Origin of the sequence: Providencia sp. M-27 (assembly GCF_011077905.1) — a bacterium.
Classification (GTDB): Bacteria; Pseudomonadota; Gammaproteobacteria; order Enterobacterales; family Enterobacteriaceae; genus Providencia; species Providencia huaxiensis.
Genome location: NZ_JAALBT010000004.1, coordinates 1 through 57671, shown reverse-complemented (window position 1 = coordinate 57671; position 57671 = coordinate 1). Strand labels below are relative to the sequence as shown.

53 protein-coding genes and 1 riboswitch (1 of these 54 running past the window's edge) are annotated in these 57671 nt (G+C 40.9%); of the genes, 39 read left to right on the top strand and 14 right to left on the bottom strand.

What is annotated here, in order from left to right:
* The 5 genes in view from G6Q48_RS07665 to nrfA are tightly spaced (at most 47 nt apart) and all read right to left on the bottom strand, a layout consistent with a single transcriptional unit that may run on beyond the window.
* Positions 1-950, bottom strand: the 5' portion of a protein-coding gene (locus tag G6Q48_RS07665) for a heme lyase CcmF/NrfE family subunit (protein WP_166265504.1). 925 nt of this gene lie to the left of the window's left edge; only the first 950 of its 1875 coding nucleotides appear in the window; the start codon lies at positions 948-950; its stop codon lies beyond the left edge, outside the window.
* Between the two features lie 24 nt (positions 951-974).
* Positions 975-1931 (bottom strand): cytochrome c nitrite reductase subunit NrfD, encoded by a 957-nt coding sequence (gene nrfD, locus G6Q48_RS07660; protein WP_166265501.1) that lies wholly within the window; start codon positions 1929-1931, stop codon positions 975-977.
* The gene (gene nrfC, locus G6Q48_RS07655) at positions 1928-2599 is read right to left on the bottom strand and encodes a cytochrome c nitrite reductase Fe-S protein (protein ID WP_102139981.1); all 672 of its coding nucleotides are present in this window, start codon (positions 2597-2599) and stop codon (positions 1928-1930) included. The genes nrfD and nrfC overlap by 4 nt, the downstream gene beginning before the upstream one ends.
* Positions 2596-3165, bottom strand: coding sequence for a cytochrome c nitrite reductase pentaheme subunit (gene nrfB / locus G6Q48_RS07650; RefSeq protein ID WP_166265498.1), 570 nt, complete (start codon positions 3163-3165; stop codon positions 2596-2598). Before nrfB ends, nrfC begins: the two co-directional genes overlap by 4 nt.
* 47 nt (positions 3166-3212) lie before the next feature.
* Positions 3213-4646, bottom strand: coding sequence for an ammonia-forming nitrite reductase cytochrome c552 subunit (nrfA, locus tag G6Q48_RS07645; protein ID WP_102139979.1), 1434 nt, complete (start codon positions 4644-4646; stop codon positions 3213-3215).
* Positions 4647-5451: 805 nt separating this feature from the next.
* On the opposite strand from nrfA, the gene napF reads away from it, so the two are divergent.
* The 16 genes from napF (at position 5452) to G6Q48_RS07565 (ending at position 20311) form a co-directional block, all read left to right on the top strand.
* Positions 5452-5943 carry a ferredoxin-type protein NapF gene (napF, locus tag G6Q48_RS07640; protein WP_004262238.1) on the top strand — a complete coding sequence of 164 codons (492 nt, stop codon included), beginning with the start codon at positions 5452-5454 and terminating at the stop codon, positions 5941-5943.
* Complete coding sequence (gene napD / locus G6Q48_RS07635) at positions 5933-6211, top strand: chaperone NapD (protein WP_181490085.1); 279 nt, start codon at positions 5933-5935, stop codon at positions 6209-6211. The genes napF and napD overlap by 11 nt, the downstream gene beginning before the upstream one ends.
* Positions 6192-8678, top strand: a complete 2487-nt coding sequence (gene napA, locus G6Q48_RS07630; RefSeq protein ID WP_166265495.1) for a nitrate reductase catalytic subunit NapA — start codon at positions 6192-6194, stop codon at positions 8676-8678. The genes napD and napA overlap by 20 nt, the downstream gene beginning before the upstream one ends.
* A 6-nt stretch (positions 8679-8684) precedes the next feature.
* Positions 8685-9395, top strand: a complete 711-nt coding sequence (napG, locus tag G6Q48_RS07625; protein WP_102139976.1) for a ferredoxin-type protein NapG — start codon at positions 8685-8687, stop codon at positions 9393-9395.
* Positions 9382-10245, top strand: coding sequence for a quinol dehydrogenase ferredoxin subunit NapH (gene napH / locus G6Q48_RS07620; protein WP_102139975.1), 864 nt, complete (start codon positions 9382-9384; stop codon positions 10243-10245). The genes napG and napH overlap by 14 nt, the downstream gene beginning before the upstream one ends.
* On the top strand, positions 10242-10691 hold the full coding sequence (gene napB / locus G6Q48_RS07615) for a nitrate reductase cytochrome c-type subunit (protein WP_004913351.1): 450 nt from the start codon (positions 10242-10244) through the stop codon (positions 10689-10691). The genes napH and napB overlap by 4 nt, the downstream gene beginning before the upstream one ends.
* A gap of 9 nt (positions 10692-10700) precedes the next feature.
* Complete coding sequence (napC, locus tag G6Q48_RS07610) at positions 10701-11339, top strand: cytochrome c-type protein NapC (protein ID WP_102139974.1); 639 nt, start codon at positions 10701-10703, stop codon at positions 11337-11339.
* A 197-nt stretch (positions 11340-11536) separates the two neighbouring features.
* Positions 11537-12277, top strand: coding sequence for a heme ABC transporter permease (locus G6Q48_RS07605; protein WP_102139973.1), 741 nt, complete (start codon positions 11537-11539; stop codon positions 12275-12277).
* Positions 12274-12486 carry a heme exporter protein CcmD gene (gene ccmD / locus G6Q48_RS07600; RefSeq protein WP_004262214.1) on the top strand — a complete coding sequence of 71 codons (213 nt, stop codon included), beginning with the start codon at positions 12274-12276 and terminating at the stop codon, positions 12484-12486. The genes G6Q48_RS07605 and ccmD overlap by 4 nt, the downstream gene beginning before the upstream one ends.
* Entirely contained in the window at positions 12483-12974 is a 492-nt protein-coding gene (gene ccmE / locus G6Q48_RS07595) for a cytochrome c maturation protein CcmE (RefSeq protein WP_036958480.1), read from the top strand. The genes ccmD and ccmE overlap by 4 nt, the downstream gene beginning before the upstream one ends.
* On the top strand, positions 12971-14902 hold the full coding sequence (locus tag G6Q48_RS07590; RefSeq protein WP_102139971.1) for a heme lyase CcmF/NrfE family subunit: 1932 nt from the start codon (positions 12971-12973) through the stop codon (positions 14900-14902). Before ccmE ends, G6Q48_RS07590 begins: the two co-directional genes overlap by 4 nt.
* Positions 14899-15456: a thiol:disulfide interchange protein DsbE gene (gene dsbE, locus G6Q48_RS07585; protein ID WP_004262204.1), complete on the top strand. Its 558-nt coding sequence runs from the start codon at positions 14899-14901 to the stop codon at positions 15454-15456. Before G6Q48_RS07590 ends, dsbE begins: the two co-directional genes overlap by 4 nt.
* Positions 15453-16523 carry a cytochrome c-type biogenesis protein CcmH gene (locus G6Q48_RS07580; RefSeq protein ID WP_102139970.1) on the top strand — a complete coding sequence of 357 codons (1071 nt, stop codon included), beginning with the start codon at positions 15453-15455 and terminating at the stop codon, positions 16521-16523. Before dsbE ends, G6Q48_RS07580 begins: the two co-directional genes overlap by 4 nt.
* 154 nt (positions 16524-16677) lie before the next feature.
* Positions 16678-17418 (top strand): hypothetical protein, encoded by a 741-nt coding sequence (locus tag G6Q48_RS07575; protein WP_166265492.1) that lies wholly within the window; start codon positions 16678-16680, stop codon positions 17416-17418.
* Between the two features lie 312 nt (positions 17419-17730).
* On the top strand, positions 17731-18096 hold the full coding sequence (locus tag G6Q48_RS07570) for a DUF2946 domain-containing protein (RefSeq protein WP_375373123.1): 366 nt from the start codon (positions 17731-17733) through the stop codon (positions 18094-18096).
* A 181-nt stretch (positions 18097-18277) separates the two neighbouring features.
* Positions 18278-20311 (top strand): TonB-dependent copper receptor, encoded by a 2034-nt coding sequence (locus G6Q48_RS07565; protein ID WP_166265489.1) that lies wholly within the window; start codon positions 18278-18280, stop codon positions 20309-20311.
* A gap of 84 nt (positions 20312-20395) precedes the next feature.
* Here the strand turns inward: G6Q48_RS07565 and G6Q48_RS07560 are convergent, their stop codons facing one another.
* Positions 20396-21280, bottom strand: a complete 885-nt coding sequence (locus G6Q48_RS07560) for a helix-turn-helix domain-containing protein (RefSeq protein WP_166265486.1) — start codon at positions 21278-21280, stop codon at positions 20396-20398.
* Positions 21281-22188: 908 nt separating this feature from the next.
* Between G6Q48_RS07560 and G6Q48_RS07555 the strand changes: the two genes are divergently transcribed.
* Positions 22189-22443 carry a helix-turn-helix domain-containing protein gene (locus G6Q48_RS07555; RefSeq protein ID WP_102137344.1) on the top strand — a complete coding sequence of 85 codons (255 nt, stop codon included), beginning with the start codon at positions 22189-22191 and terminating at the stop codon, positions 22441-22443.
* Between the two features lie 99 nt (positions 22444-22542).
* Here G6Q48_RS07555 and G6Q48_RS07550 read toward each other — a convergent pair whose 3' ends face one another.
* Together G6Q48_RS07550 and G6Q48_RS07545 are read right to left on the bottom strand one after the other, a co-directional pair.
* Positions 22543-23538, bottom strand: a complete 996-nt coding sequence (locus tag G6Q48_RS07550) for a hypothetical protein (RefSeq protein WP_229597474.1) — start codon at positions 23536-23538, stop codon at positions 22543-22545.
* 234 nt (positions 23539-23772) lie between these two features.
* Complete coding sequence (locus G6Q48_RS07545; protein WP_166265483.1) at positions 23773-24609, bottom strand: MurR/RpiR family transcriptional regulator; 837 nt, start codon at positions 24607-24609, stop codon at positions 23773-23775.
* Between the two features lie 393 nt (positions 24610-25002).
* On the opposite strand from G6Q48_RS07545, the gene G6Q48_RS07540 reads away from it, so the two are divergent.
* The 9 genes from G6Q48_RS07540 to iolB all read left to right on the top strand — a co-directional run bounded on the left by G6Q48_RS07540 (position 25003) and on the right by iolB (position 37603).
* On the top strand, positions 25003-26514 hold the full coding sequence (locus G6Q48_RS07540; RefSeq protein WP_166265480.1) for a CoA-acylating methylmalonate-semialdehyde dehydrogenase: 1512 nt from the start codon (positions 25003-25005) through the stop codon (positions 26512-26514).
* Between the two features lie 12 nt (positions 26515-26526).
* Positions 26527-28464, top strand: a complete 1938-nt coding sequence (iolD, locus tag G6Q48_RS07535; RefSeq protein ID WP_166265477.1) for a 3D-(3,5/4)-trihydroxycyclohexane-1,2-dione acylhydrolase (decyclizing) — start codon at positions 26527-26529, stop codon at positions 28462-28464.
* A 598-nt stretch (positions 28465-29062) separates the two neighbouring features.
* Positions 29063-30049 carry an inositol 2-dehydrogenase gene (iolG, locus tag G6Q48_RS07530; RefSeq protein WP_102137347.1) on the top strand — a complete coding sequence of 329 codons (987 nt, stop codon included), beginning with the start codon at positions 29063-29065 and terminating at the stop codon, positions 30047-30049.
* Positions 30050-30439: 390 nt separating this feature from the next.
* Positions 30440-31846, top strand: a complete 1407-nt coding sequence (locus G6Q48_RS07525; RefSeq protein ID WP_102137348.1) for a sugar porter family MFS transporter — start codon at positions 30440-30442, stop codon at positions 31844-31846.
* A 54-nt stretch (positions 31847-31900) separates the two neighbouring features.
* The gene (locus tag G6Q48_RS07520) at positions 31901-32329 is read left to right on the top strand and encodes a PTS sugar transporter subunit IIA (protein ID WP_004262128.1); all 429 of its coding nucleotides are present in this window, start codon (positions 31901-31903) and stop codon (positions 32327-32329) included.
* A gap of 315 nt (positions 32330-32644) precedes the next feature.
* Positions 32645-33778, top strand: a complete 1134-nt coding sequence (locus G6Q48_RS07515) for a Gfo/Idh/MocA family protein (RefSeq protein WP_102137349.1) — start codon at positions 32645-32647, stop codon at positions 33776-33778.
* Positions 33779-33803: 25 nt separating this feature from the next.
* Positions 33804-35708, top strand: a complete 1905-nt coding sequence (locus tag G6Q48_RS07510; protein WP_166265474.1) for a bifunctional 5-dehydro-2-deoxygluconokinase/5-dehydro-2-deoxyphosphogluconate aldolase — start codon at positions 33804-33806, stop codon at positions 35706-35708.
* Positions 35709-35738: 30 nt separating this feature from the next.
* A complete protein-coding gene (gene iolE, locus G6Q48_RS07505; RefSeq protein ID WP_102137351.1) occupies positions 35739-36632 on the top strand; it encodes a myo-inosose-2 dehydratase in 894 nt (297 codons plus the stop codon).
* Positions 36633-36772: 140 nt separating this feature from the next.
* Complete coding sequence (gene iolB, locus G6Q48_RS07500; RefSeq protein WP_166265470.1) at positions 36773-37603, top strand: 5-deoxy-glucuronate isomerase; 831 nt, start codon at positions 36773-36775, stop codon at positions 37601-37603.
* A gap of 80 nt (positions 37604-37683) precedes the next feature.
* On the opposite strand, the gene G6Q48_RS07495 is transcribed toward iolB, so the two are convergent.
* Entirely contained in the window at positions 37684-38652 is a 969-nt protein-coding gene (locus tag G6Q48_RS07495; RefSeq protein ID WP_102137353.1) for an FUSC family protein, read from the bottom strand.
* Positions 38653-38862: 210 nt separating this feature from the next.
* On the opposite strand from G6Q48_RS07495, the gene G6Q48_RS07490 reads away from it, so the two are divergent.
* Positions 38863-39483, top strand: coding sequence for a malonate decarboxylase holo-ACP synthase (locus G6Q48_RS07490; RefSeq protein WP_166265467.1), 621 nt, complete (start codon positions 38863-38865; stop codon positions 39481-39483).
* A gap of 140 nt (positions 39484-39623) precedes the next feature.
* On the opposite strand, the gene G6Q48_RS07485 is transcribed toward G6Q48_RS07490, so the two are convergent.
* Entirely contained in the window at positions 39624-40253 is a 630-nt protein-coding gene (locus G6Q48_RS07485) for a glutathione S-transferase family protein (protein ID WP_166265465.1), read from the bottom strand.
* A gap of 381 nt (positions 40254-40634) precedes the next feature.
* Between G6Q48_RS07485 and G6Q48_RS07480 the strand changes: the two genes are divergently transcribed.
* From G6Q48_RS07480 to tehB, 5 genes are all read left to right on the top strand, one after another.
* Positions 40635-41192: a cytochrome b gene (locus G6Q48_RS07480; protein WP_166265462.1), complete on the top strand. Its 558-nt coding sequence runs from the start codon at positions 40635-40637 to the stop codon at positions 41190-41192.
* Between the two features lie 13 nt (positions 41193-41205).
* A complete protein-coding gene (locus G6Q48_RS07475; RefSeq protein WP_102137357.1) occupies positions 41206-41784 on the top strand; it encodes a YceI family protein in 579 nt (192 codons plus the stop codon).
* Between the two features lie 318 nt (positions 41785-42102).
* Entirely contained in the window at positions 42103-42876 is a 774-nt protein-coding gene (locus G6Q48_RS07470) for a topoisomerase IV (protein WP_102137358.1), read from the top strand.
* 174 nt (positions 42877-43050) lie between these two features.
* A complete protein-coding gene (locus G6Q48_RS07465; protein WP_166265459.1) occupies positions 43051-44130 on the top strand; it encodes a linear amide C-N hydrolase in 1080 nt (359 codons plus the stop codon).
* Positions 44131-44251: 121 nt separating this feature from the next.
* Positions 44252-45142, top strand: a complete 891-nt coding sequence (tehB, locus tag G6Q48_RS07460; protein WP_102137360.1) for an SAM-dependent methyltransferase TehB — start codon at positions 44252-44254, stop codon at positions 45140-45142.
* A gap of 70 nt (positions 45143-45212) precedes the next feature.
* Here tehB and clcA read toward each other — a convergent pair whose 3' ends face one another.
* Positions 45213-46610: a H(+)/Cl(-) exchange transporter ClcA gene (clcA, locus tag G6Q48_RS07455; RefSeq protein WP_102137361.1), complete on the bottom strand. Its 1398-nt coding sequence runs from the start codon at positions 46608-46610 to the stop codon at positions 45213-45215.
* Between the two features lie 305 nt (positions 46611-46915).
* On the opposite strand from clcA, the gene hcp reads away from it, so the two are divergent.
* Both hcp and hcr read left to right on the top strand, forming a co-directional pair.
* Positions 46916-48568, top strand: coding sequence for a hydroxylamine reductase (gene hcp / locus G6Q48_RS07450; RefSeq protein WP_102137362.1), 1653 nt, complete (start codon positions 46916-46918; stop codon positions 48566-48568).
* 75 nt (positions 48569-48643) lie between these two features.
* Entirely contained in the window at positions 48644-49648 is a 1005-nt protein-coding gene (hcr, locus tag G6Q48_RS07445; RefSeq protein WP_166265456.1) for an NADH oxidoreductase, read from the top strand.
* A gap of 101 nt (positions 49649-49749) precedes the next feature.
* Here hcr and G6Q48_RS07440 read toward each other — a convergent pair whose 3' ends face one another.
* Positions 49750-49986, bottom strand: a complete 237-nt coding sequence (locus G6Q48_RS07440; RefSeq protein WP_102137364.1) for a HEAT repeat domain-containing protein — start codon at positions 49984-49986, stop codon at positions 49750-49752.
* A gap of 586 nt (positions 49987-50572) precedes the next feature.
* Positions 50573-50745: riboswitch (M-box (ykoK) riboswitch) on the top strand.
* 72 nt (positions 50746-50817) lie between these two features.
* Here G6Q48_RS07440 and G6Q48_RS07435 point away from each other — a divergent pair.
* Positions 50818-51888 carry a magnesium transporter gene (locus G6Q48_RS07435; RefSeq protein ID WP_102137365.1) on the top strand — a complete coding sequence of 357 codons (1071 nt, stop codon included), beginning with the start codon at positions 50818-50820 and terminating at the stop codon, positions 51886-51888.
* A 32-nt stretch (positions 51889-51920) separates the two neighbouring features.
* Here G6Q48_RS07435 and G6Q48_RS07430 read toward each other — a convergent pair whose 3' ends face one another.
* Positions 51921-52454: a SprT family zinc-dependent metalloprotease gene (locus G6Q48_RS07430; protein ID WP_102137785.1), complete on the bottom strand. Its 534-nt coding sequence runs from the start codon at positions 52452-52454 to the stop codon at positions 51921-51923.
* 106 nt (positions 52455-52560) lie between these two features.
* Between G6Q48_RS07430 and G6Q48_RS07425 the strand changes: the two genes are divergently transcribed.
* From G6Q48_RS07425 to G6Q48_RS07415, 3 genes are read left to right on the top strand one after another with little or no spacing between them, the layout of a single operon-like run.
* Positions 52561-52887 carry an ArsR/SmtB family transcription factor gene (locus tag G6Q48_RS07425; RefSeq protein WP_166265453.1) on the top strand — a complete coding sequence of 109 codons (327 nt, stop codon included), beginning with the start codon at positions 52561-52563 and terminating at the stop codon, positions 52885-52887.
* A gap of 1 nt (position 52888) precedes the next feature.
* A complete protein-coding gene (locus G6Q48_RS07420) occupies positions 52889-53326 on the top strand; it encodes a YeeE/YedE family protein (RefSeq protein WP_102137367.1) in 438 nt (145 codons plus the stop codon).
* Between the two features lie 4 nt (positions 53327-53330).
* Entirely contained in the window at positions 53331-53741 is a 411-nt protein-coding gene (locus tag G6Q48_RS07415; protein WP_102137368.1) for a DUF6691 family protein, read from the top strand.
* Between the two features lie 72 nt (positions 53742-53813).
* On the opposite strand, the gene metK is transcribed toward G6Q48_RS07415, so the two are convergent.
* Positions 53814-54965, bottom strand: coding sequence for a methionine adenosyltransferase (metK, locus tag G6Q48_RS07410; RefSeq protein WP_047755768.1), 1152 nt, complete (start codon positions 54963-54965; stop codon positions 53814-53816).
* A gap of 718 nt (positions 54966-55683) precedes the next feature.
* Here metK and speA point away from each other — a divergent pair.
* Positions 55684-57588, top strand: a complete 1905-nt coding sequence (gene speA, locus G6Q48_RS07405) for a biosynthetic arginine decarboxylase (RefSeq protein ID WP_102137369.1) — start codon at positions 55684-55686, stop codon at positions 57586-57588.
* Positions 57589-57671 lie beyond the last annotated feature (83 nt).

Sequence of the window (57671 nt, the reverse complement as noted above, 5' to 3'; positions counted from 1 at the left end):
AGGGGAACAGCCCTAACGTTATCCAAAGCAAACGCATGGACAGACATTAAAATACCTGAACGGACAATCAGCGTGCCCAATAGAGATAAAATAAACGTGAGGATCGCCAGTAGTATTGACCAATGGCGATAATGACCTGTTTTGTATGTAACGCTGAGGCTGTGGAGTAACGCGGTTGCACTTAACCATGGCAACAGCGACGCATTTTCTACGGGGTCCCAAAACCACCATCCTCCCCAACCAAGTTCGCTGTATGCCCACCATGACCCTAAAGTGATACCCAAAGTGAGTATGCACCAACTAGGAACGACAAAGCGCCAACAAAGTCCTGAAATAGTTTGGTTAAATTGCCCGCACAGCGTGGATGCAAGTGCCAAGGCGGTCACGACCATTAACCCGCTATAGCCTAAATAAAGTAGCGGAGGGTGCAATATTAGCCCCCAATGTTGCAGCATTGGGTTGAGATCTCGTCCTTCTATAGCGGGTGGGAAAATGCGTACAAAAGGGTCGGAATAAAAGACGATAAACAGTAATAATGCTGCACTAATAATGGCAAGTAGGGTTAATGTGAGGGGAAATACAGGGTGAGTTTGCCGACGATAACGCCAAGCAAATAGACAACTCCAAGCTGAAATAAACAGCAACCAAAGAAATATTGACCCTTCATGGCCTCCCCATACTGCCGCAATTTTAATATATAGTGGCGATAACCTGTGACTATGCTGCGCCACATATACGACAGAAAAGTCACTTTGAATAAAACTGATGGTTAAACAAAAATAAGCAACGAGTAAGAAAAGAAATTGTAAGTAGGTCCAAAGGACATTCCGAGGCATTTGCCTCGGAATATGGCGTAAAAAACCAATAACTCCACATGATGCTTGAAAACAGGCAATACAAAGTGCCAATGTTAGGCAGAGAAAGCCAATTTCTGGGAGTATTAGTTCCAATGATTACCCTTATTGTTGAGTGAATTATGCAACGGTCAACTGCCCTGCGTATAACACAAAAAAGCGTAAGCAGAAGACACCCAGTAGGCTTGCACCACTGATAATCAATACTCTTACTGCACCTTGCCCTTTATCCATCCATTTTTTGAATAGAAGAGGAATAATAAAACCAAACCCAACAACGCCAATCCAAAACCACCAAGTCCAGAAACCACCACCTAATGCGGCAATTAATGAGCGAATTTTCCCATCGTCTCCTAATGCTAGCCCGACGAAAAAGGCCGCTAATAGGAATATCTCCAACCAAATCACAAAGCCTTCGATACGATGTAAAAATGCGGTTTCAGTATTATGGATATTTTTACGATAGCGCAATGCGATTGCCATTAACGATACCGCGATACCTGAAGATATTCCTGAGAATAGGAATAAAGCCGGTAATAATGGGTTGTTTAAGAATGGATAAGATTTTAATGCTGAAAGTAAAAAACCAGTATAAGCCCCAAGCAAAACAGCCAATATTAGCATTACAATATCGAGAAAACGCATCGCACGGTTTAGTAGGGTTAATACTCTTGGGATCAGCGTCAATTTTGGCAGCCATTTTTGCTGTAAAACAATGAGCTCTTTTTCATAGATTTTAGCCAGCCAAATAACAAGTACCGCCATATATACTTGGAATAACATCACCCCCATCGACATCACTGAAGTTGGGCTGTAATGAAACATTAATTTCCAAAACGTCCATGGACGCGTTAAATGGAGAATTAAGATCAATAACCCAAAGATGATCGTGGTCGGCGCCAAAATCAGTGTTGTGCGCATGATTGTGCTATCACTGCCAGCCGCAGTGGGATAATACTGGCGCATAAGCACCGCAAGCACCACGAGCCCAGCTGAAATACCAATTAAAAATAAGTAAACCGCAATGGGCCAGTCCCACACTAAGGATTCAAAATGGAAAGCAGAAGCTGTTGTCATTGGCTAACCTCCCCATATTTGAACGGAACCCGATACATTTTGGGGTGAGTACCGAGTGCAATTTTGAATCGATAAGTCGGTTTTTCTTTTAGCATCAACGAAATATCGCTCTTAGGGTCATCTAAATTACCAAAGGTTAATGCTTTGGTCGGGCAAGATTCGACGCAAGCCGGCTGCTTACCCTGTTTTAGATTCGTTTTACGGCAGAAATCGCATTTATCTGCGGTTTTATTGATGGGGTGAATAAACCTGACGCGATAAGGGCAGGCCGCAATACAATATTGGCAGCCGACACATAAGTCGGGGTTGACATCAACAATCCCTGTCGTTTTATCAATAAAAGAGGCACCAGTAGGGCAAACATCGACACAAGGTGCACTTTCACAATGTTGACAGGAGTGGCGAAAAAAACGGTATTTAACATCAGGAAACTGGCCAATAGGCTCACTACGGATGATAGTTAACCGCGAAACACCTTCCGGCACTTGGTTAACCTCTCGGCATGCATCCATACACGCCGTACAGCCGATGCACAGATTTTCATCGTGCACCATGCCGTAGCGAACGCCATCTATTTTCATGGTGTTAGCTAGCGCATGGCTAGCAACTCCTCCTACCGCCGCCAGTGCTCCTGAGTAAATAATGAATTGACGACGAGAACAACTCATGGCTGCTCCTTACGCAATTTCACCGCTGCTGGGTTGAAATCAGGGTTATTGCGTTGGTCTGAGTGACAATCGACGCAGATTTTTACTTTGCCCTTATCAGTCAGTACCTTCATGGTGTCTTGTTTCGGGTGAAGGTCATGGCAACTTGCGCAGGCCACTTTGGTGACGTGGACATCATGAGGCCAGAACGCTTTTTGCAGTTGTTCTGGCAAGTGACATGATAGACAGACACTGTTTTGTTGCTCAACGGTATATATTGGGTTGTTAAAGCGCATGACATCTTTGACGCCTTCACGGTGATCAGGCCCTGGGTTACCGTGGCAATTGGTGCAAGTTACGGGTAAATTATTGTTAGGGTTAATCACTTCTGCGTGGGTACCATGCATGCCTTCTTGGTCAGGCTTATGGCAGTCTAAACAGGCTTTGTCAGCACTGCGTTGCTGCGTAACAACCCAACGGCCTTCTGCATTTTCTTGGGCCATTTGTGGGGTTGTGGATGCGGCTGTTGCCCATAATAAGCCTGTTGCCAGCACCCCAGCAGTTAATAACGAACGTAGTACGCTCATATTCACTCCATTGGTTGTATTGCCCCATTATTTGGGGCAAATCATGGTTATTTGGCTAATAGGTCATTTTTACGAGCTTGTTCATCCCACTGCGGAACCACAGTTTTTAAGAACTCTTGTTTCTCCGCATTGATTTTTTGCATATCTAAACCGATAGCTTGTTGCGCTTTTTCCTTAGTTGAAATATCTGGAATGGCAATTTCATGGGTGATGCCTTTTGAACCTAATAGACGAGCGAGTTTGGTTCGTGCATCTGCGGCTTTATCCATCGAACCACCTAACATGCGCAAGCCTTCATCTGGTGCATGCATATGAATACCGTGGGAAGCGATAGCTAAATCCCAACGCCATTGTGCATGACGAATATCAGTTAAGATTGGTTTCATTTCATCTTCTGTTGCGCCTGCATCCCATGCGGCTTTCGCTTCAAAGTGAGCTCGAACCAATTGGTCTTCCGCTTTGATTTTCATCTCTTGGATAGCGACTTTACGTTCAGCAACGACATCTTGCAGCTGTTGTTTGCTCTGGGTATGGCAAGTGCTACAGGTTTGTTCGAAATTGTCGAATGGGTTACCAATTTTATGGCTGGTATACAGTTCGCCTTTTTCGTTTTGCAGTTTTGGCATATGGCAATCAATACAGGTCACATTATTTTTGCCATGAATACCTGCACTCCAAGTCTCATATTCAGGGTGCTGAGCTTTCAGCATCGGTGCTTTCGACAATGAGTTGGTCCAGTCAGAGAAACCAACATTGTCGTAGTAAACTTCCATCTCTTCGACTTTGGTGCCGTTATCCCATGGAAATTTCACGGCTTTTTTATCGCCAGAGAAATAATATTCCACGTGACATTGGCCACACACCATGGACTGTTGGTCGAATCGGCTGGCTTTATCAAACGGTTTGCCAATCGTTTCCATTGCACGCTCCGCATAAGGGCGAGAAAGCGTTAGCTCTGGTTTGCCTTTTGCAAAATCTGCAGAATCTGTTTTATGGCAGTCAGCGCAGCCTAAAACATTAACCACTTCAGGGCCACCTTTTGCCCACTTACCTTCGAAATAACCATCTTCGCCATGTTCTTGGATTAGCCTCGCCACATCGGGACTTTTACAGCTCCAACATGCCATCGGGAGCGGGCCATCTTGGGCGTCTTTCGGTGCACCGGTTCGTAAGGTTTCACGGACGTCGATAATGGCATAAGCGTGGCCACGTGGTTTGTTGTAGTCGCGTGAGAATGGGTATCCAGCCCACAGTACGACTAAGCGAGGGTCTTCCGCTAATGCATCTTCACGGTTTGATTGCTCGGATGTTGCTCGCCAAGAGTGGTATTGATCAGGGTGAGCAGCTTCGAAAGTTTCATTTCGAGCGTTAATAGTGGATGTACTATCTTTGGTAGGAGTTTGAGCATGAACAGAGGTAAAGAGAAATATTCCTGCAACCAGACTCAATAAGCATAGTGCATTATTTCTTATGTTTGCCATAAAAAGGGCCTCGAGTAATTTTAGCCAGTCATCCCTTCATTTTTCGAGTTGTTTTTGTATTGTGACCTATGACTCGAACTATTTTGGGTATCTTTTTGTTATTTAGGTTTGATAGTAAGCGCACAGATACTATCAAGACATTGCTAATTTATATGTGTAACAAAAAACCACACTAAAAATATTGTTTTTGATCAAGAGTTAATTTGGAATAAGGAAATAGAATGTGAAAAAATAATAAAAAATAGGTATTATTGAAATTGATATAGTTATTTTTTAATAGTTCTAAATTGTTAGTTCCAATAATTAATTAGTAATGATTCTTATTTTGACACTCTACATTTGCTTGTTGTAGCTTATTGATTTTTAATTAGATTTTTATCTTTAATATTTCTGGGTTATTTTTAAAAAAAAGTGACAAACAAAATTTGTTTAATATCAAAAAAAATGCATATATTTTTTTGCTAAATGACATTGCATATACCACTTTAGTGGTAGCTTTTGGTTGATGTTATAATTTAAAAAATTAAAAATTGAGTTTAAATTAATAATCCACATTAAAAAAATGTTAATAAATAATTAAAAACCCCTATTCCTTTATCATTTTAAGGCTGTTTTGAGGTCATGCATAGCAAATAGCGTAAATCTGGTTATTTCTAGTCGTATACGGGGAATTACCTCTTTTACCTACTTGGTAGTATGTATTTTTATAGCTGCTATCGTTAATATTTCTCATAAATACACATATAAAAAATGCGGTTTATCAATACGTTTTAGTTTTTTTGTTGGCAATGTAAAGGAAAAAAACATGGTTGATCTCACCCGTCGGGGAGTATTAACTGGTGCGTGGCGCAGCGCGGCTCCAGTGGTTCGGCCGCCATGGAGTGGTAGTGAAACGCAATTTATTGAATTGTGTACCCGTTGCAATGCCTGTGTTGAGAGTTGCGAAACGGCAATTATCCAACCAGGAGCAGGGGGCTACCCTGTTGTTGATTTTAAGCGTGGTGAATGTACATTTTGCTATGCATGTGCAACAGCATGTCCAGAACCTATTTTCCTTCCAAAACATTCCCAACCTTGGGATATCTCAATTTCGATTGGCCAAAATTGTCTTGCTTATCTTTCGATTGAATGTCGTCGTTGCCAAGACAGTTGTGAGCCTGAAGTCATCTCTTTTCGTCCGTCAATGGCAGGTATATACCAGCCAAAAGTAGAAACACCAGGTTGTACAGGCTGTGGTGCTTGTGTAGCAGGTTGCCCAGTTTCAGCCATTACCGTGGAGCATGAACATGCACAGTAACTATCAAGTGTGCAGTTTAATAGTACAAGTAAAAAGTGAGCGACTGTCTACTGTGGCCGAAGAAATTAATCAATTTTCTAATTGTGAGGTGGCGTTAAGCGCCCCAGAAAACGGAAAGCTGATTGTGGTTGTTGAAGGGCAAGGTAGTAGAACGTTGTTAGATACTATTGATTTAGTACGCGATATTGACGGCGTACTAGATGTTTCGCTGGTTTACCACCAGCAGGAAGAGCAAGGTGAGGAAGATTATGAAACTCAGTCGTCGTAGCTTTATGAAAGCCAATGCGATAGCGGCCGCTGCTGCGGCGGCAGGTATTGGCGCACCGAGCATTGCGAAAGCAGTGGTTGGTCAACAAGAAAGTATTAAATGGGACAAAGCCCCTTGCCGTTTTTGTGGGACAGGCTGTGGGGTACTGGTGGGAACTCAAAATGGTCGCATTGTGGCCAGCCAAGGTGACCCAGAAGCGCCAGTAAACCGTGGTTTAAACTGTATCAAAGGGTATTTCTTACCAAAAATCATGTACGGAAAAGACCGTTTAACGCAACCAATGTTGCGTATGAAAGACGGTGAATATGACAAAAATGGGGAGTTTACACCGATCACGTGGGAACAAGCCTTTGATGTTATGGAAGAAAAAGTCAAAACCACATTAAAAGAAAAAGGCCCAGAAGGGATCGGTATGTTCGGTTCGGGCCAGTGGACAGTTTGGGAAGGCTATGCAGCATCAAAACTGTTCAAAGGTGGGTTCCGTTCTAATAACTTAGACCCTAATGCACGCCACTGTATGGCTTCTGCGGTAGTGGGCTTCATGCGTACTTTCGGTATGGATGAACCAATGGGCTGTTATGATGACATTGAGCATGCTGACGCGTTTGTCCTTTGGGGCTCAAACATGGCAGAAATGCACCCAATCTTGTGGTCTCGTATTACTAACCGCCGTTTGTCTAACCCTGACGTGCGTGTTGCCGTGTTATCGACTTTCAAACACCGTAGCTTTGAATTAGCAGATAACGGCATCGTCTTTACACCACAATCTGACTTAGTGATCCTGAACTATATTGCAAACTATATTATTCAAAACAATGCAGTTAATCAGGAATTCCTCGATAAACACGTGAATTTACGTCGTGGTGCTACAGATATCGGTTATGGATTACGTCCAACTCACCCACTCGAACAAAACGCGAAAAATGCAGGTTCTGATGCATCTGAGCCAATGACGTGGGATGAATATAAAGCCTTTGTTGCGGAATATACTTTAGACAAAACCGCAGAAATGACGGGTGTTCCAAAAGATCAGTTAGAAGAGTTAGCTAAACTTTACGCAGACCCTAAAACTAAAGTGGTTTCTTACTGGACCATGGGCTTTAACCAGCACACTCGTGGTGTTTGGGCAAATAACTTAGCGTATAACCTGCACTTACTGACAGGCAAAATTTCTCAACCGGGTTGTGGGCCATTCTCATTAACAGGCCAGCCATCCGCGTGTGGTACTGCACGTGAAGTGGGTACGTTCTCGCACCGTTTACCTGCTGACATGGTGGTTACCAATGAAAAACACCGTGAGAAAGTCGAAGGTGTGTGGGGACTACCCGCTGGGACGATCCCTGAAAAAGTCGGTTTACACGCCGTTGCCCAAGACCGTGCTTTAAAAGACGGTAAATTGAATTTTTACTGGGTTATGTGTAACAACAACATGCAAGCGGGCCCGAATATCAACCAAGAGCGTATGCCTGGTTGGCGTGACCCACGCAACTTTATCGTGGTTTCTGACCCCTATCCAACGGTCAGTGCGTTAGCCGCTGACTTGATTTTACCGACGGCAATGTGGGTAGAAAAAGAAGGCGCTTACGGTAATGCGGAACGTCGTACTCAATTTTGGCGCCAACAAGTTAAAGCACCAGGCGAAGCGAAATCTGACTTAATGCAGATGGTGTTGTTCTCAAAACGCTTTACAACGGATGAAGTGTGGCCTGAAGAGTTACTCGCGAAAAAACCTGAATTACGCGGTAAAACGTTGTATGACGTGTTATTCGCTAACCAAGCGGTAACAAAGTTCCCTGTGAGCGAGTTAGCAGAAGACCAACTTAACGATGAATCACGTGAATTAGGCTTCTACTTACAAAAAGGGCTATTCGAAGAGTACGCAGGCTTTGGTCGCGGTCATGGTCATGACTTAGCGGATTTTGATGACTATCACAAAGCGCGCGGTATCCGTTGGCCAGTGGTTGATGGCAAAGAAACTCAGTGGCGTTACAGCGAAGGAAATGACCCTTATGTTGAAGCTGGTGCTGGCTATCAATTCTACGGTAAACCCGACGGTAAAGCGGTAATTTTTGCACTGCCATTTGAGCCTGCAGCTGAATCGCCAGATAAAGAATATGACTTATGGTTATCAACAGGTCGTGTTTTAGAACATTGGCACACCGGTAGTATGACTCGTCGTGTTCCTGAACTACACCGTGCTTTCCCTGAATCTCTAGTGTTTATTCATCCAATCGATGCAAAAGAGAGAGGTTTACGCCGTGGTGATAAAGTCAAAGTGGTTTCACGTCGTGGTGATGTGACAACAATTGTTGAAACACGCGGCCGTAACAGACCACCAAAAGGCTTAGTTTACATGGCGTTCTTTGACGCTGCGCAGCTAGTGAATAACTTAACACTGGATGCAACCGATCCGCTTTCAAAAGAAACGGATTACAAAAAATGTGCCGTTAAACTGGAAAAGGTGTAATTGCTCATGCCCCAGAAAGCTAAGTCTCAACAGGCTAAGTCCCAGAACAGCCGTCGTCGCTTTTTACGCGATGTCGCCCGCACTGCGGGCGGGTTGGCGGCTGTTGGTGTGGTGCTGGGGCTTCAGCAACAAACGTCCCGTGCGAGTGGCGTCAAGCTCCGCCCGCCGGGCGCCCTTGATGAAAAAACATTTGCCAGTGCATGTGTCCGTTGTGGGCAATGCGTTCAAGCCTGCCCGTATGACATGTTGAAGTTAGCGACATTGGCATCAGGCTTGGCTTCTGGAACGCCATACTTCATCGCTCGAGAAAACCCGTGTGAAATGTGTGAGGACATTCCTTGCGCTAAGGTTTGCCCAAGTGGCGCATTGGATAAAGACATTGAGTCGATTAACGATGCACGCATGGGGTTAGCCGTTTTACTCGATCAGGAAAACTGCCTGAATTTTCAAGGGCTAAGGTGTGATGTATGCTACCGCGTATGTCCACTGATTGATGAAGCCATCACATTGGAACTGGAACAAAACCACCGAACCGGTAAGCACGCGCGCTTCTTACCCACAGTCAATAGCAACTACTGCACCGGATGCGGTAAATGTGAACAAGCCTGTGTATTGGAAGAGGCAGCTATCAAGGTATTACCAAGGTCGTTGGCAAAAGGTGAGTTAGGGCACCATTACCGCTTTGGTTGGCTGGAGGGTAACAATGGCGAATCGTAAACGTGATGCCGGACGTGAAGCTCAGGCAAAAAAAGGCTGGTGGCAAAGCCACAAATGGTTGGTGTTTAGACGCATAAGCCAATTGCTGGTGTTAGCGATGTTCCTAAGTGGGCCTTGGTTTGGGGTGTGGATTTTACATGGTAACTACAGCAGTAGCTTATTGTTAGACACCGTACCTTTGACTGATCCCTTAATTACGTTAGAGAGCTTAGCAAGTGGTTACTTACCGGGGATCTCCGCGCTAATTGGGGCTGCTATCGTATTTGGGGTTTATGCACTGTTGGGTAAGCGCATTTTCTGTAGTTGGGTCTGCCCTGTAAACCCAGTGACGGATGCCGCAGCGTGGTTAAGACGTAAGTTTGATTTTAACCAGTCTGCAACCATACCCCGCAATATTCGCTATGTATTGCTGGTGGTGATCCTGATCGGCTCTGCGATTACAGGCACCTTACTTTGGGAATGGCTTAATCCCGTTTCATTAATGGGGCGCAGTTTAATTTTTGGTTTTGGCAGCGGTGCATTGGTTTTAGTTGCACTGTTTTTATTCGATTTATTAGTTGTGGAACATGGTTGGTGCGGTCACCTTTGCCCATTAGGTGCGCTATATGGCGTAGCTGGGTGTAAAGGCGCATTGGTTGTTACAGCGGAAAATAAAGAAAACTGTAGCCGTTGTATGGACTGTTTCCACATTTGCCCGGAGCCGCAAGTTCTGCGCGCACCGGTCCTAGATAAACAAGCTCCAGCGCAGATATCAGATAAGGATTGCATCACTTGCGGTCGTTGCATCGATGTTTGTTCTGAGGATGTTTTTAAAATAACACTAAGATGGAGTTCGGGAGCGAAATCATGAAAAATCCTGTCCTGAAAAAGACGATCAGCCGTTGGGTGGCTGGAATGGCCTTTGTTGTAAGCAGTCTTGTTTGGGCTGCTAATGGTGTAGACCTGACCCAATCACCAGAAGTATCCGGTACGTCAGAAGGAAGCATTCATATTCCGAAAGAGCAAGAAAGAATGGCATTAAACTATGTGAATCAGCCACCAATGATCCCACATAGTGTTGAAGGTTATCAAATTACCACTAATACTAATCGTTGTTTGCAATGCCATGGCGTGGAAAATTATCGTACCACAGGGGCACCAAGAGTTAGCCCAACGCACTTTATGGATGCAACAGGCAAAGTCCTCGGCGAAGTCGCACCAAACCGTTACTTCTGTCTACAGTGCCACGTGCCGCAATCAGACACAGCACCGATTGTTGATAACACATTTACCCCATCCAAAGGTTTTGGGAAATAAGGGGGAATTATGTCAAATAACAATGATAAGCAAACACATGATGACAAGCCGAAGAAAAAGGGTTTGTTTGGGCTAATCGGCCGAGTATGGCGGTGGTGGCGTAGGCCAAGCCGTTTAGCATTAGGAACCTTATTACTGATTGGTTTCGTGAGTGGTGTTATCTTCTGGGGCGGCTTCAATACGGGTATGGAAATGGCCAATACGGAAGAGTTCTGTATTAGCTGCCATGAAATGCGTGAGAATGTCTATGAAGAATATATGGATACTATTCACTATACTAACCGTAGTGGTGTCCGTGCAACTTGCCCAGATTGTCACGTACCGCATGAGTTCGGCCCCAAAATGGTGCGTAAAATTCAAGCGAGTAAAGAGTTATACGGAAAAATTTTTGGCATCATTGATACGCCACAAAAATTTGAAGACCATCGGTTAGCGATGGCGCAAAGTGAGTGGCGACGAATGAAAAATAACGACTCACAAGAGTGTCGTAACTGCCATAACTTTGAGTATATGGACTTTACAGCACAAAAAGGAGTTGCAGCCAAAATGCATGACCAAGCCATCACGGATGGTAAAACCTGCATTGACTGCCATAAAGGGATCGCCCATAAGTTGCCGGACATGCGTGAAGTTGAACCTGGCTTTTAATTCAAGGTAATCATTTTATGATGAGTTACATCGATGAATTATAAGTAATGATCAATAAATAGGCTGGTTATGCGTTTGAGTATGATCAGCCTAAGTTATATTTGTGTTAAATCAATATATTTGCTTTTTTAATGTGTATTGTATGATGCTGTCACGCAGCATTTACTAACAATATAATAAATCAGGGTAATTAAACTATGTGGAAAAAGCTTCATCAACTTGCCATCCCAGTTAACCTTTACCGGTTATGTGGGCGTCTAATACCGTGGTTTATCATATTGAGTGTAATTTGTTTAGCAGTGGGATGGATTTGGGGATTTGGCTTTGCGCCAACCGATAAAGTCCAAAGCCAAAGTTATCGTATTATGTATATCCATGTGCCTGCTGCAATGTGGTCAATGGGGATCTACGCCACCATGGCGATCACCGCTTTTGTCGGTCTCGTATGGCAAATGAAAGTCTCTGAATTGGCGATAGCTGCAATGGCGCCTGTCGGGGCGGTATTTACCTTTATCGCATTGGTTACCGGTGCGACATGGGGTAAACCAATGTGGGGGGCATGGTGGGTATGGGATGCACGTTTAACTTCTGAATTAATTCTGTTTTTTCTGTATGTGGGGATTATTGCTTTATGGCATGCGTTTGATGACCGCCGTACAGCAGGAAAGGCCGCTGCAATTTTAGTATTAATTGGTGTAATTAACTTACCTATCATTCATTATTCAGTTGAATGGTGGCAAACCTTGCACCAACCTTCGACTCGCATGCAAGAAAGCATCAACCCTGCTATGCGTACGCCACTACGTTTAGCTATCCTTGGTTACCTGTTTCTTTTTATCTCATTAACGTTAATCCGTTTACGTAGTCAATTATTGATGTTAGAACGTAACCGTCCATGGGTATTAGATATTGTGAATAAAAAAGGACGTCAATCATGACTAGCGCATTTGCATCTTGGAGTGAGTTTTGGGCGATGGGCGGCTATGGTTTTTATGTATGGCTGGCGGTTGCGCTGACATTAATACCTATTTTGTTACTCTGTTTGCATACATACATACAAAGAAAAATGATAATAAATGCAATTATTCAACAGCAAGCTCGTGAAGTAAGACAAAAAGCAGCAAGAGCGCGTAGGGAGGGAGTGTGAATATTCGTCGTCGTAACCGACTTTGGTTGATCTGTTCCATATTGGTTGGCGTGGGGTTAACCCTCGCATTAATTCTCTACGCATTGCGCTCAAGTATTGACTTGTTTTATACCCCCGGTGAAATCATCTACGGTAAGCGGGAAACTCAGCAAATCCCTGAAGTTGGGCAGCGTTTGCGCGTTGGCGGCATGGTGATGCCCGGTAGTGTGGTACGTGATTCTGACCCCGTCTCTAATGCCGTCAATATTACCTTCACAGTTTATGATGCCGAAGGTGAAGTGGACGTAAGTTATCATGGAATTTTGCCTGACTTATTCAAAGAAGGGCAAGGTGTTGTTGTTCAAGGGGAATTACAAGAGAATAATCATATTTTAGCGAAAGAAGTGCTTGCTAAACATGATGAAAACTATACGCCACCAGAAGTTGAAAAGGCGATGCAGGAAAACCATCGCAGGCCAGCTGCTGCCTATAAGGACAATGCATCATGATCCCTGAAATTGGTAGCGTTTTACTGTGTTTGGCATTAGGTCTTGCCGTTTTGCTGTCTTTTTACCCGCTATGGGGAGTGGCACGCAATGATGCCCGCCTGATGGCATCATCGCGTCCATTAGCATGGTTACTTTTTCTCTGTGTAACAGGGGCATTCCTAGTATTAGTGAATGCCTTTGTTGTTAATGATTTCTCAGTCACTTATGTTGCCAATAACTCGAATACGCAATTGCCAATTTGGTATCGTGTTGCTGCAACATGGGGAGCTCACGAAGGCTCATTATTACTTTGGGTATTATTAATGAGCGGCTGGACATTTGCGGTAGCAATTTGCAGTTACCGAATGCCTCTCGACATTGTCGCCCGTGTTTTGGCCGTCATGGGGATGGTTAGCGTTGGTTTCTTACTGTTTATCATCTTCACTTCAAATCCGTTTTCTCGCACGCTGCCGGCCTTTCCGATTGAAGGGCGTGACCTCAACCCATTACTACAAGACCCCGGGCTGATTTTCCACCCACCATTGTTATATATGGGCTATGTCGGCTTCTCAGTGGCATTTGCCTTTGCGATTGCGGCATTGTTAAGTGGCCGGTTAGATAGCTCTTTCACGCGCTTCGCTCGCCCTTGGACGATGGCAGCATGGTTCTTTTTAACACTGGGGATCATGTTAGGTTCCGCATGGGCTTATTATGAATTAGGTTGGGGGGGCTGGTGGTTCTGGGACCCAGTGGAAAACGCTTCCTTTATGCCATGGTTAGTGGGGACGGCATTGATCCACTCACTTTCCGTTACTGAACAGCGAGCCACGTTTAAAGCCTGGTCACTATTATTGTCGATTTTTGCTTTCTCACTGTGTTTACTCGGGACTTTCTTAGTCCGTTCAGGGGTATTGGTTTCTGTACACGCCTTTGCCTCAGACCCATCTCGAGGGTTATTCATCTTAGCCTTCATGGTGTTAGTGATTGGCGGCTCTTTATTGGTGTTTGCACTGCGTGGGCACAAAGTACGCTCAAGAGTTAACAATGCGCTATGGTCTCGTGAATCCATGTTATTGGGCAATAACGTTATCCTAACAGCAGCGATGTTAGTCGTGTTACTCGGTACATTGCTACCGTTGGTCCATAAACAAATTGGTCTGGGTACGATTTCCATTGGTGAACCGTTCTTTAATACCATGTTTATCGCGTTGATGGTGCCATTTGCCTTGTTACTTGGAATTGGCCCACTCGTACGCTGGGGGCGTGACCGCCCTGCGGCTATCAAAAAATTATTAATCATTGCAACGGTATTAACCGTTATTCTCTCTTTTGCCTTGCCATTATTAATGGAAGATAGGGTAGAAGCGCTGACGGTTGTCGGCTTAATGATGGCGTGCTGGATAGCTATTCTTGCGTTCGCGGAAATGCGAGTGCGCATCAGTAAGAAAATCAAGCTCACGCCAAGTTATTGGGGAATGGTACTGGCGCACTTAGGTTTAGCGGTAACCATCGTCGGTATTGCCTTTAGCCAAAATTACAGTATTGAGCGTGATGTGAAAATGAAGCCGGGCGATAGCATTTCAATTCGTGCTTATACCTTTGTATTTAATGGGGTAAAAGAGGCTGATGGCCCTAACTACCAAGGCGTTATTGGCAGTATTTCAGTGAAAGAGAAAGACAAAGTCATCGGTGTTTTAATGCCAGAAAAACGTTTTTATAGCGTTAGCCGAGCAGTTATGACCGAAGCCGCGATTGATGGCGGTTTTACTCGCGATTTATATGCCGCATTGGGTGAGGAAATTGCTAAAGATACGTGGACGATGCGTTTGTATTATAAACCGTTTGTTCGTTGGATCTGGTCTGGTGGCGTATTAATGGCTATCGGTGCGTTATTTTGCTTGTTTGACCCACGTTATCGTCGTCGTAAATTACAAGGGGAAACAGCATGAACCGCAAAGTCTTCTTAATTCCTTTTATTATTTTTGCAGGAATTGCTGCGGTTCTGTTATGGCAATTGATGCGTAATGCAGAAGGGGATGACCCTCGCTTATTAGAATCCGCTTTAATTGGTAAGCCAGTGCCCGTTTTTCGCCTTGAGTCACTAGAAAACCCCGGTCAACATTATGAATCGGATGTGCTAACACAAGGGCAACCTATCTTGTTGAATGTTTGGGCGACATGGTGCCCAACATGCCGTGCAGAACATCAATATTTGAATAAATTGTCTGCACAAGGTGTCCGTGTGGTCGGGTTGAATTATAAAGATAAACGGGATAAGGCCATTGTGTGGTTACGTGAGTTGGGTAACCCTTATGCTCTGAGTTTATTTGATGGTGAAGGTATGTTAGGCCTTGATTTAGGGGTATATGGTGCACCTGAAACGTTCTTAATTGATGGCAATGGAGTGATCCGTTATCGTCACGCAGGGGCAATGGACGAGCGCGTTTGGGAAAAAGAATTTAAACCCCTTTGGGAGCGCTATAATCAGGAGGCGAACCAATGAGGTATTTATTGGGTTTATTGATGTTAGCGTTAAGTGCAACGGTGACATATGCATCGACAGAAGTGTTTACTTTCGATAATGAACAGCAAGAGCAGCAATTCCGTAAGTTAACCGAAGAGCTGCGTTGTCCTAAATGTCAAAACAACAGTATTGCGGATTCTAACTCAATGATTGCACTGGACTTGCGTCAAAAAGTGTATGAGTTAATGAAAGAAGGCAAAAACCGCGATGAAATCGTTGATTATATGGTTGCTCGCTATGGTTACTTCGTCACTTATAACCCACCACTGACACCGCTCACGGTGATGCTATGGGGGTTACCATTTGTTGCTATAGCGGTAGGCGGCTGGATCATTTTTGCCCGTTCTAAAAAACGCGTTAGATTAAAACAGGTTGAGCAGGGTGATGAGGAAGCATTGCCTGAGGCCTCTCGTACCAGCAATTGGGTTTATTTACCCGGGTTTATCATCGCATTAGGTGTTGCGGGTGGGGCTTATTATCAGGTAGGCAGTTACGAGAAAGTGGCAGATTGGAATAATGCCTATCAACAAGCCCCTGCTTTGTTAGATAGAGCACTAGACCCATCTGAGCCGCCACTCAATAATGCGGAAATGGAACACCTTGCTTTAGGGTTACGCACTCGACTGCAGGAAGATCCGCAAAATGTAGAAGCGTGGGAAATGCTAGGCCGTATTGGTATGGTGTTGGGGAATGCTACTATGGCAACCGATGCCTATGGCCGTGCTTATCGCCTAGCCCCTAAAAATGAAAATGTAGTGATGGGATATGCGGAGGTTTTGACGCGCTCTTCTGATCCTGAAGATAACCGCCAAGGTGCAGAATTACTTAAAAAGCTGATCGCAGAAGACCGCACTAATGTGAAAGCGTTGAGTATTTTTGCATTCAATGCATTTGAGCAAGAACGCTACGCTGAAGCCATTTCTGCTTGGCAAATGATGCTAAAACTGCTGCCAGAGAATGATCAACGTCGTCCTATTATCGAGCGCAGTGTTGAACAAGCTCTGATGATGGTGCATGAAAAGAAAGGGCAGCCTTCCGATAAGTAAGTTTTTTCACTGATAGTGTTATACAGGTGTTCGCCTGTATAACACTCCCTTTCATATTATAATCCACGATTTTGATTACTTCGGTTTGTTAAAGATAGCTGATATCAATTCTTTTAATATAGTTTGAGTTTATAACTAGATAAAAGGAAGCAATATGGCCACTCGACTAATGCGTAATTATCATCAAACCAATATCTCTCACCCAGTCGTATCAGGTTTGAATAAACGCCCATTAGATAAAGAAGTTAAAAGAAAGCTTGTGAATCAGCAGCTAGAATTAAATAAATTTGCTGAAAGTATTAAAAAAAAGCAGATTGACCGGAAAGGGTCAAAAATTCCCACTCGTGTTTTTACTTTAAGACATGCCTATTCAGATCCTTCAAATATTCATCAAAAAAATATATCAGGGGCATTGGCATTAAATCGGTCGGTTTCGGAGCCAAGCAATCTAAATCGCTCCCACAGGACGCCAGTTCAAAAGAGGACATTAGCGAGAGCGCAACCTAATTATCAGCCAAGTCAGGCTCCAAGAAGCCCACAATATATTCAAAAAGCAAAAGACGACAAGATTGCCGCATATCAATCACTCCCCGATGTGGTTAAAAGTTTTCTTAACGAAAATCTCAGCTATAAAATTTTGGTCACTTTCAGAAAAGGGTTAGCTGGTAAGGAAGTAAAAAAATATATAGTTGCTTATGAAGAATTTAAACAAGGTGTTAGCGATAAAGAAAAAGAGCAATATTTACAGATTAAATTGAGTGGTTTGACGCCAGATAACCGATTTCAATCAACCAAAACGGTTTGGATTGAACTGGATAAACTCAAGCCAATTCAAACTAAAGAAGAGATAACCAAGGTAATGGTTAACACAAAATGGTCTCATCTAAATCGCTAGGGTTAGATGGTTAATAGCCAAATAATGTTAAAGTAAATAATGAGCTTATTATTTACTTTAATTTCAATCTGTTGTATTGAGAATAGAGATTTAATCAATAGATTGATTTTAATCAGCAATTGTCTGTTTTTTAGTCTTTTGTATGCGATGCTGCGCTGTGGTTAACATTAATTCTGAAAATAAATAACAACACCCTTCCAAATAAGATACAATTCCGCACTATAAAATTCATACTGAGATGACGGAAAAACGTTGCACCTGCGCCCTTTTATCAAACAGCTATCCGCTTATCTTGCTTTGCTTGCCATTGCAATGTTGTTTATTGCACCTTTGGTTTCTAAGTCCATGGTGCATATGGACACTTGTACAGATATACAAAGTGAGAGGGTAGACTCTTCTATGCATTCGCATCACAGTATGCCTATGTCTGAAGGCTGTGACGTTTCTATACCAATGAACCATATGTTAATGACGGGGATAGGGCAGTCTCCGATGGAAGATATTGCATGTGGTTACTGCCAATTATTGATCCACTTCCCATTTCTTATCTTACTTATTGCTGCGGTTATTCGGCAATTTGCCACGCTAACTCTATTTATTCCCTTTGAGAGTTGCACTCACATTTGGTTATTTAGACCATGGTCATTACATCTCGCTCGAGCCCCACCAATCTCCTGATTTCTTAATATTATAAATTTTCAAATTAATTAAATTGCTACTTTTGCTTTTATTGTGCAAAGCGTTTTCGTTCATCTTGAATTTCTTTGATTTTTAAGAGGTTCCCCCTTGAGGGCTGAAAATGTATTTGCAAGCTAAGAGGCGAAAGCAGCGTAGCTATACTCTAAGAAACAGGTAAAAAATGAACACACACGTTTTTAAAGTGGCTCCTATTGCAACACTGGTAATTAGTGCAATTTTTACGGCATCTACAGCCGCTAAAACTGAAATCAACCAAAGCCCAATTTCAGATAGCTCAGTGATGATTGTGACTGCGCCAGTTGATTCACCATTAACGATTACGACATCACCTAAAACACCAAGGCAGCCCGTCCCTGCGAGTGATGGTTCTGATTATCTCAAAACTATTCCGGGTTTTTCACAAATACGAAACGGTGGGACTAACGGTGATCCTGTTTTCCGTGGCATGTTCGGCTCGCGTTTGCGTATTTTGACCAATGATAGCGAGATGTTAGGTGCATGTCCTTCTCGTATGGATGCGCCTACATCTTATATCTCACCGGAAAACTTTGATGTACTGAATATGATTAAAGGCCCTCAAACTGTTTTATGGGGGCCTGGGAACTCTGCGGGAACCATCCGTTTTGAACGTGAAAAACCGCTATTTACTGAAGCAGGAATGAAAGGAAACGCGAGTGTTTTAGCCGCATCTAATGAGCGTTGGGATGGCAATGCAGATGTGAGTTTAGGTAATGAGTCTGGCTACATTCGCGTTATTGGCAATAAGTCACGTTCTAATGATTATAAAGATGGTAATGGGGACAAAGTACCGTCTAAATGGGACAAATGGAATACTGATATTGCGGTTGGTTGGACTCCTGATGAATACACATTATTAGAGTTGACTGCAGGTAAAGGCGATGGGGAAGCTCGCTATGCGGGGAGGGGAATGGATGGCTCTCAGTTTAAACGCGAAAGCTTAGGATTGCGCTTTGAGAAAAGTAATCTCAGCGATGTGTTAGATAAAATTGAAGCGAATGTCTATTACAATTATGCCGACCATATAATGGATAACTACTCGCTTCGTTCTCCATCAGGTGGCGGAATGAGTGGTGGTCATATGGGGCATGGTGGCCATGGTATGATGAATATGCCAATGAAAATGCGAGTTGACCGTGAAACCATGGGGGGGCGAACGATGGGAACATGGTTATGGTCAGACTATGAACTGCGTGTCGGCGCAGACATGCAAACCAATAAGCATCGAAAAAACAATCACAATAGCTGGAAAAAAGATGCACAATTTCAAGATTATGGTGTTTTTAGCGAGCTAACTTGGCATCCAACTGAGCAAGGCAAAGTGGTCAGCGGGGTACGTTTAGACCGCGTGATAGTTGAAAATAATACAGGAGTAGGTTCTTCAGGGCGTAATACTGTGATGCCAGCAGGCTTTGCGCGTTATGAGCATTCTTTATCGGGTACGCCTGTTATGTTATATGCAGGTGTCGGTTATACAGAACGCTTTCCTGATTATTGGGAATTATTCTCGCCTAAACTCGGCCCGGATGGTAGCAATAATGTGTTTGATAAGCTAAAAACTGAAAAAACGACTCAGCTAGATATTGGAGCTAAATATAGCCATGAAGACACCAATGCATGGGTTTCTGCATATGTAGGGCGTGTTGATGATTTTATTCTCTTCCGTTATAGCGCAACAAATCCAAGAATGAGCCAGGTGGAAAATGTGGATGCGTTAATTATGGGAGGAGAACTCGGTGTTGCACAAAAACTCAGTGATGAGTGGAAAGCGGATGCAAGCCTTGCGTATTCATGGGGCGAAAACCGTACAGATGGAAAGGCATTACCGCAAATGCCACCGTTGGAAAGCCGATTTGGCTTATCGTGGGAAAAAGGCGATTGGACCACGACAGGCTTAGTACGAGTCGTGAGCCGCCAAAATCGCGTTGCCATTAATGATGGTAATGTAGTGGGTAAAGATTTTAGCAAAAGTGCGGGTTTCACAATTTTTTCATTAAATACAGCGTATAAAATTAATGAAAACATGAAATTAAGCGCAGGTGTTGATAACCTTTTTGACAAAACCTATAGCGAGCACCTTAATTTAGCTGGAAACAGCGGTTTTGGCTATTCATCCAACGTGCCAGTGAATGAACCAGGGAGAAATTTCTGGGCAAAGATGAATGTGACTTTTTAATTATTAGCTCAACAACCCATACAACTTTTGTGTGGGTTGCTTGCTGGCTGGTTGTTAAATAGCTAGTTGTTAAATATCTAGTCGTTAAATAATAACGGGAATATAATAATTTAGTTCTTGAATGAAATGGCGTGAATCATTAATGAATGCCTCATAAGAGGGTTTAGACTTTAGGACATATTGCTCAACATCTGGCCCTTCACCACGGACGATATCCATTTCAGCAAGCACCTTCCCATAAGCAGTATAGATAATATCATTATAATCTATACCATGAAGGCTACTAGTGATTTTGATTTCTAAATAATTTCCTGAGGGTAACTGTAAGTTAGTTGCTTGCGGAAGCGCAATACTAACATCTTGTTCATCTAGAGCCGTGGTATATAGGAAATGCCCTTCTGCATTAGCGCTTTGGTCAATACCATGGATAGCATATAAATGCTGCGTGACATAAGGGTTTTTCTCAAAAAAAGCCCTCCAATAGTATCGGCGCAGTTCATCGGTTTTTAGGTTCCACTCATTAATATCTTTAGTATAACGATGCTTAGTTCCGAGTAAGTTGATTGCGGGTAACTGAGCCAATTTAACTTGAACACTGAGCTCTTTACTCTCTCGTAAAGGTAAACAGAACCCTTCAACTTTCCATCCTTCTCGTTTTCTATATTCAGAAGGGGTCAGATTAAATTGCTTTTTAAACGCGCGGCAAAAAGTTTGTTGCGAGTCAAAGCGGTATCTTAGAGAAATGTCCATTATGCTGTCATTTGTTAGCCGTAATGCGACAGCAGAACAAGAAAGACGTCTTGCTCGGATATAGGAGCCAAGTGCGAGTCCTGTTTGGTTTTTAAATAGGCGCTGAAAGTGCCATTTTGTGTATCCTGATTTATCGGCAACAGTATCTAGGGATAGGCGAGATTCTAAATTTTGTTCTATCCAGAGAATGATTTCCCTGATAACACTTTCTTGTAGCATGATTATCCTTTCAGGTCTCTTTTACTTACCAATAAAATAAGAGGTCATATAATAACTCAGTGTGATGACTGGTAAGTATTCATAGGTGCTCGTAATAGGATAGCATGCTAACTGACAATTTTATTAAAAAGATGTGAAGTTAAGTAAGTTTTGATAAGGGAGGGGTTAGATTGAATGCTTAAATACACTTGTTAGGCGTTTACGTAATTTGCCTAATTTTTACATACTGTGTATAGACTGAAAGTAATGAATATGGCATAAGTGTGAGACATAATTTTATTTACATCTAAGACGATCTGTTATAGTAATCTATTTTAGAGATTCAAAATAAGATTGAAATAATGTAACTTACTAATCTTAAAAGTGCTTTAACCTTATAAGCGTAATATAGAATGTCTTATTATTATTACCTGAATCTAATCTTGTTATTTCGACTAATAAATAAAAAAAAACGTCTTTTTTTATGATGAAAAAAAATTTTCTTTATTATAATTGCTTTGTGGAAACTTATTGATACGGATGAATACAAATTGTCACGAATTTCCTAAGGTTATAACATTAAATTTGGCAATATAGTTTTATCAAATTGGAAATGTAAGCTAGAATTTAAATTAAATTGGAAATACAATTTATTAGCTGGTGACTGACTATAACCTAGTTTCTATCTTTATTGGGTCTTAAAGTGTTATGTGATGATCATCACAACTAAAATGTAACAATGAAATAGATATAATCTAATTATATCATCTGCTTATCTGGTTTTTCTGTTTGTTTTTCATTAATGGATTGTCTTAAAACGATTCATTTAATCAGAGTTTTATTATTTTAAGTCAATTTATAAATTTACGGTTGGTGATAATTTACGCACCGGTTGATAATATTCATTTTAATATTTAGTAGAGGTTATTATGGGCAAGGAAAGCATTGCTAAAATGCTAGGGATAAAAATCCGAAAACAGCGAGAAAACCATAAAATATCGATAGAAAAAATGGCAAGCTTAATCGGTGTAACAGAAGAAGAAATGAATCGATTCGAGACTGGCGAAAGTTGCATTGATGTTGATTCATTATTTCAATTTGCTTATCTTTTCAATGTTGATCCTACGTCTTTTTTATATGGCGTCGTAAATGTAAATGGTGGTACATATAGCTCAATACATTGATTATAAGTGATTTAGGTGTGTTACAAATAATATTGCATTATTTACTTGTAGAATAATATTACTTGTTACTATTAGGGTTATCTTTATATTTTATAGAAATCAAATATATCCATAGGTATTTAGCTGTTTTATTACTTTATCTGTTAGTTCATTAGCGCGACTCCATTGATTAATCTTAGCTAACTTTGTGTTGCTACCGAGTCTTAAAACAAATTGGTCGAGTTGCTCTACAATAAAATTATTTTGATTAATTTCTTGATTTCTTTCATTAAAAGGGAGATTTTTCTCTACTTCATATCGGTTATTACATTGTTTTAAAGACAGTTTGTCTGAAACCTTTCCTGTATTGAAAAAGATTTCAAATGAAATCAATAAACCACCTTCTTGGCGAAAGTTAATCATCAATACATCGCCATCAGCTCTTTTCGTGAAGGGATGTGAGTATTGGATCGCAGGGTTTGAAAGTACAACATCAGGTATTAAAGATAACAATAGTTCTATATTTTTTGCGATAGTGTTTCGTAATGTATTGAATGGCAATTGGTTTTCAGTCTCTAATATTCTGTGTGTTACGATACGTAATAACCCTGTTTCTGTGCCACGTTTAGACATTAATGACGTTTTTATTTGGTTGAACTGGTAATCAAAGCTAAGAGGCTGGCTATAGTTAATCAATGTGTCATGGAATATTGCTTTCTTTAATACTTCCTTCAATTCGCTTTCACTATAGTTGGGGATATCATTTAATAGGATATCTTTTCCTGCTGTTACAGCCATCTGAATAGCAAATTTTAGTAACTCATCACTGCAAGTGGATGTCATTATGATGCAATCAACATCATCATTATTGATCAGTTCTTCTATCTTTTTCTTTTGGCACATAAAGTCAGTCATAGAAGGGAGTGATGGAGTCAAATGGCAAATTGACTTTAGCTCACTATGATGGGTGCAGCATTTTATCGCATCAATATAAAGTTGGTTATAAGGTGCTGTGCCGATTAAACCAATACCAGAGCGATTAATTGACGTGACAGAATGCTGTTCTTCAAGTAAACGAAGGTGGCCGAGTAAATAAAGAAAGTGTGTATTTAACATGCTTAGCCCTCATTCTTGGTTTTATCTAACGCGAGATATAATCCCAACATAGCAGGGTGAAATAATAATTTCATTTGATTGTCTTTTTAGAATTTGTATTTTCTGATGAGATTCACAAATCCAAGAAAAAGATGAAACTTAATTAACATTCAATAAATACGTTTATGTTAATGAGGGAGAGGATTGGAAGGGGCTCTGAATTAATGGAGGTGTTTAATTACAGAGCCGTATAACTTAGACTAAGCTGCTGCCCTGGCGATAGGCTAATGCCACTGTCAGTGATTGTGCTAAACATAAGGTGGCTGATTGCGAACGAAATGCATCTACTTGGGCTTCTTTGATAACAAAACAAACATCACTGAAACTTGCCAACGGGCTGATTTGGCTGTCAGTAATAACGATCTGTTGTGCGCCTGCTTGAGCTGCTTTCTCACTTACCATGACCGTTTCCGAGGCGTAAGGTGTGAAACTGATTGAAATAACAACGTCATTTTCACTGATCCGGCTGATCTGCTCCTTGAACATCCCACCAAGTCCATCAATGAGTACTGGGCGACATTCCAAATGGCTAAGGGCGTAGCTCAAATACGTTGCAACGCTGAATGAGCGACGCAAACCGATAATGTAGATATTTTGTGCGTTCGCTAATAACGATACCGCTTTTTCGATATCATCTGCGGGAGTTCTAGCTGCCATTTGTTGCAAAGCTTGGGCGTTAGAGTGCGCGAATTCCTTCAAAATTTGTGAAGGATCATCACTTAGTTCTTGAGAGCCATCCATTTCACGAAACATGCGCGCTCTATCGGTGTAGCTGGCGGTTTCTTCAACAAGGTTCATACGAAACAATTGTTTCATTTCATTAAACCCACTGAAATTAAAAGCATTTGCAAAACGGATCAGCGTCGAAGGCGGAACTTTCGCTTCTTTTGCAATGACGGCGACAGTATCAAATGCGACGCTATTCGTATTGTCTAATACGTAGCGTGCCACTTGCTGTAGCCGTTTACTTAATTCGTCGTATCGCGAGCGAACCTGCTCTTGAAACTCATTTAAATTTGATGCACTTGACATATAACCTCCAGAATTTGGCTCTAATTGTAGTTGTTTTACGGCGTTAGTCGAATCTTTTTGAAACACTTAGTTCATATTTAAAAATTTTCTTTTCTTGAAATCTCAAAATAATTTGAATTTGGGATAATAAATTGAACAGCTTACATCAATTTGTTCTCTTGTTTTCTTGATTGAAAGCAAGACATATTTTGCTCAACACAACAGCCAAATAGCCAATAAATAAGTGGTGAAAGTAAGTTTAAGTCTGGTGTTTTTTCGTCACTATTAGAAATTGCATAAAAACTTTGTCTAGATCACATAAATTGAATGTTATTTCAAATTTAGTTGTAAATGAAACAAATATTTCATATACATTGAGTAACTAGGTAACTCTGTCAGCTAAAGAGAGGCAACATGGAACAGATTCATAATTTTATTGGTGGTGAAATAGTATCCAGTAAAAGTGGGCGTTTTGCGCCCGTATTCAACCCAGCAACGGGGGAGCAAAGTGCTCAGGTTGTGCTTAGCAGTGCCGATGAAACAAAAAAAGCCATTGAAATTGCGAATAAAGCATTTCCTAAATGGTCAAAACTTTCTCCTTTGAAACGTTCTCGGATCTTATTCAAATTTAAAGCATTGCTTGAAGAGAATATGGATGAACTGGCGCGTTTAATATCACAAGAACACGGTAAAGTTTTTTCTGATGCGGTAGGTGAATTAACTCGTGGCTTGGAAGTTGTTGAATTTGCATGTGGTATTCCTCACTTACAAAAAGGTGAGCACTCAGCCAATGTTGCTACAGGGGTTGATAGCCACTCATTAATGCAGCCTTTGGGAGTTTGTGCGGGGATCACGCCATTTAATTTCCCAGCAATGGTACCGATGTGGATGTTCCCTGTGGCTATTGCAACAGGAAATACCTTTGTTTTAAAACCGTCAGAAAAAGATCCTTCTTTAGCTTTAGCATTAGCTAAATTGTTAAAAGAAGCTGGCTTACCTGATGGCGTATTTAACGTTGTTCAAGGGGACAAAGAATCTGTCGATGTGCTCTTAACTGCGCCAGAAGTTCAGGCAGTTAGTTTTGTTGGTTCAACGCCTATTGCTGAATATATTTACACGACGGCATCTGCTCATGGCAAGCGCTGCCAAGCACTCGGTGGTGCGAAAAATCACTGTATCTTAATGCCGGATGCGGACATGGGGCAGGCAGCTAATGCTATTATGGGCGCGGCATTTGGCGCTGCAGGTGAGCGTTGCATGGCATTATCCGTCGTCTTGGCAGTCGGTGATGAAACAGCAGATGCACTCATTGCTAACTTGAAAGGCCAAATTGCTAAAATGTCCGTTGGTCCTGGTATTACCGAAGGCAAAGAAAATGACATGGGACCCGTCATTTCAGCACAGCATAAAGCTAAAATCTGTGACTATATTACCAGCGGTGAAAAACAAGGTGCGACTTTATTGGTTGATGGCCGTGATTTTAAAGTTAAAGGCTTCGAAAATGGTTATTTTGTAGGGCCAACATTATTTGATAATGTCACCCCTGAAATGGACATTTATAAAGAAGAAATTTTTGGGCCTGTATTAGCGGTGGTGCGTGTTCCAGATTTCGAAACAGGTTTGAAACTAATTAACCGACATGAATATGGTAATGGAACAGCGATTTTTACCCGCGATGGTGAAACTGCGCGTGAATTCCAAGAAAATGTCCAAGCGGGAATGGTTGGCATCAATATTCCGATTCCAGTACCGATGGCATTCCACAGTTTTGGTGGTTGGAAACGCTCTATTTTTGGTCCATTAAATGTACATGGAAATGATGGTGTTCGCTTCTATACTCGCATGAAAACAGTCACTAGCCGTTGGCCTGCAAGCGTTCGCTTAGAACACCATGAAAGTAGTTTCACAATGCCTACCATGGAATAAACGGAGACCCGTATGAATAAGCAGAAAATGACGACAGCTCAAGCGTTGGTTAAATTTCTAAACCAACAATACGTTGATGTTGATGGTGAGCAGTATCCGTTTATTCAGGGGGTATTTACGATTTTTGGCCATGGTAACGTTGTGGGGTTAGGTCAGGCGCTCGAAGAGGCGCCTGGGCATCTACGTATTTACCAAGGTTGCAATGAGCAAGGCATGGCTCATATTGCCACAGGCTTTGCAAAGCAAAAAAAACGTAAACAAATTTTTGCGGTTACGTCCTCTGTTGGCCCTGGTGCTGCGAATATGATCACAGCTGCAGCAACAGCAACGGCGAATCGCATCCCACTGTTATTACTACCAGGCGATACCTTTGCAACACGTCAGCCAGATCCCGTTTTGCAGCAAGTTGAACAGTATGGTGACGGAACAATAAGCACCAATGACTGTTTTCGTCCTGTTTCACGTTATTGGGATAGGATCTCACGGCCTGAGCAATTGATGGCGGCCATGATCAATGCGATGCGAGTGTTAACTGACCCTGCAGATACTGGTGCAGTAACCATTTGCCTTCCGCAAGATGTTCAAGGTGAGGCGTGGGATTACCCCGATTACTTTTTTGAAAAACGGGTTCATCGTATTGAGCGTAGGCCACCGACGACGGTGAGTATCGAAGAAGCCGTAAATTTGATCCGCAGTAAGAAAAAACCACTGCTTGTGTGTGGCGGTGGTGTACGTTACTCTGAAGCTCACGAAGCATTTTTGCAATTTGCTGAAGATTATCAGATTCCATTTGGTGAAACCCAAGCGGGTAAAAGTACTGTGGTTGCCTGCCATCCCTTGAATATGGGGGGAATTGGGACAACAGGTGGGTTAGCCGCAAACTTGTTAGCTAAAGAGGCCGACTTAGTTATTGGTGTCGGTACGCGTTTTACTGATTTTACCACCGCATCAAAGTCTTTATTTAGTCATCCAAATGTGAAGTTCTTGAATATCAATGTTGCGGAGTTTGATGCAAGTAAGTTAGATGCATTGAAAGTGGTTGCGGATGCCAAAGAAGCATTACAAGCACTGAGTATAAAATTGAAAGATCCTCACTATGAAACTCAATGGGGGGATGAAATTCAGCAGGCTAAGCAACAGTGGAAGGATGAGCTAGAACGATTATTTAGTATTCAGTATCGCCCATTGGATTTTGTTCCTGAGATTGCAGGCCATCTTGATGATAAGCTCGAAGAATACAGTAAAACTTTAGGTACAGAGCTGGCGCAAACACGGGTATTAGGTTTGATGCAACAATACATGGAAGACGATGCCATTATTGTCGGGGCAGCAGGTTCATTACCGGGTGATTTACAACGTATTTGGCTACCAAAACAACGAGATACCTATCATCTTGAATATGGCTATTCATGCATGGGGTACGAAATTGCGGCCGCTGTTGGGGCTAAAATTGCTGCGCCGAAGCAACCTGTTTATGCGATGGTCGGAGATGGTTCTTATTTGATGTTACACAGCGAATTACAAACCGCGATTCAGGAGAATATCAAGGTCACCATCTTACTGTTTGATAATGCAGGATTTGGTTGTATTAATAACCTGCAGATGAGCCAAGGAATGGGGAGTTTTGGTACAGAAAACCGCTACAGGAACCCACAAACGGGCTTGATGGATGGGCCGTTAGTGAAGGTGGACTTTGCCAAAAATGCAGAAAGTTATGGCTGTAAAAGTTATCGGGTACATGATGAGAAACAATTGATTGCGGCCCTGGAAGACGCTAAATCTCATTCAGGCTGTGTATTGATTGATATTAAAGTACTCCCAAAAACAATGACAGATGGCTATGAAGCGTGGTGGAGGACAGGAACAGCACAAGTTTCTAAAAAGCCTCAAATAGTTGCTTCCGCTGAAAAAATTAAACAAATGATTGAGCATAAAGTTCGTCTTTATTAATCAATCTATTGCGGTAGTGCTTTATATTATCGAAATAACTCGACGGTGTTTTACCGTCGAGGAATGTTCTTCGTTTTCTTAATGAGTCTGATGTAACTAAGTAGGGTAGTTATTGGAAATTTAGCAAGGATTGCTTTGGTTTTAATTTACATTTTGGTTTTAATTTACATAGTGGTTATTACTTGTCGTTCTATATTTGTCATACTTCAAGTTGCATGGGGAACTGCGCTACGCTAGTCGCCTACGTTTAACTCGAATTATTTGGATCATATACCCAGCTTAGGTTGGGTTTTTTATGATTCTTATAGTTTAAAAAATGCATAATTGAAATATATGTTTTATTTGGGGTGAGTGAAAATTTAAAAAAGAGGCTATGAAAAATTAATATGCCAGCAAACACAGACTTTATTGTTAAATGCTTCTCGCTTACATTGTCAATTTGTGATCTGAATAACACTAAAAATACACTTTAATATAACATTTGTTATCCAGAGCCCAAAAATATAACTTTCAAAAAATTATAAATTGAAATGAATGTTTTATTTGGTATATTCCATAATATCCAAATAGTGGATTTAAGGTATCAAGGAGCATTTGAATGTTCAATATAGCACTATTCGGCGCAGGACGTATCGGACAGGTTCATGCTGTTAATATTGCCGGCCATAAAGAAACTAAACTTTATTCTGTCATCGACCCTTACCAACCGAATGCGGTTGCCTTGGCTGAAAAATACCAAGCAAAAGTGCAGACGACAGAAGAAGCGATGCAAGACCCTAATGTACAGGGTGTCTTAATTGCATCAGCCACAGATACTCACGCTGATTTAATCGAACTAGCCGCTAAACATAAAAAAGTGATCTTCTGTGAAAAACCGGTTCATCTAGACCTTGAGCGTGTGAAACAGTGTTTAAAAAGTGTGAAAGACCATAATGTTCCACTGTTCATTGGTTTTAACCGTCGCTATGACCCTCAATTTCGCCACTTGAAAAATTTATTCCAACAAGGCGCGATTGGTAAAGCAGAATCTTTAATTATCACGTCTCGCGACCCATCACCACCACCCGCAGAATACGTCAAAGTCTCTGGTGGTATGTTCAGAGATATGACTATTCATGATTTTGATATGGCTCGCTTTATGATTGGTGAAGAGCCTTGTTCTGTCTACGCACAAGGCAGTAATGTTGTAGACCCTGCTATTGGTCAAGCAGGTGATATTGATACCGCGTTTATTATCTTAAAATTCCCATCTGGTGCAATGGCGACAATTTCTAATAGCCGTCGTTCAGGTTATGGTTATGACCAACGGATTGAATTGCATGGTGAAAAGGGCTTATTAACGGCAGGAAATATCAAAGAGAATAGCGTTGCGCTTTTAAGTGAAGTTGGGTGCTTATCTGCTAAGCCAGAATATTTTTTCCTGCAACGTTACCACGAAGCATACAAAGCAGAGTGGCAGCATTTTGTTGATATCTTAGCAGGTCGTACGGTGCCTGAAACGACAGGTACCGATGGCGAGCTAGCTTTATATCTTGCAGACAAAGCACTGGAGTCACTCAAAACAGGTAAAGAAGTTAAATTGTAATTAATACGATAATACTATTTAACTTGGTTATAAACTTGCGGTTAAAAAACGCTTTTTGGCCGCAATAGTGAATATATTTATTTATCAATGAATATATAAAATATTGACCTTACATTTTATTTAATACTCTTTAGGCTTTCAATGAACAGAGATTAATTGAGGCTGTTGTAATCTTATTTTTTTAATTTAGCTGCTGTATTTATTATTTTAAATTTGCGAAAACTATTTTTAATAAGTTTATAGAACAGGCCTAAAGCTAGCAAAGTAGCGATTCAAACCAGAGTGCCAGAAATCATTTCATTATTTAATCTTTAACATTAAACATTTATTTAAATATTGAAAAATTGTTTTTTTGGTAAGACATAATGATTCAAATAATAAGGTAATAATATGTCATTAATCATGAATCTCAATCAACAACAGAGAAAAAGGTTGCACCAAATAACCTTGGTTGCAACCTTTGGTGGATTACTATTTGGTTATGATACAGGCGTCATTAACGGTGCATTTTCATCATTGAAAGAAAACATGAGCTTAACGCCAACCACGGAAGGGCTGGTGATGAGTGTCCTATTAGTGGGCGCGGCATTAGGCAGTGTGTGTGGTGGACGTGTAGCAGATTTTATTGGACGTCGGACTTATTTGCTTTATCTCTCATTTCTGTTTTTATTTGGGGCATTTTTATCTGCAGCAGCCCCAAATATTGAAATTCTTCTTATTGCTCGGTTTATATTGGGCTTTGCGGTGGGGGGGGCCTCTGTGACGGCACCGACATTTATCTCTGAGGTGGCTCCGACTGAAATGCGGGGAAAACTCACCGGGCTAAATGAAGTTGCTATTGTTATCGGGCAGTTAGCGGCATTTGCTATCAATGCGATTATTGGTTCAATTTGGGGCCACCTTCCTGATGTTTGGCGTTATATGCTGTTAGTACAAGCTGTGCCCGCACTGTGCCTGCTATTTGGTATGTGGAAAGCGCCTGAAAGCCCGCGTTGGTTAATGAGTAAAAACCGTCGTGAAGAAGCCTTGAAAATACTAAAGCAAATTCGCCCTGAAAAGCGTGCCATTCAAGAATATGAAGATATCGTGACCTTGTTAGATGTTGAAGCTGCGGAAGCTAAACGTCATCCGAATGCCAATAAACAAAATTTAGCGTTAATTTTTAATACGCCTTGGATTTTTAAATTGGTATTAATTGGGATGGTGTGGGCGGCATTACAGCAAACGACCGGGGTTAACGTTATTATGTATTATGGTACAGAAATTCTCAAAACAGCGGGTTTTTCTGAGCAAACCTCTTTAGTTTTCAACGTATTAAATGGTGTTTTTTCTGTTGGTGGTATGGTGATAGGGGTGTTATTCCTTGTCGACAGATTTAAGCGTAAAACACTGATAGTTGGTGGTTTTGCACTAATGGCATCGCTACACTTATTGATTGCAGCAACAGATTACTTCTTAACAGGGGATGTTAAAGCCACATTAATTTGGTTACTTGGTGCGGTATTTGTTGGGGTTATGCAAGGAACGATGGGCTTTTTAACGTGGGTGGTTCTTGCCGAGCTATTCCCACTTAAAATCCGCGGGTTATCCATGGGGATCTCGGTCTTCTTTATGTGGATTATGAATGCGATTGTGAGTTATTTATTCCCTGTATTACAAGCAGAACTTGGTTTAGGCCCAGTATTCTTAATTTTTGCGGTAATAAACTACTTAGCTATCGTTTTTGTGGTGAAGTTATTGCCAGAAACATCAAACAAATCATTAGAGCAATTAGAAGAAGAGCTCTCATCAATGTAATTATTACTTATTGGTGGTGTGAATATACCTAATTAACTTAATCGAGGGTTGGATATGATAGAACAACTAACCACAAGTAATTTGCATTTAGGTTGTCAGGCAAGAAATAAAGCTGAAGTACTCAAAATGGTTGGTACGGAATTTAAAAATAAAGGTTATGTTGATAGGGACTGTGTCCATTTCTTAACGGAAAGGGAACAACAGATATCAACATTCTTGGGGAATGGTATCACATTGCCACATCTCCCTAAGTCGGCCAATGATATTATCTTGCATACTGGTGTTGAAATTTTTCAATTCCCTGATGGTGTGATATGGGACAGAACCAATGTGATGTTTATCGCAATAGGTGTGATTGCAAAATCAAGGGAACATATTGATGTACTTAGGGAAATAGCATTGATTTTTAGTGATGAATTTATTGCCAATGCATTGTCTCTGACGTCAAGTAAGGAAGAGTTTTTAAGTATTCTTCATCGCTAGTTTTTGCTTTTGAAGAGAGTATGGGATTTTTGCCGGATCCCATACTCAATAAATTTCATTTTTAGTTATTCTATTTCATTTCATTCCGCTCTATTACGTCCCTATTGTTTTCTATTCCTCTGAATTGAATGTTTATTTTCTTATATATTAACTAATTACATCAAAAGTTAACGTCAGATCACATAATGAAATTAATATTTCCAATAATATTGAAAATGAAATGAATGTTCCGTATAACATGATTATTGAAATAAAATCTGGAACGAATATTGGGCCAGCCATTGCACTACAGGAAATGAGCGAGAGGTAGAACAGATGAAAGAGATCCGTATCGGGATGATAGGTACTGGCTATATAGGGCGAGCTCATGCCATTGCTTATGCACAAGCTCCAACCGTTTTTCCATTGCAGGGGAAATTGGTTCGCGAAATGATTGCAGAAATTACCCCTGAGCTAGCACAAACCCGAGCTCAGGAAATGGGGTTTAACCGTGCAACAGATGACTGGCGCAAATTAGTTGCAGATCCAAATATTGATGTAGTGGATATTTGTTCGCCTAATTTCCTGCACAAAGAAATGGCAATGGAAGCTATCAAGCATGGTAAACATGTTTATTGTGAAAAACCATTAGCGCTCAATTCTGAAGATGCCAAAGAAATGGTCGAAGCGGCTAAAAAGGCTGGCGTCCTAACGTTAGTGGGTTTTAACTATATGAAAAACCCCACCTCGCAACTAGCCAAAGAAATTATTGCTAATGGTGAAATCGGCGAAGTTATCCATTTTTATGGCACCCATAATGAAGATTATATGGCTGACCCTAGCGCGCCAATTCACTGGCATTGTTTTAAAGAAAAAGCAGGGTTAGGTGCTTTAGGGGACTTATCTGCACACATTATCAATATGGCGCAATTCCTAGTAGGCGATATTGAAACCGTCTGTGGTGATATGGAAATTGTGATTAAACAGCGTCCTGAAAAGGCGGGTTCAACCGTTATGGTTACGGTTGAAAATGAAGACCAAGCGCATGCCATGGTACGTTTTGCTGGCGGCGCCATGGGCGTCATTGAAACTTCACGCATCGCAGCTGGCCGTAAAATGGGGCTAACCTATGTGGTGACAGGCACCAAAGGAACGCTGTCTTTCACTCAAGAACGAATGGCAGAGCTAAAGCTCTATCGTCATGATGAACCTAGCAACCGCCAAGGCTTTAAAACCATTTTTGTTGGGCCAGAGCACCCAGATTACGCGCCATTTTGTAATGGTGCGGGTCATGGTATTGGCTTCAATGACCAAAAAACGGTCGAAGTACGCGATTTAATTGATGGTGTTGCAACAGGGCAACCAATGTGGCCTGATTTTGAAGAAGGCTGGAAAGTATCACGAATATTAGACGCGATAGCACGTTCATATGATGAACAACGTTGGGTTAACGTTAAAGAAATCAATTAATTCTGTTGTAGTTAAGGGGTAATTAATGGATAAGCAGAAGAAGTTAGATGTTATCTGTATGGGCCGTATTGCCGTTGACCTGTACGGACAACAGATAGGTTCTCGTTTAGAAGATGTGAGCTCGTTTGCCAAATATTTAGGCGGCTCTTCAGGAAACGTTGCATTCGGCACTGCAATACAAGGATTGAAATCATCAATGCTTGCCCGTGTGGGGGATGAGCACATGGGGCGTTTTTTACGTGAGGAATTACAGCGTGTAGGTTGTGATACCAGCCATCTTATAACAGACAAAGACAGATTAACGGCATTAGTTATCTTAGGGATCAAAGATCAGGATACTTTCCCATTAATTTTTTATCGTGATAACTGTGCTGATATGGCGATTACGCCAAATGATTTTACGGAAGAATATATTGCATCCGCACGTTGCTTGGCAATTACAGGAACGCATTTATCTAATCCAAAAACTCGCGCTGCAGTATTGAAAGCATTGGAATATGCTAAACGTAATAACGTCAAAACAGCTATTGATATCGATTATCGCCCAGTCTTATGGGGGCTGACCTCTTTGGGTGATGGTGAAACGCGCTTTATTGCTTCCGATAGTGTCACGCAACAACTGCAAGATGTGTTATCGATGTTCGATTTGATTGTCGGGACAGAAGAGGAGTTTCATATTGCAGGTGGGACAACGGATACTGTACAAGCACTCAAGAACATTCGCCAATTAACGGGTGCGGAACTGGTGTGTAAACGTGGCTCTCTTGGCTGCTCCGTATTTAGCGGTGCGATCCCTGAAACGCTGGACGAAGGGATCACCGTTCATGGTGTGAGAGTTGAAGTACTTAACGTATTAGGTGCTGGCGATGCATTTATGTCTGGCCTACTACGCGGTTATTTAAACGGTGATGGTTGGGAAAAAGCCTGCGCCTACGCGAATGCTTGTGGGGCTTTAGTGGTTTCGCGCCATGGCTGTGCGCCTGCAATGCCAACAAAAATCGAGTTAGATAATTACCTTGAACGTGCTGCGGCAGTTCCTCGCCCAGATCTCGACCCGATGCTTAACCATTTGCACCGTGTAACCACACGCAGCACACAATGGAATGAACTTTGTGTCATGGCATTCGACCATCGCATTCAATTTGTTGACATGGCACGCCTCGCAGGGGTTGATATTTCTTGCATTCCAACCCTGAAAAAATTGATTTACCGCGCTAGTAGTGAAGTGGCCGAAGAGGCAAATCTGCAGGGGAAAGCAGGGTTACTCTGTGATAGTACATTTGGCCAAGACGTATTGAATGATGTGACCGGACGTGGTTGGTGGATAGGCCGCCCAATCGAGCTACCTGCCTCAAGACCATTATGTTTAGAGCATGGCAATATCGGCTCTCAGCTGATTAGCTGGCCAAAAGAGCATATTGTGAAATGTTTGGTATTTTTCCACCCAGAAGACAACCATCCACTGCGCTTAGAGCAAGAAAAAACCGTTCAAGAAGTGTATAGCGCATGCTGCCAATCAGGGCATGAATTATTGCTCGAGGTGATATTGCCCGCAGATATGGAACGCAACGATGAGCTGTATTTACGCGCAATCAAACGCTTCTATAACTTAGGTATCAAGCCTGACTGGTGGAAATTGCCACCACTACAAGCGGAAAACTGGGATGCCGTTGATCAATTAATTCAAGAACGTGACCCTTATTGCCGCGGTGTCGTGCTCTTAGGGCTTGATGCACCACAAGCTGAGTTACAAGCTGGTTTCAATGCAGCAGCAGGGAAATCAATCGTCAAAGGATTTGCCGTTGGCCGGACTTTATTTGGTAAGCCTTCGTTGGAGTGGATGAAAGGTGAAATCAATGACGATGAGCTGGTACAGAAAATCAAAACTAATTACTTAAACCTGATAGCCCTATGGCGTCAGCGTAAATAATATTACTTTTACCTACACAGGAGCTTCATCATGGCAATCCAACTTGGTATCAACCCGTTGACATGGACGAATGATGATTTACCCACTTTAGGGGCAGAAACGTCTCTAGAAACATGTTTAACTGAAGGCCGTCAAGCAGGTTTCGCTGGTTTTGAGTTAGGTAATAAATTTCCACGTAAAGCGGAAATTTTAGGGCCGATTTTAAAACAGCATGACTTACAACTGGTTTCAGGCTGGTATTCGGGAGAATTATTATCTCGCAGTGTGGAAGAAGAAATTGAAGCGGTACAAGAGCACTTAGCGTTATTGCGTGATTTAGGCGCTAAAGTGATGGTTTTTGCGGAAGTGACCCATTGTATTCATGGCGATCAAAATAAACCTGTTCATATGCGTCCATTGTTCCCAGCCGACCAATGGGAAGAATACGGCAAGAAACTGACTGAATTCGCAAAATATACGTTATCTCAAGGTGTGAAAATTGCCTATCACCACCATATGGGAACTGTGATCGAGTCTGCAGAGGATGTGGATAATTTAATGAAGCACACGGGTGATGAGGTCGGTTTATTGCTAGATACTGGCCATTTAACCTTTGCTGGCGCAGACCCTGTTGAAGTGGCAAAACGTTGGGCAAAACGTATCAATCACGTGCATTGCAAAGATGTCCGTGCAGATGTCCTAAAAGATGTTAAAAACCGTAAAACCAGCTTCTTAGATGCAGTATTAGCAGGGGTGTTCACGGTACCTGGAGATGGCTGTGTTAACTATCCCGAAGTGTTTAAAGTATTGAAAAATAGCCAATATGAAAATGGTTGGCTAGTGGTTGAAGCAGAGCAAGACCCTGCGATTGCACACCCATTGACTTATGCCACACTGGGTTATAAAAATCTGTCTAAGTTTGCTAAGGATGCAGGTTTAATCTAAATCGTCGTCATATTTCAGTCTGTGGCGTTGTTGGCTTCGTTTGCCAACTCTAGCCACAAACTGAAATATTTAATTGATAAAAAGGTTAGTGGCTGAAAAGAATTACCTATCTATAACCTAAAAAGTGTCAGAGGAAAGTTATGTCAAAATTACTGTCGAAATACCATGCTCCAGATGCACATAAGCGTACTCAGCATATCACTCCACAAATTGCTAGCTGGGGATATGTTCACTTTGATGTATTTGAATTAAAACAAGGCGAATCAATCTCTTTGCCTGCTTCTGAAAACGAAATGTGCTTAGTGCTGGTGGCGGGGAAAGCGACGATTAAAACGCCTAATCAAACGTTTGAAAATATTGGCGACCGTATGGAGCCTTTCGAACGCAAAAAACCTTATGCGGTCTATGTTACAGCACAAGAGTTTGCTGAAGTCATCGCAGATACTGACCTTGAATTGGCAGTTTGTAAGGCTAAAGGAAAAGGAACGTATCCAACTCGTTTAATTGGCCCTGATGATATTAGTGCGGAACAACGTGGCCATGGTTATAACAAACGCTATGTGCATAATATTTTGCCGGATGATAAAGCGGCTGACAGCTTATTAGTTGTGGAGGTCTTTACAGACGAAGGCTGCACTAGTTCTTATCCAAGTCATAAACATGACACCGATAATGAACCCAATGAAACTTATCTAGAAGAAACCTATTATCATCGTTTAAACCCATCTCAAGGTTTCTGCATGCAGCGCGTTTATACGGATGACCGAGAGTTAGATGAGTGTATGGCGGTGTATAACAAAGATGTTGTCATGGTACCGAAAGGGTATCATCCAATGGCGACTGTGGCGGGTTATGATAACTATTACCTTAATGTGATGGCAGGGCCAACACGTAAGTGGTTATTTACATGGGAAAAAGACCATAACTGGGTGAATAGCGAAGCCTATGCTGCTAAACACCGTGAAAAGTAAGTCAAAACAGTAATATGTGAATTAAGTTCTGTTATCTATCTTTGCCGGTAAATATTTACCGGCTTTTTTTATACCTAAATTTATTTTGTTTCTCTAAATAACTTCAAGATAATACTCGTCATAATGGCGATGGCTCCCCCTAAGGCAGTTTCAAGAACGCGGTCAAACAATAGTTCATAGGTTGGGTGACGCCAATATACAACGAGCTCAAGAATGGACAAAATTAAGCTTGTCACGACAAATGTCATAAATGTATATCCGTGATGAAAACTCATTGGCATTAAAAAGGCGAATACCACAACTGCAATTAAACCGATGTATGGCATAAAGGGTAAATTGAACAGAAAATATAGTAATAAGACAGAAATGAGGCTGCCTAAGACCCTCTGCAAAGTAATTTTAACGATACTTTGTGATTTTGGGTGCAATACAAAAACGAAGGTCAGTAATGTCCAATAAAAGTGCCCTAGATCTATACTGCGTGGAATGGCTAGTGTGAGTAATAACCCGAAAGTATAAATCATTGAACGTGGAATAATGTTTTTTCTTAAGGTAAACAAATTTTGTTCAACTAAAGCACTCGTAATTACGCTATGGCGTGTCATTTTATGGCTAAGGACATAATACGTAATCAACGTGACTCCACTGCCAATAATAAAGCCTAACGCTAAGCTCTTCGATATATCAGGTAATATGGTCCCAATTGTTGACATGATGATCATAAACTTCATGGTTAAATCCATCGCGGGATCTGTGCCATACAGTTGGTAATAAATGAACGAAAAAATAGCGAGATAAATATAATATGCTGTACCGAGACGTAAGGTATCGCCAATAAAAATAGCCACTAAAATCATCAACAAACAACAAGCCGTGTAGGCATAGTTTTTATATTCTTTTGCCGCATTAAATAAATTGAATGAATACAGTGTTGAGAATGTTGCCCACATTGCGGCTTGTGCATCTAAAATCACAAAAGCGGTTGCGGCACTAAAAAACATACAACTGGTAAAAATAACGCCATCGTGGATAGCAGGAAACGTTCTCATAATGCGATGCTCAAAAAAAGATACCTAACTTATTAATTAATAACATAATTAGATAATATATGGTATGAAATTTCAAGGTGAAAACTCAGTATTTATGACAAGTTATCATTAAATGGCATCAGTGAAATTGTTGGTTGCGATATTCTGTTTTTATGTGACAAAAAAGGCATAATAGGGGGGAGCAGTCGTAGCAATCATAAAGGGAATAAAATGCAAATAATTAATCCGCATGATTTTGTTTGGGTTGGTAGTAATGAAGACGTTGCGCTAGATACACTTCCAGAATGGGTCGCCTCACAGTGGAATAATAAACTCCCTCTAACTGTTTATCGAGATAAAGCAGAAAATAACAAGCTAACAGTTGCTATCAGAGGCATAAAACCACATCAACGTGTGACCACTCAGATTGAAAAATCGGCGATCACTCATATCATGAATGTTGAGTCACTGGTTGCTAATTCAGTTGAATTACAACGTTCTATGTTTATTGCATTACCGCCAGTTCAAGTTTTATGGATAATTTCACAGACTAAATGGCCTTGGCAATGGGGAGTTACAGGGAGTTGTGCTTACACTTTAGCGACAGATATTCAAAGTATGTTGTCAGACTGCGACCTTGATGTGGTCATTCGCTGCCCACATCCTCAAGAAAAAGAAGATTTTGCTGAGTTTGCTATTAAGGCGAATACTCCTTATTGCCCAATTGATATTCATATCGAAACCCCTAAAGGTGGGTTTTCATTAGCTGAGTGGTTTAAAAATGAACAAGTTACATTACATACACCACTTGGCGACGTGATGACGTCAGACCCTTGGGATGAAAAGCTATAGGCGGTTAATTGTCTGTTAAATAACCTATCGTGGTTTGAATAGCCAGCAAATTGGTTAAATATTAATTTTGATGTTCGAGCAGGTGATTTTTTTCTAATCAAATAAAATGGAGGCACATATTGCCTCCTTATTCGCCCATTTTAATGCTCAATATTCGGCTCTTGTAAGCCGGCTTCATGCCACTCTTTCATTGCGGGTAAAACTAAAATTCGGTCAACCCATTGTTTAGCCGCTGGGTTTACAGGTAAGTGATAACTGCGAATTCGGAAGGCAACTGGTGCAAAAAAAGCATCTACAGCCGTAAATTCACTACCTGCAAGCCAAGGGCCACCAAATTGGTTTAGCCCATCTTGCCATAATTTCTGCAAGCGGTTTAAGTCAGTTTGTAATTCAATTGAAATATTATTAAGTGGTGCATTATGAGCACCATCCATAGGACACTGCTGGCGTAGTGCACTAAAACCTGAGTGCATTTCTGCGCTAGCACTTCGAGCCCATGCTCTGGCTTTGCGATCTTTTGGCCAGACTTGAGGAAAGTCTTCTGCAATATATTCGCAAATGGCTAAAGAATCCCATATTGTTTGGTTTTCATCGATTAAACAAGGGACTAAACCGGTAGGGGAAAAACGACTGAATTTTTCATGGCTGCTTTTACCGTTTTCAAATAAACACAAATTTTCTTCAAACGGGATTTGTAATACCTTTAGTAAAACCCATGGGCGCAATGACCATGAAGAGTAGTTTTTATTTGCTATCCAAAGTTTATACATAGTATTTAACCTATCAGTCAGTTCGCAATATTAAAAGGAAGAATACCAATGTATGGGGAAAAAGGCAGACCTACAAATGTTATTTTATCGAAAATAGCTTATATCTATTAGGAATAAGTTAGATTTAATTGAAATTAATAAATAAATGAACTAAGTATTTAGTTACGACCATTTACAAAAGTGGAAGAATCTTTATTCAACTTTTATAATTAAAACTAGACAAAATCAAATAGTAATCTATTTTTTATTATGTTGATCGTATTTGAATATCTTCAACAAAATATTTGTTTAACTTTGGGATAGGAATAAAATTAATTTCACCTTATGATTATTACGGCTTAGTTAATAAAATATTACCTTCTTCTCTAAATGGTTTTTATCATGCAATGGAAAAATAATGCAAGCCGCTATGGGCATATCTCTTTGCTCGTACATTGGCTGGTCGCAATTGTCGTATATGGAATGTTCGCTTTAGGTTTATGGATGGTGACACTAGGTTATTATGATAGTTGGTATCATCAAGCTCCAGAGATACATAAAAGTATAGGAATATTATTATTTATTGTTATGGCATTTCGTGTGATTTGGCGATTTATTTCACCGCCACCGAAGCCATTAGCAAGCTACAGTAAATTAACGAAAGCTAGCTCTATTATTGTTCAAATTCTGATTTATATTATTTTATTCAGTATTTTGATCAGCGGTTACTTAATCTCAACCGCTGATGGACAGCCTATCAGTGTATTTGGTTGGTTTGATGTACCTGCACTATTTACTGGTGCTGCAACACAAGCGGATACCGCAGGTGAAGTTCATTTATATTTAGCTTGGGCAGTGGTTTTATTATCAGTGTTGCATGCTTTTGCAGCTTTTAAACATCACTTTTTTGATCGTGATATTACATTAAAAAGAATATTGGGTTTTAACCCCGATAAGTAACGTGGAGATAATTATGTTGAAGAAAACGGTTCTTGGTCTGGCTACTGGTGCACTTTTTTTAACGGCAGGTTCAGCATTAGCAGAAACTTACCAATTTGATAAGCAAGGCCAACACGCGTTTATTGAATTTCGTATTCAGCATTTAGGTTATAGCTGGGTATATGGTAGTTTTAAAGACTTTGATGGGACTTTTACTTATGATGCAAAAGATCCATCAAAAGATAAAGTTGAAGTGACTATCAAGACTGGCAGCATTGACACTAACCATGCAGAGCGTGATAAACATTTACGCAGTGGTGATTTCTTAAATGCAGCAAAATTCCCTGAAGCGAAATTCGTTTCAACAGAAGTGAAGAAAGACGGTGAAGCATACAAAATAACGGGTGATTTCACGTTAAACGGTGTCACTAAACCGATTACGTTAGATGCTAAATTAATGGGCGAAGGTAAAGATCCTTGGGGTGGATACCGTGCAGGTTTTGAAGCTCAAGGTAATATCAAGTTGAAAGAATTTAACATCAAATCTGATTTGGGGCCTAAATCTCAAGAAGCACAACTGTTAATTTCAGTTGAAGGTGTTCAAGTTAAATAAGATTTTTGCCATAAAAAACCTTCGGGCTTTCGAATCCTGAAGGTTTTTTTATATCCAACGTATTATAAATTGCTTCTTTGTGGCAAATTCCCTCGTCTTAACCTCGCAATTTCCTTTATTCCTATAGCTAGACGACTTTGATACAAGCTAAAATAAGCATTATCACTTTTTATAGATCAATTCATGGATTAGCGCTTTAGATACGTGAAGATTAGCGTTTTTAGATGCCATGACATTATATTCAATTAGTTTTGCAATCTATAATCAGCTTGAAAGTGTTTGTGGGGAACCGTTTTACCAAGAAAAGGCAGGGTAACTTTGAATACAAATAACTCACGTAAAACCGCATTAATTGTTAGCATTATTTTTATTGCATTTGCATTCGGTTTTTATTGGTTAAGTAAAGATAACAATGTGTTATCTACAGAAAATAATAGTGCCATTCATTCAGAAGCACTTGCTCAAGTAGAAAAAGAACTGCCGATTATCGCGACGGTTAAGAAAATAAGCCCTGAAACCTACCAAAGTTTTGAGCACTTAATTACACAGTACGACCCAGCTAATGAAGACTTACGCCGCCAACTGTTTGATCAGGTTGTTGGAAATGTCATGAAGTTAGTACTCGAACGAATGGAATATGCCTCTGATGATTCCGTGATTAATTTTACCAGTAGAGTGAATGATTACCTGAAAGTCTTATTGGAAGAAGATCCAACAGGAAAAACATGTTTTTATTCATTGTTTCCGCACCTAAGAGAAACAGCAGAAATTATTCCGCCACAAAAAAGCCAAGCTGTTTTGCTGAAGCAAATTCAGGCAACTAATGAACTCTTAATTTCCAGTGAGGAAGGCGTAAGACAGACGTTGATGTCCTCTAAAGAGTATTCGGATGAGTTAACGCAACTTGCTAGCGGTCTTTCTGCAAAGTATGGTGCAGATACTGCAATCCTTGGGAATTTAGAGGCTGGGAAGAAATCTCCTGCACTAGCTTGCCGTATTTCTATCAGCTTTTATGATGAAATATTATCGATTCCAGATAATCCGAAAAAAGCCGCATTGTTACGTTCTTTATTTTCATCAGTAAATAATTAATTCTTTCTCGCAAAATGGCACTGGTTAATATGGGTGCCATTTTGTGTCATTATTTATTATATTTCATTGTGTTAATCGCACTTTTTTTCATACATTATTCTTTGAGCATAAATAGTTCGTATTTATGTAGTATGCTTATTATGTAAATTTATTTTTAACTATTTTGGAGATGGCATGCAATTTATTAAGAAAAGTATCGTAGCACTTGCCGCAACTGCAGCGATATCAATGCCGATTACAGTTAGTCAAGCTTGTACTCGAGTTGTTTATTTAGGTGAAAATAAACAAATAATGACCGGAAGAACAATGGATTGGAAATACGATATTGGTACCAATCTATGGATCTTTCCTCGAGGCATGGAGCGTGACGGTATTGCAGGGCCTAACTCTTTAAAATGGAAATCAAAATACGGTAGTGTGATAGCCTCGGGTTATGACATTTCAACAACTGATGGAGTGAACGAGGAAGGCCTTGTTGCTAATTTACTCTGGCTTGCGGAATCAAAATACCCTCAACTCGATAACAAGCAACCTGCATTGTCGATATCTTTATGGGCGCAATATGTTCTAGATAATTATGCGACAGTAGAAGAGGCGGTAGCTGACCTAGAAAAAAATCCACTTGTCGTCGCAACGGATAATGTTCCAGGACAAGATAGACTAGCAACGTTGCATTTATCATTATCAGATGCGAGTGGCGATAGCGCAATTATTGAATATATTGATGGTAAGCAGGTCATTCATCATAGCCGCAAATATCAAGTGATGACTAACTCACCGGCTTATGAAAAGCAATTAGCAATGCAGGAATATTGGCAAGGTATTGGTGGCACTGTCATGTTACCGGGGACTAACCGTTCCGCTGATAGATTTGCTCGTGCTCAGTTTTATATTAATGCAATCCCTCAAAAAACAACACCTAATAAAGCGGTAGCTAGCGTTTTCAGTGTGGTACGTAATGTGTCCGTTCCTTACGGATTGACGTCCGAAAGTTCGCCTGAAATTTCATCTACACGTTGGCGAACATTAGTTGACCATAAACGCCAGCTCTACTTTTTTGAATCGGCATTAACGCCAAATATTTTTTGGACTGATTTAGCAAAAATTGACTTTTCGGCTGAAACGGGAAAAGTGAAGAAATTGGACCTTGGTGAAGAGCAGAGCCATATCTATTCAGGGGATGCGACCAACAGTTATGTAGTTTCAAAACCTTTTGAATTCTTAGGATTAAGCGCGGAACAATTAAGTTATTAATATCGCTTATAAAGCATATCAGCCTTCTTTACCTTTAGGGGGTTGATATGAATCAAGTCCTCGATAGTTTATTCATGAATATTTTGCAGATAGCAAACTAACGGTATAAGATGTATTTAAAATGCAACTTATTGGTGGTGATGATATGAATGATCTCGTGTGTTACAAAACTATGCCAGTTTGGAATAAAAATTCCTTACCGTTAATGTTCCAAGAGCGCCATAATACAAAAGAGGATACATACGCACAGTTGAAAGTGCTAAAAGGCTCTTTAGACTTTATCATTTTTAATGAAGATGGCAGCGAGCAACACTTTACCTTTGATATTCATAACCAACCGCCTATTATTGAGCCTCAGGTTTGGCACCGCATTTCCGCGTGTAGTGATGACATGGAGTGCCAACTCGATTTTTTATGCAAATCAGAACTGAAATTTTATAAAGAGCACGGGCTAACGACCCCACATTCAGAAGTGCGCTATTTGTGTGAGAATCACCTTAGTAAGCCATGTAAAACATTGGACTTAGGTTCAGGACGGGGCCGCAATAGTTTTTATCTTGCCTTGCAGGGGTACGACGTGACCTCGGTAGATATTAACCCTCAACATATCCAAGCGATTGACTTTGTTAAAAAACAAGCCGGAGTTGAAAATATTCATACAGCGGTTTACGACATTAATAGTCACCAGATACAAGAGGATTACGAACTTATTATTTCCACTGTTGTACTGATGTTCTTGCAAAGAGAAAAAATTGCCAATGTTATTACTAATATGCAAGAACATACTCTGCCAGGGGGAGTTAACGTTATTGTGTGTGCTGTTGAAACGCCAGATGCACCACTGGATTTAGTGCCATTCAAATGCTTCTTAAAACCAGGCGAGCTAGAAGGGTACTATAAAGATTGGGATATTTTGAAATATAATGAAAATCCTGGTCACTTACATCGCACGGATTCACAAGGTAACCGTATTAAATTAAACTTTGCGACACTCATTGCCAAGAAAAAATAAGTAAGAAACTAGCATAGGTTATCTTAATAAAAGAGTTGCCACTGTCGGCAACTCTTTTTACTTCTACTATTTAAGGTTTGTCAGTGGCGGGGGGAGCGGTTTCTTTTTCGCTACGGGCTAAGGTTTTTTCTAACAACACAGAGTAAAGCGGTTTGCCACCTAAAAATTGAGCCACCATTGTGGCGCCAATGCAGGTAATAATCATAGGTAAGATTAACTGGTAGTTATTTGTCATTTCTAAAACTAAAACTATTCCCGTTAATGGCGCTCTGACGGTTGCGGCAAATAAAGCTCCCATGCCAGCAATAGCGAAAGTAGCCACTTCAATTTGGTAATTAGGGAATATTTCGAGGGCAGCATAGCCGAAAACACCACCAAATAAGGTCCCAAGGGCGAGTAAAGGGGAGAAAATGCCCCCTGGAGCACCAGAGCTAAAGCTGATCGTTGAAGTCAAAAACCGTAAAGCAAAAAATATGAATAACAATGTGATGGTGAATTGGCCTGCAACCATCTGGTGGATCACTGAATAACCACCACCAACAATTTCAGGCAGGTAAACACCAACTGCACCACAGGCACCACCAATTAACCCGCCCATCAAGACAAAGCGAGAAATTTTATTTTGGTAAAATGCTAAAAATTTGCTTTGTAAGTACAATAAAAAGCCATTAAAACAGATACCGATGACACCAAACATTAATCCTAAAATTAAATAAAGCCATAAAGTATTCATTGGCGCAGAAGAAAATTGGCCAATATTTAATACAATAGCTTCCCCATTAATTAACCGATAGACAATCGTGGAGGTAACAACACCGATAAATACCGCTTTAATTGAAATTAAACTGTATTTAAATTGTGGGCGCATTTCTTCAATAATAAATAAAATACCGGCTAAAGGGGCATTAAATGCAGTGGATAAACCCGCGGCAGCACCAGAGGCAAGCAACGTATGGCGTGACTCATTGTCTTTTAAACGAAATAAATCATAGAACATTTGGCTAAGGTTCGCACCAAGTTGCACGGTTGGCCCTTCTCGTCCTAACACCATGCCTGAGCCCAATGTCCCTAATCCACCAATAAACTTAACCGGGATGACTCTCCACCACCTTACAGGGCGTAAATCCTGTAATGCACCTTCAATTTCTGGGATCCCAGACCCACCTGATTCAGGAGAGAACCGTTTAACAAGGTAGTAACCTAACATGGCAAGAAGTGCAGAGATAAAAAACATCCCCACAACCATCAACCATTTAGGGGCAACCCATTCACTCACCGATTGAATGCGATAGTTGCTAATCCAAGTTGTTCCTAATTCAAATAGTGAGCCGATAAGACCGACTGCTGCACCAATCAGTGCGGCGAGTAGTAAGATTTTTACAGGTGTTTTATCTGACTCTTTTAACCGTTTAAAAATCCGCAATCTATTTTTCATCATAGATTTACTTACTGAATTTACTTGGCTCATCTTTATTGGATTCTCTTTATACGATGGAATAACAAACACTTATAGGTAAGTATAACAAGAGTTATCGTAAGAACGTTATCAGGAATAAAATAAAATGCAAAATAGGGAATTTAAGCAAGAAAGGTGAAAAATAAAATTAATCAGCACGAATAGCATACTTTTAATATTGTTAATAGTTCTCATTTGCAATGAATATTAATATAGATCAATAAACCGTTAGATAACGAATAATTCCACTTTTTTATTCTAATAAAGAGCGTAGTCTTAATGTTGTATTTGAAATGCAACTTTAAGAGGCCAACAACATGTACTGTGTGCAATGTGAACAAACAATTAGAACTCCAGCTGGAAATGGCTGTGCATACGCGCAGGGTATGTGCGGTAAAACAGCAGAAACATCTGACCTACAAGATTTATTAGTTGCTGTATTGCAAAGCTTATCTGCAAGCGCAGTCACTGCTCGCTCACTGGGTATTATTGACCATGATATTGATAGTTTTGCTCCGCGCGCATTTTTCTCTACCTTAACCAACGTCAACTTTGATTCAGAGCGTATTATTGGTTATGCCCGTGAAGCTATTTATTTACGTGATAAATTAATCAAACATTGCCTATCTGTGAATAGTGCAGTGGCTTTCAATCACCCATTAATTAATTTGCAATTAAATGGGACTGATATTCCAACCTTGCAGGAACAGGCGGCTCAATTTTCATTAGATATTGATAAAGCTGAAGTCGGTGAAGACATTCACGGTTTACGTATGTTATGCCTGTATGGCTTAAAAGGTGCAGCAGCCTATATGGAACACGCCCATGTTTTAGGCCAGTATGATAATGATGTTTATGGTCAATATCATGAAATTATGGCTTGGCTTGGAACATTGCCATCAGATATGAATGAGCTGCTTGATAATGCCATGGCAATTGGTTTGATGAATTTCAAGATCATGGAAATTCTGGATGCAGGTGAAACGAGTGAATTTGGTCATCCAACACCAACGGAAGTCAACGTTCGCCCAGTCGCTGGGAAATGTATTTTGATTTCAGGCCATGACCTGAAAGACTTAAAAATGCTGTTAGAGCAAACCGAAGGTACGGGTATCAATATTTATACTCACGGTGAAATGCTGCCAGCACATGGTTACCCAGAACTGAAAAAATACCCTCATTTAGTCGGTAACTATGGTAGCGGTTGGCAAAATCAGCAAGTGGAATTTGCAAAATTCCCAGGGTCTATCTTGATGACCTCTAACTGTATCATTGACCCTGATGTTGGAGATTATAAAGACCGTATCTGGACGCGTAGTATTGTGGGTTGGCCGGGTGCAAAACATTTAGTTGGCGATGATTTTTCTGCAATGATAGCTCAAGCTCAGTCGCTTACCGGTTTCCCGTATACTGAAATCGAGCACAAAATTACCGTTGGTTTTGGTCGTCAAACACTGTTAGGTGCGGCAGATGCGGTGATTGATTTAGTTTCACAGAAAAAATTACGTCACGTATTCCTTGTTGGTGGTTGTGATGGTAGCCGCGGTGAGCGTAGCTATTACACAGATTTTGCGCGTAGTGTGCCTGAAGATTGCTTAATCCTGACACTTGCTTGTGGTAAGTATCGTTTTAACAAATTAGATTTCGGTACATTAGAAGGGCTGCCACGCTTACTGGATGTAGGACAATGTAACGATGCGTATTCTGCAATCATGCTTGCAGTGAATCTATCAGAAAAACTTGGTTGTGGTATTAATGATTTGCCATTGAGTTTGATTCTGTCTTGGTTTGAGCAAAAAGCGATCGTTATCCTCTTAACATTGTTAGCGTTGGGTGTGAAAAATATTTATACCGGCCCAACAGCACCGGGTTTCTTAACTGAAAACTTATTAAATGTGCTAAATGAGAAGTTTGGCATGCGTAGTATTACGACGGTTGAGCAAGATCTAGCAGAAATCTTACCTGCATGATCAATAAAACGATAGAAAAAGCTTAAAAACGATGTGAAAGACGGGGGCTGCGACCCCCTTTAAAGGAGTAGCGCGATGACCATGCCAAGCAGTTTATGTCCAAATAGAATGCAAGTTCATTCGATTATCCAAGAAACATCGGATGTCTGGACAATCAATCTTATCAATCATGATTTTTATACATATTCACCTGGTCAATATGCCTTGGTCAGTATTAAAAATAGTGATGATGTCATGCGTGCTTACACTCTTTCATCATCACCCGGGCAAAGTCGATTTATATCCATTACAGTCAGGCGTTTAGATGATGGTCAAGGGTCAAATTGGTTAACACGTTCGGTTAAAGAGGGCGATTATCTTTGGCTTTCTGAAGCTCAAGGGGAATTCACATGTGCTAATCTAAAAAATACTCAGTATTTGATGTTAGCAGCAGGGTGTGGTGTGACACCGATTATGTCAATGACTCGTTGGCTGATGGTAAATCGTCCGAGTTCTCATGTAAAAGTACTCTTTAATGTTCGCGATGATAAGCAAGTTATTTTTGCGCAGGAGTGGCAAAAGCTGGTTCAGCTATACCCAGAACGATTGCAGTTGTGTGTCATGCCAGAAACTCCCGATAATGGCGATGTTGCTCAAGGGCGTTTAACTGAAGAGAAACTAAAAGCTTTAGTACCCGATATTGATTCACGAATTGTAATGACATGTGGGCCTGTGCCTTATATGAAAAATGCACAGCAATTTGCTGCGAATTTAGGTGTTCCTACTGAACATTTCTTTATGGAGCGTTTTTCTACTGAACCAGATATTGTTGATAGTGAAGATATTCTTACGTTAAAAATTCGTCAACGATTGGTCGATTTTAAAGTCCCAGTAGGTACTTCTTTATTATCTGCACTGGAGCAAAATAAACAGCCCGTTATTGCGGCTTGCCGAGCAGGGGTTTGTGGAAGCTGTAAAACAAAAGTGCTATCAGGGAAATACACAACAACAAGCACAATGACATTAACTGAAGCAGAAATCGCTGAAGGTTATGTTTTAGCTTGCAGCTGCCAATTACAAGGTAACACTGAAATAGCGTAAAACCATTTAATATACGCAAACTGTCTCATTAGATTATTAATGGGACAGTATTATAAAATAGATCATAGTAATTATTTACAGTACTCAGAATGAGAGTGTAATTAATGTTCTGGTAGTGAACCACGTAAAAAATAAATAGATAGCTTACTTAGTGTATTAATCGCTGATACAGCCACTTCTTTGTTTGGATCTTGACATAACTCTATGATCCGAATGATGGCATCATTATATTCAATCGTTGCTTTGAAATCACCTAAAGCGGAAATAGCTGCAATTTTGATTTCATCGTTTACGCGAAATGTTAAATTTGTTAACATCCCAACAATTACTTTATCCATAATAAAACTTTCACTGTTAAATAAAATAAAAAATATTCTAAGATAATTCCCGTAATATTTAATACTAAATTGATGCTTGATATTAAATATTAACAATCTAAAAAAATGCTTTCCAATAACAATGTCGATTTAAATAGCGACATAAGTGTATTTTCTTATTTCATTATTTGTTTATTTGCATATTGTTAATATAAAAAACCAATTAGCAGTTGGCATTAGTTATTGCATCTACTCTTATAGAGCGTATTGTTTATATTTAATTATGCTTACTCCTTTATGTTGTTATTTTTGTATTGTAAGGTAAATAGAAGGATAAGTTTTGACTAATTATCGATAAGATTTGTTAAATAATATTACAGATCTTACTTTGATTTATCCAAGGATTGGTTGTAGGGAAGTAACTAAATATATTTATTTTAATTTGAATATCTAATTTTATTATTAGTTACATTTTATTACATTATGTGGATGTAATTCATATGAACTTAAACAGAACTTAAACAATAAGTTTCCCATGCGTAAAAAAACGTAGATATAGGGTGGCAATTAATTCACCAGTGGGTATAATTCGCGCCGCATCCAAAGTGCAGTATCTCGTTAGGCGAGGCTCCTATACAAACATAGGTTACTGATCTGACGACGTCGAGAGACGCCCAAGATCAGGACAGGATATATCGACCGAAGGTATATCCCCATGTAACTTCCTGCTAAAGTCAGGATACGTTGTATAGTGCTAAAACCGAGACGAAGAGATAGCTTTTGCATTCTCTCATCTGGTTTCGCCCCTATGTGAGTACTGTTTGAGTAACCAACAGTAATAGGGACTAAAAAATGACATTCACTACCCAGAACAAAGCGGGAGCAGTTGCTATTGCTCAGTCCGCAATGAAAGGCGCACGCCTCAAAGACAATAATACACAATCACCAAAAGTTGATGATGCAACAGTAAGTGCTTATATGAGCCAATCATATTTGCCAGTATCTGTCGCGGACTCAATAGCTTGCGTGAAACAAAATCTTATTGAGCATCTTGATGGCGAGCAAATCCCAACCTATTTATTTGTTGTCGACAACGACAATTATTTAAATGGTATTCTTTCAGTCAAATCATTATTAGCTTCACCTGAAAATTTATTAGTGTCTGATATCATGCGACACAATTATTTTTCTGTTGCCCCGGAACAGTCGCGTCATGATGTTTATGATCTGATTAATCATAGCGGTTTAGATATGATACCTGTGGTGCAATTTGGCAAATTAATGGGTGTTTTGCGTCCGCAAGATATCGCCGAACTGATTGAAGATGAGAATACACTTGATGCGCAGTTACAAGGCGCGACCACCCCGTTAGATGAGCCTTACTTAACGACAAGCCCTGTAACTCTATGGCGTAAACGTGTCGTTTGGTTGTTGATGCTATTTGTGGCCGAAGCGTATACAGGAACAGTGTTAAAAGCGTTTGAAGAACAACTCGAAGCAGCGATTTCGTTAGCGTTTTTCATTCCACTGTTGATTGGTACAGGCGGTAATAGTGGAACGCAAATTACATCGACATTAGTCCGTGCAATGGCGCTCGGCGAGGTGAGTTTACGCAACCTTGGTACCGTTCTGAAGAAGGAGGTCTCCACCTCATTTTTAGTGGCGGTGACTATCGGTGGTGCAGCATTAATCCGTGCGTGGATTTTAGGTGTTGGCCACGAGGTCACTATTGTGGTTAGCTTAACCATCGTTGCTATCACAATGTGGAGTGCGGTTGTTTCTTCAATTATTCCAATGGTATTGAAGAAGTTAAAAGTGGACCCAGCAGTTGTTTCTGCACCGTTCATTGCGACTTTTATTGATGGAACTGGCTTAATTATCTACTTTGAAATCGCAAAATTAGTGATGACGGAGTTTGCTTAAGCGCACACCTCAAACTTGATGCGGCAGAAAAGCTAATTTTCTGTCGCAGCGATAGAAATCTCTTCTTGTTTTAACACTTCCCCACATTTTCGACATAAATATTGGTTCTCACCCCGTAACACTTTGTTATGACGGCGTATGGTTAATTCATGGGTCATTTCACAGGCACAACGGTAGCGAAATGTTCGACTTTTTACTGTTGTAACCGCAAAGTTGTGTGTACGTTTCGCAGTGACTTCCAGTACATGTTGCATCATCCATTTCCATTCTTTGCCATGTGGAGCGATACCTTTGCGGCCAAATACATGAAAAACCAACAGATGTGCTAATTCATGAGGCACAACCTCATCAATAAATTGTTCTGTATTTTCGATGAGTAAACTGGGGTTAAGGCGGATTTCCCATTCTTTTAAATAAGCACTCCCCGCGGTTGTCCCTCGTTGCTTGTAATTAACCGTTGGTTCCGAAAATGACTGCTCGAGTTTGTGCTCTGCAAGTGCGAGCTTTTCTCGCAATATGCGCATGACTTGTTGCTGTAAAAAGAGTGGCACACGGATTGTTTTCATGGGGTAAAGGATACGTGAAGGTAATGGACATAAACAAGCAATAATTGACATACATTATACCAAAAGATATATTGTATTTTTATATAATAAATGTCAGACATAGCATATGCACAATAATACCTCTGAACAGCAACTGTTAGCGATGAAGCAGGCCGCGTCAGAAACAGCTTCGTTACTGAAAACACTAGGGAATCCAGATCGTTTAATTTTACTATGCCAGTTAACACAGGGTGAAGCCTGCGTTAGTGAGTTAGAAGAGCAGCTAGGAATATTACAACCGACACTCTCTCAACAATTAACGGTATTGCGTAATGAAGGCTTAGTGATGACGCGCCGAGAAGGAAAGCGTATTTACTATGCGATTGCAGATGAGAAATTATTTACGCTGCTCAATACGTTATATCAGCTTTATTGCCCCGTGAAGGAGAAATGAAATGACCATAGATTGGGCTAATTTTACGCCACTGTCTGCCGCGGTTGGGGGAGTGTTGATTGGCTTAGCCGCTGCAATTTTATTAGTATTTAACGGTCGTATTGCTGGTATCAGTGGTATCCTAGGCGGGTTGTTGAAACCGACTAAGGGGGATACAGCGTGGAAAGTGGCTTTTATTATTGGCCTGATGAGCGCTCCAATGTTATTTACATGGTTGGCGTATACACCTGAAGTTAACATTGCGACCAGCACACCTATTTTAGTTTTAGCTGGGCTGTTTGTCGGCTTTGGCTCACGGCTGGGAAGTGGCTGTACTAGCGGTCATGGGATCTGCGGTATGGCAAGGTTATCCCGTCGTTCCATTGTTGCAGTATTGCTCTTTATGATCGTTGCTTTTGTGACTGTCGCTCTAGCTAACCATTTTGGGATAGGGAGATAAAGCAATGCCTATTCTTATCGCATTAATTTCAGGGATATTATTTGGCCTAGGATTAGTCATTGCCGGAATGGGAAACCCAGCAAAAATTTTAGCGTTTTTAGATATTACTGGAACGTGGGATCCTTCTTTATTAATTACGATGGCCGTTGGAATGGTAATTAGTGGAATGACTTTTTTATGGGTCAAAAAACGTTCTGTTAGCCTACTTAACTGCCCATTACAAATACCCACAAATCAAACGATTGATAAAAAACTAGTCACTGGAAGTGTGTTATTTGGTGTGGGGTGGGGGCTAGCCGGGATCTGCCCAGGGCCTGCATTATTGTTAACAGGAATGGGATTAACGCAAGGAATAATATTCACATTAGCGATGGTTGCTGGAATGGCAATTTTTCAGTTTACGCAAAAAAATTAATCGTTCATTGTGAGCAATAAAAAACCCATCAAATGATGGGTTTTTTTGTATGTAATTTATTTACTAAAGTAATTACAAGCCCGCAGCGGCGCGCAATGCTTCTGCTTTATCCGTTTTTTCCCAAGGGAACTGAGAACGACCAAAATGGCCATATGAAGCAGTTTGTTGGTAAATAGGGTGTAATAAATCCAGCATCTTAATTAAGCCGTAAGGACGTAAGTCAAAGAATTCACGAACTAATTGGATTAACAGTGATTCATCAACTTTACCTGTGCCGAACGTCTCTACCATAATCGAGGTAGGTTCTGCGACACCGATAGCGTAAGAAACTTGGATTTCACAACGGTCTGCAAGGCCAGCTGCGACAATATTTTTTGCCACGTAACGTGCTGCATAGGCTGCTGAACGGTCAACTTTTGATGGGTCTTTACCAGAGAATGCCCCACCACCATGGCGAGCCATACCGCCGTAGGTATCTACAATGATTTTACGGCCTGTTAAACCACAGTCACCCATAGGACCACCGATAACAAAACGGCCCGTTGGGTTAATAAAGTATTTTGTCTCTTTTGATAACCATTCTGCAGGGAGAACTGGCTTGATGATTTCTTCCATCACGGCTTCATGCAGGTCTTTTTGTTGAATATCTTCAGAATGTTGAGTAGATAAAACAACAGCGTCAATACCCACAATTTTATTGTTGTCGTATTGGAAAGTAACCTGACTTTTCGCGTCAGGGCGTAACCATGGCAACGTGCCATTTTTACGAACATCTGCTTGGCGCTGCACTAAGCGGTGTGCATAAGTAATAGGAGCAGGCATTAATACATCAGTTTCGTTGGTTGCATAACCAAACATCAGGCCTTGGTCACCCGCGCCTTGTTCTGATGGGTCAACACGGTCAACACCTTGGTTGATATCGGGCGACTGTTTACCAATCGCACTTAAAACGGCACATGAATTGGCATCAAAGCCCATTTCGGAACTGGTATAGCCAATTTCGCGAACAGTTTTGCGCGTGATTTCTTCAATATCAACCCAAGCGCTGGTGGTGATTTCTCCCCCGACCATTACCATACCTGTTTTGACGTAGGTTTCGCAGGCAACGCGAGCTTTCGGGTCTTGTTCCAGAATAGCATCAAGTACTGCGTCAGAGATTTGATCAGCAATTTTATCTGGATGCCCTTCTGATACAGACTCAGAAGTAAAGAGATGTGTAGCCATGAGATTAATACCTTAAGAATTCGCAAATTTATAATTGGATGTTTTAACATCTAGACGGCTATTTTAGTCCCATACAGTAAAAATTTCTACCTGTATTTATACAAAAAACGAATAGAGACATAAAACAGCAATAGGTAAAGTTTTATCGCAATTTAGTCATTTTGGTTTTGCTTTTTGAGCGTAATAGATGTATAAACTGCGACCGTAACGGATGGTTGTTATTTCCCGTTATATACCAGCAGGATAATATAAAATGACTGCTATCTATCAGGAATGTTTATAAGCTTTTGAATTTCAATAAAAAATAAGGTGATATAGCTTAAATCAACAGGTCAACCTGCCAAAATAGTGCTACCACATTGAAATTTTAAAAGGGTAAACAGTTATATTGGGGGTTAATGGGTAATGATCCATAATCTACTGAATAACAGTATCCAACCGTCATATGCGGACCGCCGCGTGACTTTGGCATTTACTTTCCTGTCATTCTTTACTTCATCACGAAGTTACCGTCACATCTTTAATACACCTTCGAGGCTGAGTCATTAATCTGTCAGCTTAAGGTCGTATATTGTCACTGTTTAGAAGTTCTAAGCACTTTTTATTAAAATCTGAGTATTGCCGTTTCCCCAACATAACTGCCTTGCAGTGTTATGTCTTCACTGACATACATCAGGAAGGAGAACGCGTCACTCACCCCTCCATAAAGGAGTTTATTATGAATGATAATATCGCTCGCAAAATGCGTCAGACGTACAACATCGCGTATTGGGGTGGTGGTTACTATCAGGTGAATGAGCGCGGAAATGTCTGTGTTTGCCCGAACCCTGAGAACCCTGACACCTTTGTTGATTTAGCTGACCTTGTTAATCAAGTGAAAGAAGAGCAGGAGCATTTACGCTTACCTGCACTGTTTTGTTTCCCGCAAATCTTACAGCACCGTTTGCGTTCAATAAACGCAGCATTTAGACGCGCACGTGAGTCTTATGGCTATAAAGGCGATTACTTTTTGGTTTATCCAATAAAAGTTAACCAACAACGCCGAGTCATTGAATCATTAGTTAATTCTGGGGAACCGTTAGGGCTTGAAGCTGGCTCAAAAGCTGAGTTAATGGCAGTTTTAGCGAACGCAGGTAAAACACAAACCGTTATCGTCTGTAATGGATATAAAGACCGTGAATATATCCGATTAGCGTTAATTGGGGAAAAATTGGGTCATAAGGTTTACCTTGTTATCGAAAAAATGTCTGAAATTGAGATGGTGTTAAAAGAAGCGGAAAGCTTAAATGTCACGCCACGCTTAGGGGTTCGCGCCCGTTTGGCTTCTCAAGGCTCAGGTAAGTGGCAAGCAAGTGGTGGTGAAAAATCTAAATTTGGTTTGGCTGCAACCCAAGTATTACAGTTAGTGGAAATTTTACGCAATGCAAATCGCCTAGATAGTTTGCAGTTGCTTCATTTCCATTTAGGCTCTCAGATGGCCAATATTCGCGATATTGCCACTGGTGTCCGTGAATCAGCCCGCTTTTATGTGGAATTGCATCGCTTAGGTGTCAATATCCAGTGCTTTGATGTGGGCGGTGGCCTTGGTGTTGATTATGAAGGCACTCGTTCTCAATCCGATTGCTCCGTCAACTATGGCTTAAATGAATACGCCAACAACGTCATTTGGGCGATTGGGGATGCGTGTGAAGAGTTTAATTTACCGCACCCAACGGTGATCACGGAGTCTGGCCGAGCACTTACCGCTCATCATACCGTTTTAGTCTCCAATGTGATTGGGGTTGAACGCAATGAATTTACCAAAACAACACCGCCACATGAAGATGCACCGCGTTCATTAATTTCCTTATGGGATACCTGGGAGTCGATGCAGCATCAGGGCAATAGCCGTTCATTACGTGAATGGTTGCATGATAGCCAATTCGACTTACAAGAAGCGCACACTCAGTATGCACATGGCGTGTTAGATCTGACTCAACGTGCATGGGCAGAAGAGCTATACCTAAATATTTGTCGTCGTATCCAGCAAGATCTCGACCCAAGCAATCGTGCTCATCGTCCAATCATCGACGAACTGCAAGAGCGCATGGCTGATAAGTTTTATGTGAACTTTTCTTTATTCCAATCGCTGCCAGACTCTTGGGGAATTGACCAAGTGTTCCCAGTATTACCGATTGAAGGGTTAGATAAACCATTAGACCGCCGTGCGGTATTGTTAGATATCACCTGTGATTCTGATGGTATTATTGACCACTACGTTGATGGTGATGGCGTTGAAACCACAATGCCAATGCCGGCTTATGACCCTGAAAACCCGCCGATGATAGGTTTCTTTATGATTGGCGCGTATCAGGAAATTTTAGGAAATATGCATAACTTATTTGGTGATACTGCCGCAATAGATGTCTGGGTTGATAGCCAAGGTAACCTGCGTTACTTGCAAAGTGAAGAGGGCGATTCTGTGGCAGATATGCTGCAATACGTTAAATTAGTCCCTGAAGTCCTATTAGAAAGTTTCACAGAGCAAGTAAAAGGCACGGGTTTGAGTGAGCAGTTGCAAAAAGACTTTGTCGAAGAGTTCGAGAATGGTTTGTATGGGTATACTTATCTCGAAGATGAGTAACCAGTACTGAAAGGTTAGGTGCTAATATAGTACCTAACCTTTATTTTCAATGTGTTATGTGAATATTCGCGTGCTGATGGTAA

Excerpts from the sequence above, each read along its gene's own strand:
- G6Q48_RS07475 (WP_102137357.1), top strand. The coding sequence starts at position 41,206 with ATGTTGAAGAAAACGGTTCTTGGTCTGGCTACTGGTGCACTTTTTTTA.
- metK (WP_047755768.1), bottom strand. The coding sequence starts at position 54,965 with ATGGCTACACATCTCTTTACTTCTGAGTCTGTATCAGAAGGGCATCCA.
- G6Q48_RS07420 (WP_102137367.1), top strand. The coding sequence starts at position 52,889 with ATGACCATAGATTGGGCTAATTTTACGCCACTGTCTGCCGCGGTTGGG.
- clcA (WP_102137361.1), bottom strand. The coding sequence starts at position 46,610 with ATGAGCCAAGTAAATTCAGTAAGTAAATCTATGATGAAAAATAGATTG.
- G6Q48_RS07480 (WP_166265462.1), top strand. The coding sequence starts at position 40,635 with ATGCAATGGAAAAATAATGCAAGCCGCTATGGGCATATCTCTTTGCTC.
- iolD (WP_166265477.1), top strand. The coding sequence starts at position 26,527 with ATGAATAAGCAGAAAATGACGACAGCTCAAGCGTTGGTTAAATTTCTA.
- G6Q48_RS07605 (WP_102139973.1), top strand. The coding sequence starts at position 11,537 with ATGTGGAAAAAGCTTCATCAACTTGCCATCCCAGTTAACCTTTACCGG.
- nrfB (WP_166265498.1), bottom strand. The coding sequence starts at position 3,165 with ATGAGCGTACTACGTTCGTTATTAACTGCTGGGGTGCTGGCAACAGGC.
- napH (WP_102139975.1), top strand. The coding sequence starts at position 9,382 with ATGGCGAATCGTAAACGTGATGCCGGACGTGAAGCTCAGGCAAAAAAA.
- G6Q48_RS07415 (WP_102137368.1), top strand. The coding sequence starts at position 53,331 with ATGCCTATTCTTATCGCATTAATTTCAGGGATATTATTTGGCCTAGGA.
- napD (WP_181490085.1), top strand. The coding sequence starts at position 5,933 with ATGCACAGTAACTATCAAGTGTGCAGTTTAATAGTACAAGTAAAAAGT.
- G6Q48_RS07440 (WP_102137364.1), bottom strand. The coding sequence starts at position 49,986 with ATGGATAAAGTAATTGTTGGGATGTTAACAAATTTAACATTTCGCGTA.
- G6Q48_RS07540 (WP_166265480.1), top strand. The coding sequence starts at position 25,003 with ATGGAACAGATTCATAATTTTATTGGTGGTGAAATAGTATCCAGTAAA.
- G6Q48_RS07570 (WP_375373123.1), top strand. The coding sequence starts at position 17,731 with ATGTTGTTTATTGCACCTTTGGTTTCTAAGTCCATGGTGCATATGGAC.
- G6Q48_RS07510 (WP_166265474.1), top strand. The coding sequence starts at position 33,804 with ATGGATAAGCAGAAGAAGTTAGATGTTATCTGTATGGGCCGTATTGCC.
- tehB (WP_102137360.1), top strand. The coding sequence starts at position 44,252 with ATGCAACTTATTGGTGGTGATGATATGAATGATCTCGTGTGTTACAAA.
- iolB (WP_166265470.1), top strand. The coding sequence starts at position 36,773 with ATGTCAAAATTACTGTCGAAATACCATGCTCCAGATGCACATAAGCGT.
- G6Q48_RS07555 (WP_102137344.1), top strand. The coding sequence starts at position 22,189 with ATGGGCAAGGAAAGCATTGCTAAAATGCTAGGGATAAAAATCCGAAAA.
- napG (WP_102139976.1), top strand. The coding sequence starts at position 8,685 with ATGCCCCAGAAAGCTAAGTCTCAACAGGCTAAGTCCCAGAACAGCCGT.
- hcp (WP_102137362.1), top strand. The coding sequence starts at position 46,916 with ATGTACTGTGTGCAATGTGAACAAACAATTAGAACTCCAGCTGGAAAT.
- napA (WP_166265495.1), top strand. The coding sequence starts at position 6,192 with ATGAAACTCAGTCGTCGTAGCTTTATGAAAGCCAATGCGATAGCGGCC.
- speA (WP_102137369.1), top strand. The coding sequence starts at position 55,684 with ATGAATGATAATATCGCTCGCAAAATGCGTCAGACGTACAACATCGCG.
- G6Q48_RS07485 (WP_166265465.1), bottom strand. The coding sequence starts at position 40,253 with ATGTATAAACTTTGGATAGCAAATAAAAACTACTCTTCATGGTCATTG.
- G6Q48_RS07515 (WP_102137349.1), top strand. The coding sequence starts at position 32,645 with ATGAAAGAGATCCGTATCGGGATGATAGGTACTGGCTATATAGGGCGA.
- G6Q48_RS07550 (WP_229597474.1), bottom strand. The coding sequence starts at position 23,538 with ATGTTAAATACACACTTTCTTTATTTACTCGGCCACCTTCGTTTACTT.
- G6Q48_RS07575 (WP_166265492.1), top strand. The coding sequence starts at position 16,678 with ATGGCCACTCGACTAATGCGTAATTATCATCAAACCAATATCTCTCAC.
- napC (WP_102139974.1), top strand. The coding sequence starts at position 10,701 with ATGTCAAATAACAATGATAAGCAAACACATGATGACAAGCCGAAGAAA.
- G6Q48_RS07520 (WP_004262128.1), top strand. The coding sequence starts at position 31,901 with ATGATAGAACAACTAACCACAAGTAATTTGCATTTAGGTTGTCAGGCA.
- napF (WP_004262238.1), top strand. The coding sequence starts at position 5,452 with ATGGTTGATCTCACCCGTCGGGGAGTATTAACTGGTGCGTGGCGCAGC.
- G6Q48_RS07565 (WP_166265489.1), top strand. The coding sequence starts at position 18,278 with ATGAACACACACGTTTTTAAAGTGGCTCCTATTGCAACACTGGTAATT.
- ccmD (WP_004262214.1), top strand. The coding sequence starts at position 12,274 with ATGACTAGCGCATTTGCATCTTGGAGTGAGTTTTGGGCGATGGGCGGC.
- iolE (WP_102137351.1), top strand. The coding sequence starts at position 35,739 with ATGGCAATCCAACTTGGTATCAACCCGTTGACATGGACGAATGATGAT.
- G6Q48_RS07590 (WP_102139971.1), top strand. The coding sequence starts at position 12,971 with ATGATCCCTGAAATTGGTAGCGTTTTACTGTGTTTGGCATTAGGTCTT.
- iolG (WP_102137347.1), top strand. The coding sequence starts at position 29,063 with ATGTTCAATATAGCACTATTCGGCGCAGGACGTATCGGACAGGTTCAT.
- hcr (WP_166265456.1), top strand. The coding sequence starts at position 48,644 with ATGACCATGCCAAGCAGTTTATGTCCAAATAGAATGCAAGTTCATTCG.
- G6Q48_RS07490 (WP_166265467.1), top strand. The coding sequence starts at position 38,863 with ATGCAAATAATTAATCCGCATGATTTTGTTTGGGTTGGTAGTAATGAA.
- G6Q48_RS07560 (WP_166265486.1), bottom strand. The coding sequence starts at position 21,280 with ATGCTACAAGAAAGTGTTATCAGGGAAATCATTCTCTGGATAGAACAA.
- G6Q48_RS07545 (WP_166265483.1), bottom strand. The coding sequence starts at position 24,609 with ATGTCAAGTGCATCAAATTTAAATGAGTTTCAAGAGCAGGTTCGCTCG.
- napB (WP_004913351.1), top strand. The coding sequence starts at position 10,242 with ATGAAAAATCCTGTCCTGAAAAAGACGATCAGCCGTTGGGTGGCTGGA.
- G6Q48_RS07465 (WP_166265459.1), top strand. The coding sequence starts at position 43,051 with ATGCAATTTATTAAGAAAAGTATCGTAGCACTTGCCGCAACTGCAGCG.
- G6Q48_RS07430 (WP_102137785.1), bottom strand. The coding sequence starts at position 52,454 with ATGAAAACAATCCGTGTGCCACTCTTTTTACAGCAACAAGTCATGCGC.
- dsbE (WP_004262204.1), top strand. The coding sequence starts at position 14,899 with ATGAACCGCAAAGTCTTCTTAATTCCTTTTATTATTTTTGCAGGAATT.
- G6Q48_RS07435 (WP_102137365.1), top strand. The coding sequence starts at position 50,818 with ATGACATTCACTACCCAGAACAAAGCGGGAGCAGTTGCTATTGCTCAG.
- nrfD (WP_166265501.1), bottom strand. The coding sequence starts at position 1,931 with ATGACAACAGCTTCTGCTTTCCATTTTGAATCCTTAGTGTGGGACTGG.
- nrfA (WP_102139979.1), bottom strand. The coding sequence starts at position 4,646 with ATGGCAAACATAAGAAATAATGCACTATGCTTATTGAGTCTGGTTGCA.
- G6Q48_RS07425 (WP_166265453.1), top strand. The coding sequence starts at position 52,561 with ATGCACAATAATACCTCTGAACAGCAACTGTTAGCGATGAAGCAGGCC.
- nrfC (WP_102139981.1), bottom strand. The coding sequence starts at position 2,599 with ATGAGTTGTTCTCGTCGTCAATTCATTATTTACTCAGGAGCACTGGCG.
- G6Q48_RS07495 (WP_102137353.1), bottom strand. The coding sequence starts at position 38,652 with ATGAGAACGTTTCCTGCTATCCACGATGGCGTTATTTTTACCAGTTGT.
- G6Q48_RS07525 (WP_102137348.1), top strand. The coding sequence starts at position 30,440 with ATGTCATTAATCATGAATCTCAATCAACAACAGAGAAAAAGGTTGCAC.
- G6Q48_RS07580 (WP_102139970.1), top strand. The coding sequence starts at position 15,453 with ATGAGGTATTTATTGGGTTTATTGATGTTAGCGTTAAGTGCAACGGTG.